Source organism: Musicola keenii (assembly GCF_014855505.1).
GTDB classification, from domain to species: domain Bacteria; phylum Pseudomonadota; class Gammaproteobacteria; order Enterobacterales; family Enterobacteriaceae; genus Musicola; species Musicola paradisiaca.
Window position 1 is genome coordinate 173,015 of record NZ_JAAWVW010000004.1, and the last position, 57,270, is coordinate 230,284.

Below are 57,270 nucleotides of genomic sequence, written 5' to 3' on the forward strand. Positions count from 1 at the left end.
GCTCACCAGCGCCGTATCAGAGAGCTGATCGCCATCTCGGTGGTGCTGCCCGGCCTGGTTGATCCTAACGCCGGCGTTGTACGCTACATGCCGCATATTCCCGTCGATAACTGGCCGCTGGTGGAACGCCTGCAAAATCAGTTCAACGTTTACAGTTTCGTCGGTCATGACATCCGCAGCCTGGCGCTGGCCGAACATTATTTCGGCGCGACCCGAGATTGTCAGGACTCCATACTAGTACGAGTCCATCGCGGCGTCGGCGCGGGTGTTCTGGTCAACGGAGGAATTTTTCTTGGCAGTAATGGTAACGTGGGGGAAATCGGCCATATTCAGATAGACCCACTGGGCGACCGCTGCCATTGCGGTAACTTCGGCTGTCTCGAAACGGTGGTATCAAATGGTGCGATTGAAAACCGGGTGCAGCACCTGCTGCAGCAAGGATTCCCCAGTAAACTGACGGCCGACAACGCCCATATCGACGCGATTTGCAAAGCGGCCAACCGGGGTGATGAGCTGGCGCGTGAAGTCATTGAACTGGCAGGTCTGAATCTGGGCAAAGCGTTGTCTATGGCGATCAACCTGTTCAATCCACAGCGGGTAGTCATCGCCGGCGAAATCATCGAGGCGGAAAAGTTGTTGTTGCCCGCCATCCAACGTTGCATCAACACGCAAGTGCTCAGGGATTTCCGCAACAACTTGCCGGTGGTGGTATCACAACTCCACCATCTGTCGGCCATCGGAGCATTTGCACTGGTCAAACGCGCGATGCTGAATGGCGTGTTGTTGCAACGTCTGCTTGAAAATCAGTAAGTTCAAAACTTCGCCATAAGACCGGATTATGGGATCGCCAAAAATCCGGTCTTCCCCTCTCATTGTTTTATACAAACACCAATAAACCACCTCATTAATTCAATATTCATCATCACAATGGCTTTTTTCATTAAATGATATTGAATTACTACGGCCTTTTGATGCTAAATCAATGTCACTGACACGGCGGATATCATCCATGATGGCGTCCATGGCAAGGAAACCTGATGATGACCGTTGCATCCATTTGACTGTATTTCACCGTCGCAAGTGAACGAGGGAGCCTCTTTATATGTGTTCTATTTTTGGTGTGCTTGATCTGAAAACCGATCCGGTTGAATTGCGCAAGAAAGCGCTGGAATTGTCCCGTCTGATGCGCCATCGCGGCCCGGACTGGTCTGGTATTTATGCCAGCGACAACGCTATTCTGGCTCATGAACGCCTTTCCATCGTGGACGTCAACACCGGCGCCCAACCGCTCTACAACCTGGCGCACACCCACATTCTGGCCGTTAACGGTGAAATCTATAACCACCAGGCGCTGCGTCAGCAATACGGCGACCGCTACGAATTTCAGACAGGCTCGGACTGCGAAGTGATCCTGGCGCTGTATCAGGAAAAAGGCCCGGAGTTTCTGGATGAACTGCGCGGAATGTTCGCATTCGCCTTGTATGATAGCGAAAAAGACGCCTATCTGATCGGTCGTGACCATCTGGGCATCATCCCGCTGTATATGGGATACGATGAACATGGCAACTTCTATGTGGCGTCGGAAATGAAAGCGCTGGTGCCGGTATGCCGTACCATTAAAGAATTTCCGGCGGGCAGCTATCTGTGGAGCAAAGATGGCGAAATTCGCGAATATTACCGTCGCGACTGGTTTGACTACGATAACGTTAAAGACAACGTGACCGACGCCGACGCACTGCGCGAAGCCCTGGAAGAATCCGTCAAAAGCCACCTGATGTCCGACGTACCTTACGGTGTACTGTTGTCCGGCGGCTTGGATTCCTCCGTCATTTCCGCCATCACCAAGAAATTCGCCGCCCGCCGCGTGGAAGATGACGAGCGCAGCGAAGCCTGGTGGCCGCAATTACACTCCTTCGCCGTCGGTCTGAAAGGCGCGCCGGATCTCAAAGCCGCCAAGGAAGTCGCCGACCATCTGGGCACGGTGCATCATGAAATCAACTTCACCGTACAAGAAGGTCTGGATGCTATCCGCGATGTGATTTATCACATCGAGACTTATGACGTCACCACCATCCGCGCCTCCACGCCGATGTACCTGATGTCGCGGAAAATCAAAGCAATGGGTATCAAAATGGTGCTTTCCGGCGAAGGCTCCGATGAAGTATTCGGCGGCTACCTCTACTTCCACAAAGCGCCCAACGCCAAAGAACTTCATGAGGAAACAGTACGCAAACTGCTGGCACTGCATCAGTATGACTGCGCGCGCGCCAACAAGGCGATGTCGGCTTGGGGCGTGGAAGCTCGCGTGCCGTTCCTGGACAAAAAGTTCCTGGATGTTGCCATGCGCATCAACCCCAAAGACAAAATGTGCGGCAATGGCAAGATGGAAAAACATATCCTGCGCGAATGTTTTGAGTCTTATCTGCCTCACAGCGTGGCATGGCGTCAAAAAGAACAATTTTCAGACGGTGTGGGTTACAGCTGGATCGACTCGCTGAAGGAAGTTGCCGCTAAACAGGTTTCCGATCAGCAAATGGAAACGGCGCATTTCCGCTTCCCCTACAACACGCCGACCTCTAAGGAAGCGTACTTGTACCGTGAAATCTTTGAAGAACTGTTTCCGGTACCCAGTGCCGCGGAATGCGTGCCCGGTGGCCCGTCTGTCGCCTGCTCTTCCGCCAAGGCTATCGAGTGGGATGAATCCTTCAAAAAGATGGACGATCCCTCTGGTCGCGCAGTGGGTGTTCACCAGTCCGCCTATCAGTAACGTATCAGCGTCTCACTGACAGAAAAACGGGTCGACAACGGCCCGTTTTTCTTATGTAACATCGTAAAAAGACGGCTTTTTGTCGCTTTTCTCACCAGACTGTTCATAAGCCAGACAAACAGCGCGCCAAGGCCCGTTTTCGAGAAAAAATGTGTTGACGCCAAAAGGCCAACTCAGCATAATGCGCCCCGCAACGCCGATGAAGGTGACGCGGAAAAGATGGCTACGTAGCTCAGCTGGTTAGAGCACAGCACTCATAATGCTGGGGTCACAGGTTCGATTCCCGTCGTAGCCACCATCTTTTCTTGCGGGAGTGGCGAAATTGGTAGACGCACCAGATTTAGGTTCTGGCGCCGCAAGGTGTGCGAGTTCAAGTCTCGCCTCCCGCACCATTATCCTCACCGGCGTGGGAAGATTTTATTGGGGTATCGCCAAGCGGTAAGGCAGCGGGTTTTGATCCCGCCATACCCAGGTTCGAATCCTGGTACCCCAGCCATAAATTAAGTCAGACACATCTAGCATGTGCACCCAGTTGGGGTATCGCCAAGCGGTAAGGCAGCGGATTCTGATTCCGCCATCCCGAGGTTCGAATCCTCGTACCCCAGCCAACTATTTCATCGTGAAGAGCCACTCTTCCGATAAAAGAACAAATGGCTACGTAGCTCAGCTGGTTAGAGCACAGCACTCATAATGCTGGGGTCACAGGTTCGATTCCCGTCGTAGCCACCATTTAAAATTGGGGTATCGCCAAGCGGTAAGGCAGCGGATTCTGATTCCGCCATCCCGAGGTTCGAATCCTCGTACCCCAGCCATATGAAAGCCCGCTATCGCGGGCTTTTTTCTTTTTACTGCTATAAAAATCAAATCGCATTGACTCACACCAGCGTTTTATCCTGATAATTTATTGCTGACCTGTTTTAAACGTTCCGTTATTCTCAATGCAACGGCTATTTTACCAGACGCCAGATAGCCAGCAGTCTACGCCTACGGCAAATTCAGTGCGCCACCGATTTGGAAAACACATTAATCACTACAACGCCGGCAATAATCAACAACATGCCGAGAATGGCGGGCCAATCCAAGCGCTGACCGTAAATCCCCCAGCTGACTCCAGTGATCAGCACAATGCCGGCGCCAGACCAAATCGCATAAATCACTCCAGTAGGGAGAATACGCATGGTGATCGTTAGGCTATAAAACGCCACGATATAGAACACAACAGTAATAAAACTGGGTAACGGGCGGGTAAAACTGTCGGATAATTTCAGCGCCGTAGTGGCAATGACTTCTGAAACGATAGCCAAACATAGAAATAAATACGTCATCAAACTTATTACTCCTGTTTCACAATCTGATGATGTCATGGACGCCCTGGCGGGCGAGCATGACAAAATACTGCCCGCCTTGCGTGCCAGAACGCCGAGTACGCCTGGCAACACTACAATCCCAATGCATAACGCAGCGCTTGTTGTTTCAGTTTCCCGGCACGTTGCGCCGCCATCAACGCCATATTACGGGCGAAAACCAACGGCGGGATCCGGTTGCTGAACGCGCCGTAAAACAGATCCATTCCGCTTTGCATCAGCAGATTGTCCCCTTTGCGCCGTTGCTGATAGCGCAAAAGAACCGATTCCGAATACCACGCCTCCCCTCGCTCCCGCGCCTCGACCACAACATCCAGCAATACTTCCGCATCCCGGTACCCCAGATTCACCCCCTGCCCCGCCAAGGGATTAATGGTATGCGCCGCATCGCCCACCAGTGCCAGTCCGGGTTGTACATAGCACTGGGCATGGCGGCGAACTAAAGGAAATGAACCGGCGGCTACCGCTTCGACCTCCCCCAAACGGGAAGGAAACGTATCCGCGATGGCCTTGTTCAACTGCGCCAGCGACATGGATTGGAGCTGGCGAATACGCTGCGGACTGTCATACCACACTAGCGAACACCAACCATCAAACAACGGCAAAAAAGCACGCGGCCCCGAGGGCGTAAACTGCTGCCAGGTAACATCCTGTTGGGTACCGTTCATCCTGGCGCTAATCAGCATGCAGGATTGCCGGTATTGCCAGCCGGTAATACCGATCCCGGCCCACTGCCGGATGTGGGAGTTAGCGCCATCAGCACCAATAATCAATGCAGCCTCAATCGTTTCGCCATTCCTGGCGGACAGATGCCAGCAGCCATCGGCATAACGCATACCATCCGGTTGCCACGGGCATAACAGCTTAACGCCCGCCGTCTCCTGTAATGCCTGCCACAGGGCCAGTTGCAGCACCCGGTTTTCCACCATGAATCCCAGTTCGGAAAGGCCGATATCGCCGGCGTCGAACCGAACCTGCGCGTTGTCCCATTCCCAGGTTTCCAGACGCCGATATGGCGCACTGCGCATCCGTTCCACGCGCGGCCAGACCCCCAACCGTTGCAATAGCGCTACCGACGCGCAGCCAATGGCCGACACACGAATATCCGGTACTTGTTGCGGTTCAAACGGCAACGGACTTTCTTGCTCGACGACGGCGACCTGAAAACCGTTCTGCGCCAGTCCCAACGCCACGGCGGCGCCTACCATACCTCCACCGACAATCACTGCATCATAGTGCATAAGAGCCCCATTACTTCTCTGTCCTTTCCGCCCGCCCGGCAGAAAAATTAGGGGAAACAGTCTACTGGATTTCGATGCGCTTTTTTCAGAAAAGCATCGCTTTTCACATACTGGTCACAACGCCGGCAAAGGATTACAATACGCGCCCGCAAAAGGTAAAGCGTATTTACCCGCACTGAGTAATGGCTAGGCTAGTCGATGACGATGACAAAAAAACTGCATATTAAAACCTGGGGCTGTCAGATGAACGAATACGATTCATCCAAGATAGCCGACTTACTGGAAAGTACGCATGGTTACCAGTTGACCGATGTCGCGGAAGACGCCGACGTTTTGCTGCTGAACACCTGTTCGATCCGTGAAAAGGCGCAGGAAAAAGTCTTTCATCAGCTTGGCCGCTGGAAAAGCCTGAAAGACCTCAATCCTGAGCTCATCATCGGCGTCGGTGGTTGCGTAGCCTCTCAGGAAGGGGAGCATATCCGCGAACGCGCGCATTATGTCGACGTCATTTTCGGGCCGCAGACGCTGCATCGCCTGCCTGAAATGATCAACCATGTACAGGGCACCCATAGCCCGATAGTCGATATCAGTTTCCCGGAAATCGAGAAATTCGACCGGTTGCCAGAACCCCGAGCCGAAGGCCCGACGGCATTCGTCTCCATCATGGAAGGCTGCAACAAATACTGTACGTTCTGCGTCGTGCCTTATACCCGTGGTGAAGAGGTCAGCCGTCCTTGCGATGACATCCTGTATGAAATTGCACAGTTGGCGGAGCAAGGAGTACGCGAAGTCAACCTGCTCGGCCAGAACGTCAACGCCTACCGCGGCGAAACCTACGATGGGGAAATCTGCAGCTTTGCCGACCTGCTGCGACTGGTCGCCGCCATCGACGGCATCGACCGCATTCGCTTTACCACCAGCCATCCCATCGAATTCACCGACGATATCATCGGCGTGTACGAAGACACTCCAGAGTTGGTGAGCTTCCTGCATCTACCAGTGCAAAGCGGTTCCGATCGCGTGCTGACCATGATGAAACGCCGCCATACCGCGCTCGAATACAAGGCCATCATCCGCAAGTTGCGCAAGGTGCGGCCGGATATCCAAATCAGTTCGGATTTCATCGTCGGCTTCCCCGGCGAAACGCAGGAAGATTTCGAGCAGACCATGAAGTTGATTGCCGACGTCAATTTCGATATGAGTTTTAGCTTTATTTATTCGCCACGTCCCGGCACGCCTGCGGCGGACATGGTGGATGACGTTTGCGAAGAGGAAAAGAAACAACGTCTGTACATCCTGCAAGAACGTATCAGCCAGCAGGCGATGCAATACAGCCGCAGAATGCAGGGTACCGTGCAACGTATTCTGGTTGAAGGCCCGTCTCGCAAGAACGTGATGGAGCTTTCCGGTCGCACCGAAAACAACCGGGTAGTCAACTTCGAAGGTTCGCCGGATATGATTGGCAAATTCGTCGACGTGGAAATCGTCGATGTCTATCCCAACTCGCTGCGCGGCATTGTCGTGCGCACCGAAGACCAGATGGACTTGCGCGTGATCGAATCCCCCGCCGATGTGATGGCGCGAACCCGTAAAGAAAATGAAATCGGCGTTGGTATTTATCAACCGTAAGCGCCACAACGCAACGGTCGGGTCGTCCCGTCCGTTGCGCACTAAACACGCCCCAATATTCCACCCAGCCCCCCGTTATGCCGAATGTCACTTGCACCCTGCCGTATTCACGATAAATAATCAGCAATATCTCGTTATCCTGAACAGCAGGACGAAAGCGCTGTCACCGCACAGCCCCCATGTACCGGGTAGAAAACCAAGAGGATTAATTTGAACGTAACGATGAAAGAGCTTGCCCTCGAACCCGCAGACAATAAGCGTCTGCTCAGTCTGTGCGGCCCGTTTGATGACAATATCAAACAGTTGGAACGTCGCCTCGGTATCGAAATCAACCGGCGCGATAATCACTTCAAACTGGTAGGAAAAGATCTCTGTATTCAGGCTGCGGTAGATATCCTGAAAAATCTGTACGTTGATACCGCACCGGTGCACGGCGCCATTCCCGATATCGATCCGGAACACATCCACCTGGCCATCAAGGAATCGCGGGTACTGGAGCAAACTGCCGACAGCGTTCCCGAATACGGAAAAGCCGTCAATATCAAGACCAAACGCGGCATTATCAAACCCCGAACCCCTAATCAGGCGCAGTACATCGCCCATATTCTCGACCACGACATCACATTCGGCATCGGCCCGGCAGGAACCGGCAAAACCTATCTGGCGGTCGCCGCGGCAGTCGATGCGCTTGAACGTCAGGACATCCGCCGCATTCTGCTCACCCGCCCGGCGGTAGAAGCCGGTGAAAAACTGGGCTTCCTGCCCGGCGATCTAAGCCAGAAAGTTGATCCTTACCTGCGGCCGCTCTATGACGCGCTGTTTGAAATGCTGGGATTCGAGCGGGTTGAAAAACTGATCGAACGCAATGTGATTGAAGTCGCGCCGCTGGCTTACATGCGTGGACGCACGCTCAACGATGCGTTCATCATTCTGGATGAAAGCCAGAACACCACCATCGAGCAGATGAAAATGTTCCTGACCCGCATCGGTTTCAACTCGAAAGCAGTCATTACCGGCGACGTCACTCAGATCGACCTACCGCGCAACCAGAAATCCGGTTTGCGCCACGCCATAGAGGTGCTGTCGGACGTGGAAGAGATCAGTTTCAACTTCTTCCACAGCGAAGACGTGGTTCGTCATCCGGTTGTAGCAAGAATCGTCAATGCTTATGAAGCGTGGGAGACTGCCGACCAAAAGCGTCGTGATGCACTGGCGGAACAACGTAAACGCGATGCACAAACAGCCGCCGTTCAGGAGCAGAAATGAGCCAGGTTATCCTTGATTTGCAAATTGCCTGTGCGAACCAGGACGGTCTTCCGGCCGAAAGCACATTCCAGCGGTGGTTAGAGGCTGTTTTACCGCAGTTTCAGGAGGTGGCGGAAGTCACCGTTCGCCTGGTGGATGAAGAAGAGAGCCATCATCTCAACCTCACCTACCGGGGCAAAGACAAACCCACCAACGTGCTGTCGTTTCCATTTGAAGCGCCGCCGGAAGTCGAGCTGCCGTTGCTGGGCGACCTGATCATCTGCCGCCAGGTGGTAGAGCAGGAAGCGGCCGAGCAGGAAAAGACCACTGAGGAGCATTGGGCGCACATGGTTGTCCACGGCTGTCTGCATCTGCTAGGGTATGACCATATCAAAGACAGCGAAGCCGAAGAGATGGAAGCGCTGGAAACGGAAATTATGCAGGGTATGGGGTACGCGGATCCCTATCTGTCAGAAAAGGAAAATACCGACGACCGGCCCTGAGACATAACGTCAGATACACCATTGACGGCATACGCCAGCGGCGGTTCGGAATCGCAACCATTGTTCCGGCGCCGTGCTGGTTATCACTATCCAATAGCGAGACAAAAACTGATACGCCATGAGCGACGACCATTCATCAAACAGCGATAGCCCCAGTCCCAAAAAGGGATTCTTTTCTCTTGTTCTCAATCAGCTATTTCATAGCGAACCCAAAGATCGTGACGATCTTATCGGCCTGATACGTGATTCCGAACAGTTCGATCCGGAAATCCGCGACATGCTGGAAGGCGTCATGGATATCGCCGAACAGCGGGTGCGCGACATCATGATCCCCCGCTCGCAAATGATCACCCTCAAACATAATCAGACGCTGGAAGAGTGTCTGGACGTCATCATCGAGTCGGCGCATTCGCGTTTTCCGGTGATCAGCGAAGATAAGGATCATATTGAAGGCATCCTGATGGCCAAGGATCTGCTGCCGTTTATGCGCAGCGATTCCGAGCCTTTCAGTATGGACAAGGTGTTGCGCCCTGCTGTCGTGGTGCCGGAAAGCAAGCGGGTGGATCGTATGCTGAACGAATTCCGCTCCATGCGTTACCACATGGCGTTAGTGATTGATGAATTTGGCGGCGTATCCGGTCTGGTGACTATAGAGGATATTCTGGAGTTGATCGTGGGCGAGATTGAAGACGAGTACGATGATGAAGATGATCGCGATATCCGCCAGCTCAATCGACAAACCTATACCGTCCGCGCTCTGACGCCGATTGAAGATTTCAACGAAATTTTCGGCACGAATTTTAGCGATGAAGAAGTGGATACCATCGGCGGCCTGGTGATGCAGGCGTTCGGCCACCTGCCGGCCCGGGGGGAAACCATTGACATCGGTGGTTATCTGTTCAAAGTGGCCATGGCGGACAGTCGCCGTATCATTCAGGTTCACGTCAGGATCCCTGACGATATTTCACAACCGCAACTGGAAGACTGAGTCATTCATGACGAAAGCTGCATTATTGCAACGCCAGCGGGTTCGCCTCCTGCTGGCGCTTTTATCTGGAGCCTGCGGCACGCTGGCATTTTCTCCTTACGATTTTTGGCCCGCCGCTATCGTATCCCTGATCGGATTGCAGGGGCTTACGTTGGGCCGCAACGTGCGTCAGGCAGCACTGCTGGGATTCACCTGGGGATTTGGCCTGTTCGGCACCGGTATTCATTGGGTCTACTACAGCATCGCCGATTTTGGCGGTATGCCCGGCCCGGTCAATATCGGATTGGTGATTCTGCTGGCGCTGTATTTATCGCTCTATCCAATGCTGTTCGCTGCGACGTTGAACAAAGCTTGGCCTGAAGCAAACGTCTGGCGGCTGGTTATCGCCGCGCCGGTCGTCTGGCAGTTGACGGAATGGCTACGCGGCTGGGTACTGACTGGTTTTCCCTGGTTGCAATTCGGCTACAGCCAGATTGATGGCCCGCTGAAAGGTATCGCACCGGTAGCCGGCGTGGAAACCATCAATCTGCTGCTATTCGGCATCAGCGGGCTGTTGGTTCTGGCTATCGCGCAACGCAGTTGGAAACCATTGCTGGCCGCCGCCGCCATATTGTTGTTGCCGTGGCCGCTGCGTTCGGTGGAATGGTTCAAACTGCAACCAGACCGCGCGGTGAAGGTCGCACTGGTACAAGGCAATATCGCACAAGCATTGAAGTGGGATCCCAACGAGCTCCTGAATACGCTGAAAATCTATCTTGACGACAGTCTGCCCTATATGGGGAAAACACCGATTATCATCTGGCCTGAATCCGCCATACCGGACGTGGAAACGCGCGAACAAGAATATCTCCACCTGGTGGATAACGCCTTGCGCGAACGTCACAGCAGCCTGATTACCGGGATTGTCGATGCGCGTCGTACCGCAGATTCCGCCAATAGCCGCTTTTACAACAGCGTGATTGTGCTCGGCGATGCTCAGCCCTACCGTTATCCCACGGTTAACCGCTACAGCAAGCACCATCTGGTTCCATTTGGCGAATTCGTTCCGCTGGAAACATTGTTGCGGCCGCTGGCGCCCTTTTTCGATCTGCCGATGTCCTCGTTCAGCCGTGGAGATTATCTGCAACCTCAGCTGGTCGTTAATGGCTATCGGCTGACCGCGACCATCTGCTATGAAGTCATTCTGGGACAGCAGGTGCGCGATAACTTCCGCAGCGATACCGATATGCTGCTGACGGTGTCCAATGATGCCTGGTTCGGCAAATCCATCGGACCATGGCAGCATTTTCAAATGGCCCGGATGCGGGCGCTGGAATTGGGCCGTCCGCTATTACGCAGTACCAACAACGGTATTACTGCGGTGATCACGCCTGATGGCAATATCGCCGCCAGCCTGCCGCAGTTCGAACGTTCAGTGTTGGAAACAACAGTGGTGCCCGCTACCGGGCTGACGCCTTATGCACGCTTCGGCGCACTGCCACAGCAGCTCCTGGAATTATTGCTCGGCATCAGTGCAGTGGTATACCGTTTACGCCGCCGCTAAATCCTATTCACTATTCTCCGCTCGACCGCAAGGCATGTTGACACATGCCTTGTTTCATTTTTGGCATAAAATTTGCTAATACTAATCGTAAGCGACGCTATGAAGCGGTTGATATCGCGCTTTTCCGGGGCTGCTCACACTGGCCTCGCACAAAGTCGGAGCGCATGACGCACCAATTTTGTGCCTTGTGATTTTATTGCTGCCATTTGGTGCGGAACATCTCACAAAAAGCAAACATCACCGTTTCAATATATTTACAATCCGCTATTTTTTTATATGACAGCGTTTTATTTGCTCTTTGGCGGTGCATCGAGCGAACCTCTGTAAGATAAAAGCGCCATGAACAATGCCGCATCACGAGAACAGCAAAGGAGTTAGAACATGCAATTGCGTCAACTGGCACTGTCACTGCTGCTGGCAGGCATAGCAACCACTGTGGTTCATGCAGAAGAAAAACCGATCCCCACGTTGCAGAAAGTCAAAGATAGCGGTGTCATCGTTATCGGCCATCGCGAATCTTCCGTGCCATTCTCCTACTACGATAATCAGCAGAAAGTTGTCGGCTATTCACAGGATTATTCCGACAAGATTGTTGAAGCCGTCAAGAAGGCCGTCAACGCCCCCAATCTGCAGGTAAAACTGATCCCCATTACCTCTCAGAACCGGATTCCGCTATTGCAAAACGGTACCTTTGATCTGGAATGTGGCTCAACCACCAACAACTTGGAGCGTCAGCAACAGGTTGCCTTCTCCAATACCATTTTCGTCATCGGCACTCGTCTGTTGACAAAAAAAGGTTCTGATATCAAAGATTTCAGCGATCTAAACGGTAAAGCCGTAGTGGTCACATCCGGCACAACGTCGGAAATCTTGCTGAACAAGATGAATGAAGAGAAGAAAATGAATCTGCGCATCATCAGCGCCAAAGACCATGGTGATTCATTCCGCACGCTGGAAAGCGGTCGCGCCGTCGCCTTTATGATGGATGACGCGCTGCTGGCTGGCGAACGCGCCAAGGCCAAAAATCCGGATGAGTGGGTGATTGTCGGCACACCGCAGTCGCACGAAGCCTACGGTTGCATGCTGCGCAAGAACGATCCTGAGTTCAAGAAACTGGTGGACGACACCATCGCCCAGGCGCAAACCTCCGGCGAAGCGGTGAAATGGTATGAGCGCTGGTTCACCCAGCCCATTCCTCCTAAGAATCTCAACCTGAACTATGTACTGTCCGACGATATGAAGGCACTGTTCAAAGCACCTAACGATAAGGCGTTGTAACCGGATTAATAATGACTATAAAAGGCAGTCATTCTGCCTTCTGATTGCTGATTCGTGGCAAGACAGACAGGCGCAGGGTGGTCGTTCCCCACCCTGCGACCCTATAAGCCACTCATCAATCTTCAGGGTAGCGAACGCTACCCTTTTTTTACCGGAGTGTGTTATGTCAATAGATTGGAACTGGGGGATCTTCCTGCAATCCGCCCCTTTCGGAAACACGACCTACCTAGGATGGCTGATTTCCGGCCTGCAGGTCACTGTCGCTCTTTCCATATGCGCTTGGATCATCGCATTTCTGCTGGGTTCGCTACTGGGCATCATGCGTACCGTGCCGCATCGGTTGATTGCCGGTATCGGCACCTGTTACGTCGAACTGTTTCGCAATGTGCCGCTGATTGTTCAATTCTTTAGTTGGTATTTGGTGGTGCCCGAATTACTGCCAACCAAACTGGGAATGTGGTTCAAAGCTGAACTGGATCCCAATATCCAGTTCTTCGTTTCTTCCATGCTTTGCCTTGGTATGTTCACCGCAGCCCGCGTCTGCGAACAGGTACGAGCCGGTATCCAGTCGCTGCCGCGTGGCCAGAGAGCAGCCGGGCTCGCTCTGGGGCTGACGCTGCCACAAACCTATCGTCATGTACTGCTGCCTAATGCATATCGTGTCGTTATTCCTCCACTCACATCCGAGATGCTCAATCTGGTTAAAAACTCTGCGATCGCATCAACTATCGGGTTGATGGATATGGCGGCACAGGCAGGCAAACTACTGGACTATTCTGCACACGCCTATGAGTCCTTCTCGGCGATCACACTGGCCTATATCGGCGTTAACGCCATCATCATGCTGACCATGCAGATAGTGGAACGGAAAACCCGCCTGCCGGGGAATCTGGGGAGTAAATAATCATGTATCAATTCGACTGGAGTTCCATTCCGCCCAGTCTGCCTTATCTGATGCAAGGCATGGGCGTCACGCTCAAAATCACGCTGACCGCCGTGGTCATTGGGATTGTCTGGGGCACTATACTGGCCGTTATGCGCTTGTCACCGGTAAAACCGGTCAGTTGGTTTGCCAGAATTTATGTCAATTTATTCCGTTCCATCCCATTGGTGATGGTGCTGCTGTGGTTTTATCTTATCGTTCCAAGCTTCTTACAAAACGTGCTTGGGCTTTCCCCGAAAACAGATATCCGCTTGGTATCGGCTATGGTAGCCTTCTCGCTGTTTGAGGCGGCCTATTATTCTGAAATTATCCGCGCCGGCATTCAGAGTATCTCCCGAGGTCAGGCGTCCGCCGCGCTCGCGCTAGGCATGACGCATTGGCAATCGATGCAACTGGTCATCCTGCCTCAGGCGTTCCGCGCGATGATCCCGCTATTATTAACGCAGGGTATTGTGCTGTTTCAGGATACTTCGCTGGTGTATGTGCTCAGTCTCGCTGACTTCTTCCGGACGGCATCGACGATTGGTGAACGCGACGGCACGCAGGTAGAAATGATCCTGTTTGCCGGTGCGGTTTATTTCGTTATCAGCATCTCTGCCTCTATGCTGGTTAATTATTTAAAAAGAAGGACGGTTTGATGATTTTCCTGAGAAACGTTTCTAAATGGTATGGTCAATTTCAGGTACTGACTAACTGCTCCACCGAAGTGCAGAAAGGTGAAGTCGTGGTAGTTTGCGGACCGTCGGGCTCTGGAAAATCGACGCTGATCAAAACCGTGAACGGCCTGGAACCTATTCAGCAGGGAGAAATCGAGGTCAACGGCATCCTTGTCAACGACAAGCGCACCAATCTGGCCCAATTACGATCCAGAGTCGGTATGGTGTTCCAACATTTCGAGCTGTTTCCCCACCTCTCCATCGTCGATAACCTGACGCTGGCGCAGGTCAAGGTGTTGAAACGTGAAAAAGACGCAGCTCGGGAAAAGGGGCTTAAACTGCTTGATCGCGTTGGATTATCAGCCCACGCCAACAAATTCCCCGGCCAGTTGTCCGGTGGACAGCAACAGCGTGTAGCGATTGCCCGTGCACTCTGTATGGATCCGGTTGCGATGTTATTCGACGAACCAACCTCCGCACTCGACCCGGAAATGATCAACGAAGTGCTGGACGTGATGGTCGAACTGGCGCAGGAGGGGATGACCATGATGGTCGTCACCCACGAAATGGGATTTGCCCGCAAAGTAGCACATCGAGTTATCTTTATGGATGAAGGGAAAATCATTGAAGATACCCGCAAAGAAGAGTTCTTCAGCAATCCTCAGTCCGATCGCGCTAAGGATTTTCTCGCCAAGATCCTGCACTGATATCCGCCCATCGTGGCGAAACAAACCTGGCGGCATAGTCCGCCAGCCAACATTTGAATATCAATCAGCAACACAGAGCGTGGGACGCTAACCGACTAACCGACGCTCTCTCCTGGTATCGCTCACCCCAACATTTAAATGGACGGCAGCATCAGGGCCCAAATGGCTTACGCTGGAACTGATCATGACCGCATTTCGGACAACGCGGCAAAATCTCCGGCGTATAGAACGTCAAATGATGATGGCACTGTTCGCACACCAGATTGCCCAACCCCACAACTTCCCCACTATGGTATACGCCGTGGTGAGTGACATCCTTGAACATTTCGCGCCACTCAAGCTGGGTCTTATCCGTAATATCCGCCAGCTCCTGCCACAGACTTTCACGAATCACACGCATGAACACACTGCCGGAAAACTCCTCACGATTCTCCTCATAGCTGCGGGCAAACTCCTCCAAATCCCGTTGCACCGCCTGCATCACCTGTTCGATTTCCTTTTGCGTCAGCGCGTTGCTCTCATGCAATGTCTGACGGGCATTGCGCACCAGTGTATCCATATCGTGTTCGCCACGACGCAACCACTCGGTAACGGTCGACATCAGTTCCTGATAATAACGTGCGACTTTGCTCATAAGGACTCCTCAGCGGCTCACCGCAGCATTGTCGGCACCTACGCCGAACAGATCTGACCAGCGGATCCTAGGACTATCGCCGGACGCTATGTTTTTTATTTTAGACGATTTTTCCACCATCGCCGCGATACGCCTCCCAATCCGGAAATCCATCAGCAACCCCGGGCATTCAGGCAGAAATCGACGGGAGAGCACCGCAATCGGTTGTTGAGCCAGTCGCTTATCAGCTATGCTATGCGGATCTTTTGATATGCAACAGAACATGCTACTGGCGTAGCTATTTTTCACTATAGGACCACTGGCTGCCATGCAAGAGCAATACCGTCCAGAAGATATCGAAGCGCACGTCCAGCTTCACTGGCAAGAAAAACAAACTTTTAAAGTGACCGAAGAACCCGGCAAGGAAAAATACTATTGCCTTTCCATGCTGCCTTATCCTTCTGGCCGCCTTCATATGGGACACGTCCGCAACTACACCATCGGCGACGTGATCTCCCGCTATCAGCGCATGTTGGGCAAAAACGTACTTCAACCCATCGGCTGGGATGCTTTCGGCCTACCGGCCGAAGGCGCCGCAGTGAAAAACAATACGGCGCCGGCCCCTTGGACCTATGCCAACATCGAATACATGAAAAACCAGTTGAAAGTGCTGGGTTTCGGCTATGACTGGGATCGCGAAGTCACCACCTGTCGCCCGGAATACTATCGCTGGGAACAGTGGTTCTTTACCAAGCTGTATGAAAAAGGTCTGGTCTACAAAAAAACCTCGGCGGTGAACTGGTGCCCGAACGATCAGACCGTGCTGGCCAACGAACAGGTTATCGACGGCTGCTGTTGGCGTTGCGACACCAAGGTCGAGCGCAAAGAAATTCCGCAGTGGTTCGTTAAAATTACCGCTTATGCGGAAGAACTGCTTAACGATCTGGATACGCTGGAAAGCTGGCCTGAACAAGTTAAGACCATGCAGCGCAACTGGATTGGGCGTTCTGAAGGCGTAGAAATCACGTTTGATGTTGCAGACAGTACCGACACATTGACCGTGTATACCACTCGTCCGGATACCTTTATCGGCGCCACCTATGTTGCCGTCGCCGCTGCGCATCCGCTGGCATTGGGCGCTGCCGCCAATAATCCCGCATTGAGTGCGTTTGTCGATGAGTGCCGTAACACCAAGGTTGCCGAAGCTGACATGGCCACCATGGAGAAAAAAGGCATCGCGACGGGCCTGTTTGTGGTGCATCCACTGACAGGTGAAAAACTCCCGGTATGGGCCGCCAACTTCGTCCTGATGGATTACGGCACCGGTGCCGTAATGGCTGTTCCAGGCCACGACCAACGCGACTGGGAATTCGCCACTAAATACAATTTGCCGATCAAACCGGTCATTCTGAACGCCGATGGCAGTGAGCCGGATCTTTCCGCTCAGGCCATGACGGAGAAAGGGCAACTGTTCAACTCCGGCGAATTCAGTGGGTTGGATCACGCTGCAGGCTTCAACGCGATTGCCGATAAGCTGGTATCACTCGGGGTTGGTGCGCGTAAAGTGAACTACCGCCTGCGCGACTGGGGCGTATCTCGTCAACGTTATTGGGGTGCGCCGATCCCGATGGTAACGCTGGAAGACGGCACCGTTATGCCGACGCCGGAAGATCAGTTACCGGTAGTGCTACCGGAGGATGTGGTGATGAACGGCATCACTAGTCCGATCAAGGCTGATCCGCAATGGGCGAAAACCACGGTGAACGGCCAGGCGGCGCTGCGCGAAACCGATACCTTCGATACCTTTATGGAATCGTCCTGGTACTACGCTCGTTACACCTGCCCACAGTACGATCAGGGCATGCTGGATCCCGCCGCCGCCAATTACTGGCTGCCGGTCGATCAGTATGTAGGCGGTATCGAACATGCGATTATGCACCTGATGTACTTCCGCTTTTTCCACAAGCTGATGCGCGATGCAGGTCTGGTCAACTCCAATGAACCGGCCAAACGCCTGCTCTGTCAGGGAATGGTTCTGGCGGATGCTTTCTTCTATACGGGAGACAACGGCGAACGTATTTGGGTATCGCCGGTCGACGTTACCGTAGAACGGGACGACAAGGGCCGTATCGTCAAGGCGTTTGATCAGGAAGGCCGTGAGCTGGTTTATGCCGGCATGAGCAAAATGTCGAAATCGAAAAACAACGGTATCGACCCTCAGGTCATGGTGGAAAAATACGGCGCGGATACCGTTCGTCTGTTCATGATGTTTGCTTCACCGGCGGAAATGACGCTGGAATGGCAAGAATCCGGCGTCGAAGGTGCCAACCGTTTCTTGAAGCGTGTCTGGAAGCAGGTTTACGACCATACCGCCAAGGGTTCGACCCAGCCGCTGAATATCGCCGAACTGACTGACGATCAGAAAGCGTTGCGCCGCGATCTGCACAAAACCATCGCCAAAGTGACTGACGATATCGGACGTCGCCAGACGTTCAACACCGCTATCGCCGCCATCATGGAATTGATGAACAAACTGGCCAAAGCACCACAGGAATCCGTTCAGGATCGCGCGCTGACGCAGGAAACTTTGCTGGCTGTTGTTCGTATGCTTTACCCCTTTACGCCGCACGTCAGCTTCACACTGTGGCATGAATTGCAGGGAGAAGGCGACATCGATCGCGCGCCCTGGCCGGTGGCGGACGAACAGGCGATGGTCGAAGACTCGCGTCTGGTGGTCGTGCAGGTTAACGGTAAGGTTCGCGGCAAAATTACTGTGGCGGCGGATGCTACCGAACAACAGGTGCGCGACCGTGCGGCGCAGGAACCGCTGGTTGCCAAATATCTGGACGGCGTCACCGTGCGCAAGGTGATCTTCGTTCCGGGCAAACTGCTTAACCTGGTTGTGGGTTAACGCCAAGGAGGCTATGTGCGAAACCCTCTTTTGACGCTGTTACTGGGGCTGGCGGTGTTGATCACCGCCGGATGCGGTTTTCATCTGCGCGGCACCACCCAGGTGCCGCCGCAGTTGCAAACGCTGATTCTGGATAGCGGCGACCCGAACGGCCCAATAACACGGGCTATTCGTGAACAACTCCGCCTCAACAATGTCACCATTGAGGAAGACAGCAGACGGCAGGATATTCCGTCGCTACGGTATATGGGAGAAACGCTCACTCGTAATGCGGTGTCCGTTTTCCAGGACGGCAAAGCGGCTGAATACCAGTTTATCCTTGAGTTGAAAATGCAGGTGCTAATGCCGGGCGATGACATTTACCCCATCAACGTCACGATTTTCCGCACCTTCTTTGACAACCCGCTGGCCGCGCTGGCTAAAGATGCAGAGCAGGATATCGTGATTCAAGAAATGCGCGATCAGGCTGCCCAGCAGTTGGTTCGCAAACTCTCTTCCATCAAGGGAAGGCAGGATGCGAAACTCGTGAAGAAATCGACGGCAGCCGCCCCCAAAGCGCCATGATTCGTCTCTATCCTGAGCAACTTGCCGCGCAGCTCCGTGAGGGGTTGCGCGGTTGTTATTTGTTGTGCGGTAACGAACCGCTGCTGTTGCAGGAAAGCCAGGATCAGATCCGGGCTACCGCCCGACAACAGGAGTTTCTGGAGCATTTCAGTTTTGTGTTGGATAACGCTACCGACTGGGATGCTGTCTTTTCCACCTGCCAGGCGCTCAGCTTATTTGCTTCACGTCAGACGCTGCTGTTGAATCTCCCCGATGCAGGCCCGACAGCGGCCATGAGCGAGCAATTGATCAAGCTTGCCGGTCTGCTACACCCGGATATTCTGTTGATAATCCGAGGCAATAAGCTCTCCAAAGCCCAGGAAAATAGCGCCTGGTTCAAGACACTCGCTGAACAGGGCGTTTACGTCCCCTGTTTGTCTCCCGAACAGGAACACCTCCCCCGCTGGGTCGCGCAGCGAGCCAAAACCATGAAGCTGGAACTGGATGACGCGGCCGGTCAGCTCATCTGCTATTGCTACGAAGGCAACCTGCTGGCGTTGGTGCAGGCGCTGGAGCGGCTGGCGCTGCTTTATCCGGATGGAAAACTGACGCTGCCTCGCGTGGAACAGGCGGTAAACGATGCCGCCCACTTTACACCGTTCCATTGGGTCGATGCGCTGCTGGCAGGGAAAAGCAAACGCACCTGGCACATTCTTAACCAACTGCGATTAGAAGACGGCGAACCGGTTATTCTGCTGCGCACCGTGCAGCGCGAACTGTTGCTGCTGCTACAGTTGAAAAGACAGATGGCAACCGTGCCGCTGCGCACGCTGTTTGACCGACACAAGGTATGGCAGAACCGCCGGAACCTGATCACTCAAGCGTTACAGCGTCTGTCGCTCCAGCAATTACAGCAAGCAGTGACGTTGTTGGCACAGTTGGAAGTCACGCTGAAACAGAACTATGGTCAGCCGGTGTGGGCAGAACTGGAAACGCTGACGATGGTGCTTTGCGGCAAAGCGCTGCCCGATAGCCTGCTCGAGGTGTAATGAGTTGTCGATCCCCCATTCTTCAGAGCCGATGCTCGCCTATTTCGGCGGCACGTTTGATCCCATTCATTACGGGCATTTGCGCCCGGTAACAGCGCTCGCCCAGGAGATTGGGCTGCATCACATCGTATTATTGCCGAACAATGTTCCCCCCCACCGGGAACAGCCGGAAGCCAGCCCGGCACAAAGAAAACGGATGGCCGAACTGGCCGTGCAAGATAATCCGTTATTTCGGGTGGATGACCGCGAGCTACATCGCACCCTACCTTCCTATACCATCGACACGCTGGAAATGCTGCGGGCAGAAAAAGGATGGCGGGTACCACTGGCGTTTATTATCGGGCAAGACTCACTGCTCACACTCCATCGCTGGCATCGCTGGCAGGATCTGCTGAATTGCTGTCATTTACTGGTCTGTGCCCGGCCGGGCTATCGCCAGCAAATGGACACCCCCGAGTTGGAACACTGGCTGGCCGATCACCTCTGCGCTGATGTTTCCCGGCTGCACCAGCAGAGCAACGGACTGATTTATCTGGCCAACACGCCGTTGTTGCCGATTTCGGCCACCGAAATCCGCCGGCGGCGCCAGCAGGGGATCGACTGCCGGGATCTGCTGCCCACAGCCGTACTGAATTATATTGACACACACCGTCTTTACCGATAGCGACGGCTTTGTACCACTCATTATCAGTGCATGGTATACTCCGCCGCTGGTTTCAGGCGCCAGGCAAACGGCACAGCCGTCACGACATACGGCCCTGATTACCGTCAGCCAACCGGTTTTAACCGGTCTATTCAGCAGCACCCAAGGGGGGAACCTTTGCAAGGCCAAGCACTCCAAGACTTCGTGATTGATAAAATTGACGATTTAAAAGGTCAGGATATCGTCGCTCTCGACGTAAAGGGCAAATCCAGTATCACTGACTGTATGATTATCTGCACCGGAACATCCAGCCGCCATGTGATGTCGATCGCCGACTACGTCGTGCAGGAATCGCGCGCCGCCGGGCTGATTCCACTCGGTGTGGAAGGCGCAAACGACGCCGATTGGGTTGTGGTCGATTTGGGTGATGTGATCGTCCATGTCATGCAGGAAGACAGCCGCCACCTGTATGAGCTGGAAAAACTCTGGGGCTGACATGAAACTGCAACTGGTTGCTGTCGGCACCAGAATGCCTGACTGGGTACAGACCGGTTTTACCGATTATCTGCGTCGTTTCCCCAAAGATATGCCGTTGGAGCTGGTAGAAGTTCCGGCGGGAAAACGGGGAAAGAACGCCGACATCAAGCGAATACTGGAACGTGAAGGCGAGCAAATGCTGGCAGCCGTGGGCAAGGGGAATCGTATCGTGACGCTGGATATTCCCGGTACGCCTTGGGAAACGCCGCAGCTGGCAACCCAACTGGAACGCTGGAAACAGGATGGTCGGGATGTCAGTCTGCTGATTGGCGGCCCCGAAGGTCTTGCACCACAGTGCAAAGCTGCGGCGGAACAGAGCTGGTCTCTATCGCCGTTGACATTGCCGCATCCGCTGGTGAGGGTTCTGGTGGCGGAAAGCTTGTACCGCGCTTGGAGCATTACCACAAATCATCCTTACCACCGGGAGTAAGGCGATACGATGAATCACGTGAAGTAACAATCGCTGGATGAACATAGAACGTAAACCTTTTCGTGACTATACGGCTGAGGCTGCGCTATTTGTGCGTCGGGCACTGGTGGCATTCCTCGGCATTCTGTTGCTTTCCGGCATCCTGGTCGCCAATCTCTACCATCTGCAGATATTACGTTTTGACGATTACCGTACCCGTTCGAATGAAAACCGCATCAAACTGGTGCCGATCGCGCCCAGCCGCGGCATTATCTACGATCGCAACGGTATGCCGCTGGCGCTCAACCGCACCATCTATCAACTGGAACTGATCCCGGAAAAAGTCAACAACCTGGAAGCCACACTGCAGGAACTGAAACCCATTCTTGATCTTACCGATGAAGATCTGGACAATTTTAGAAAAGAACGCAAACGTTCCCGCCGCTTCACCTCGATTCCCATCAAGACCGGTCTGACCGAAGTGGAAGTCGCCCGATTTGCCGTTAATCAATACCGGTTTCCCGGTATTGAGGTAAAAGGCTATCAACGGCGTTATTACCCCTATGGTTCCGCGCTGACCCACGTCATCGGCTATGTATCGAAAATCAACGATAAAGATCTCGAACGGCTGGACAAGGACGATAAACTTGCCGACTACGCCGCCACCCATGATATCGGCAAACTGGGTATCGAGCGTTATTACGAAGACATTCTGCACGGCAAGCCCGGTTATGAAGAGGTTGAAGTCAACAACCGTGGCCGCGTTATTCGCCAGTTGCACGAACAACCCCCGCAGGCGGGCAAAGACATTTATCTGACGTTGGATCTCAACCTCCAACTCTACATTGAAAAATTGCTTGAAGGCAGCCGAGCCGCTGTCGTGGTAGCAGATCCTCGCGATGCCAGCATTTTGGCGATGGTCTCGATGCCAAGCTATGACCCTAACCCCTTCGTGGACGGTATTTCCGGCAAAGATTACCGCGCATTACTCAACGATGCGAACCGACCACTGATCAACCGCACGACACAAGGGATTTATCCGCCCGCATCCACGGTAAAACCCTATATCGCCGTTTCCGCGCTGAGCGCCGGCGTTATCACGCCCTATACCTCGTTATTTGATCCCGGTTGGTGGCAATTGCCCGGTTCGGAAAAACGGTTCCGCGACTGGAAAAAATGGGGGCATGGGCGCCTTAACCTGACCAAAGCGCTGGAGGAGTCCGCTGATACCTACTTTTATCAGGTGGCTTACGATATGGGTATCGACCGGCTGTCGGAGTGGATGAGCAAGTTCGGCTATGGCCAATCGACAGGTATTGATTTGTCTGAAGAGCGTACCGGTATTATGCCGACCCGCGACTGGAAAATGCGGCGTTATAAAAAACCCTGGTATCAGGGAGATACTATCCCCGTCGGCATTGGCCAAGGTTACTGGACCGCCACCCCCATTCAGATGTTGAAAGCGCTTACTACGCTTATTAACGACGGCCAGGTAAAAACGCCCCATTTAATGAGCGGGATACAGGAGAATGGCACCATGGTGCCCTATCGCCAGCCAGAGCATCGCCAAATTGGCGATATTCGCTCCGGCTACTGGGAGATCGTAAAAGATGGAATGTACGGCGTCGCCAACCGCCAAAACGGAACCGCCCACAAATTCTTTGCCGATGCACCCTATAAAATTGCGGCCAAATCAGGCACGGCACAAGTATTCGGCCTGAAGGAAAACGAAACCTATAACGCCAACCGGATCGCGGAACGCCTGCGAGACCACAAACTGATGACCGCTTTCGCACCGTACAACAACCCGAAAGTGGCTATGTCGATCATTCTGGAAAACGGCGGCGCCGGGCCGGCGGTAGGGACGATTGTCCGCCAGATACTCGACCATATTATGTTGGGTGACAACAATACTAACCTGCCGGATGCGCCACCGTCGCCGCCGGGTAGTGAAACAGAGTAGAGATCGCCATGACAGACAGCCAACAAAAAAAGTCTATCTGGACCAAAATCCACATCGACCTGCCGCTACTCCTCTGTGTTCTGGCGCTGCTGGGCTACAGCGTATTCGTGATGTGGAGCGCCAGCGGTCAGGACGTCGGGATGATGGAACGCAAGGTTATCCAGTGCCTGCTGGGGCTGGTGGTGATGATCGGCATGGCTCAGATTCCCCCCAGAGTCTACGAGGGCTGGGCGCCATACCTGTATGTGGTGTGTATTGTTCTGTTGATGATGGTGGATATCTTCGGCCAGATCAGTAAAGGCGCCCAACGCTGGTTGGATCTGGGCATACTGCGCTTCCAGCCGTCGGAAATCGCCAAGATTGCGGTCCCCTTGATGGTTGCGCGCTACATCAACCGCGATATGTGTCCGCCTTCGTTGAAGAATACCGCCATTGCACTGGCGATGACGTTCGTTCCTACCCTGCTGGTGGCTGCGCAGCCGGATCTGGGTACGGCGGTGCTGATTTGCGCCTCCGGCCTGTTTGTGCTGTTCCTGGCGGGAATGAGCTGGCGGCTGATTATCATCGCCGCCCTGTTGTTGGCCGCATTCATCCCGATCCTTTGGTTCTTCCTGATGCACGATTACCAGCGCAATCGAGTGATCATGCTACTTGACCCTGAAACCGATCCGCTCGGTGCCGGTTATCACATCATTCAGTCCAAAATTGCCATCGGTTCCGGTGGGCTATCAGGTAAGGGGTGGTTACAGGGCACTCAATCGCAGCTGGAATTTCTGCCGGAACGCCACACCGATTTCATCTTCGCCGTGCTAGCCGAAGAGCTGGGGCTCATCGGCGTTTTGATCCTGTTGGCACTGTATCTGTTTCTGATCATGCGCGGCCTGGTGATCGCCGCCAACGCCCAGACATCGTTTGGGCGCGTTATGGTGGGCGGCCTGATGTTGATCTTTTTCGTCTATGTTTTCGTTAACATCGGTATGGTCAGTGGTATTCTGCCGGTGGTTGGGGTGCCGCTGCCGTTGGTCAGCTACGGGGGATCGGCGCTGGTTGTGCTGATGGCGGGGTTCGGTATCGTGATGTCGATACATACGCACCGCAAAATGTTATCCAAAAATCTATAGAGGTGGGCAATGCGTAAGGATTGGCTTTGGATGGGGGCGCTCAGCCTGGTACTGGCAGGTTGTACGTCGACAGATCAACAATCGCAAACGCCGGCGTCCCAGGCGGCTTACAGCGGTCCGGTCGAAGAAATTCCCGGCGTCGAACCCCGTTACGAACCCTATAATCCGGCCAGCCTGCAGGATTACACCGTTAACGACAAAAAATATCGCATTGTAAAAAACCCGGAAAATTTCAGTGAAGCGGGATTTGCCTCCTGGCAGAACCGTGGCTCAGCTGGCACGCGCACCGCCATTGGCGAAGAGTTCAATCCCAATGCCTTTGCCGCTGCCCACCCTACGCTCCCTATTCCCAGTTATGTCCGAGTGACCAACCTGAGCAATGGGCGCCGTCTGGTGGTGCGTGTTAACGATCGCGGGCCTTATACTCCGGGCCGCATCATCGATTTGACCAGGGCGGCGGCCGATCGACTCAACCTTTCCAACAACACTAAAGTCAAAGTCGATTTCATCAGCGTGGCGCCTGATGGCACATTGTCCGGCCCCGGTACTGTAGGCACTCGCGTTGCCCGCCAGAGTTTTGCGTTGCCGTCGCGCCCGGATCTGGGTACCAGTAGTTTGGGAACACCGACGCTTTCCACCACTACGCCGGAAGCCGCCGTCCGTCCGATAAGTAACACCACGCTGACGCCTACCGCCCAAAACAGCACATCCGTCGATACAAGTGCGATTCCGTCGTCAGAGAACATTCCGGTATCTGTCAGCGGCAGTCGTGGCGGTGGTTTTCTGAAATCCCCGCAACCGTTGCGCAGCGGGGTACTGGAAGGATCCGAGTCCGCCCCAGCGGTGAGTCCTGCCGTCGCCGCAGCGTCGGTTTCCAGCGCAGCACCTATAGCAACCGCGCCACGCTCTGGGGCATCAAGCGCGCCAGTCTCGGCGGGTAGCGGCAATTTTGTCGTACAGGTGGGCGCACTCAGCGATCAACAACGGGCGCAAACCTGGCTGAATAGCCTGCGCGAACGTTTCCGCGTTCCGGGCAAAGCGACGTTCAACAACGGACTGTACCGCATCCAGCTTGGCCCTTTCCCGAGCCGTCAACAGGCCGTTGAACTGCAACAACGGCTATCGACCGAAGCACAACAACCCTCTTTTGTTACTGTGGCGTCAAGTGCCCAGTAGATAGTCAGCCTGCGAAGAGGGATAACCTCCCTCTTTCAGATGAACCGGAAATAACGGCGTCACTAATGAATAATGGCAAAATCACGTAACGTATTGTCTGGTGCCGCCCCGATTTTCATCTGCTATAGTGTGGCTCGTTTTTTCACTTATACCCATGGATGTTGTTGTTCCAATCATGAATAGAGTAATCACGTCTCGCTTTACTAAACGTATTGTGCTCGGCACACTGCTCGTCCTCGGCGTATCTGCGTTTTCCCATGCCGAAGACATTAATCTGAAAACCATGATTCCCGCCGTTCCGGATATTGATGCCGAAGCGTACATCCTGATTGATTACAACTCGGGTAAAGTCCTGGCCGAAAAAAATGCCGATGTGCGCCGCAATCCGGCCAGCCTGACCAAGATGATGACCAGCTATGTCATCGGCCAGGCCATTAAAGCAGGGAAGATCAACCCGAATGACATCGTGACCATCGGTAAAGACGCCTGGGCCACCGGCAACCCTGACTTTCAGGGTTCTTCGCTGATGTTTCTTAAACCCGGTGATCGCGTTCCGGTTCATATGCTAAACAAAGGCATCATTCTCCAGTCCGGTAATGACGCCTGCGTCGCCATGGCTGACTATGTCGCCGGCAGTCAGGATGCGTTCATCAGTTTGATGAACGGTTACGTTAAATCGTTGGGATTGCAGAATACGCAGTTCAAAACCGTACACGGTCTTGATGCGGAAGGCCAATATAGCTCGGCGCGCGACATGGCGCTGATCGGCCAGGCATTAATTCGCGATGTACCGAACGAATATGCCACTTATAAAGAAAAAGAGTTCACGTTCAATAATATCCGTCAGATGAACCGGAATGGTTTGCTGTGGGATTCCAGCCTGAGCGTTGATGGCATCAAAACCGGTCACACCGCTTCCGCCGGTTATAACCTAGTCGCTTCAGCAACCGAAGGCCAGATGCGTCTTATTTCCGCTGTGTTGGGCGGCCGTACTTTCAAGGGGCGTGAGTCGGAAAGCAAAAAACTGCTGACATGGGGTTTCCGTTTCTTCGAAACGGTAGCACCGTTGAAAGCAGACAAAGAATTCGCGTCTGAACCCGTCTGGTTCGGGAATGCCGACAGAGTCTCGCTGGGAGTGGAAAAAGATGCTTACATCACTATTCCTCGCGGACGCATGAAAGACCTGAAGGCCAGTTATGTACTCAATAATACCGAGCTGCATGCTCCGCTGGCCAAGAATCAGGTAGTGGGCACGATCAATTTCCAACTGGATGGCAAAGTTATCGAACAACGACCGCTGGTCGTGATGAACGATGTCAAGGAAGGCGGGATCTTTGGTCGTCTGTTTGACTATATCAAGCTGATGTTCCACCGTTGGTTCAGTTGATTCTTATTGAATTCAGGGCAACCGCCCCCATGTTGCTCATTTCAGGATCGTGCTGATTTCAGCCATACTTGATACTCCCGCTACGGCGGGAGTAATAATTTTTGCATTTCCGTATTAATGAATGACTCTGGAGCCACCATGAAAACCAAACTCAACGAATTGCTCGAATTCCCATGCTCGTTTACCTACAAAGTTATGGGGCTGGCAAAACCGGAACTGGTTGATCTGGTGGTGGAAGTCGTACAGCGTCACGCGCCGGGCGATTACACGCCGCAGGTGAAACCCAGTTCTAAGGGTAATTACCATTCCGTTTCCATTACCATTACCGCAACGCATATCGAGCAAGTCGAGACGTTGTACGAAGAGTTGGGAAAAATTGAGATTGTCCGCGTCGTGCTGTGATGCCCCGTTGCCAGACCTGGACGACAAGGGAAAACGCTACCCGCTCCCCTGTCGCACCGTTATAATGGCGCCCATTCTTCCTTAACCTGAAGATGACACTCTTGCAACAGGACACGATCATTGTACGTCAGCTCGGCGTACAGCCTTACGAGCCGGTCTCTCTGGCAATGCATCACTTCACCGAATTACGTAACGACAGCAGCCAGGATGAAATCTGGCTGGTGCAGCATCATCCCGTCTTCACTCAAGGACAGGCCGGAAAAGCCGAACATGTCCTGATGCCCGGCGATATTCCGGTAATCCAGAGTGATCGCGGCGGACAGGTTACTTACCATGGCCCAGGGCAGCAGGTGATGTACGTACTCGTCGACATTAAACGCCGTAAAACCGGCGTTCGCTCATTGGTAACGGCTATTGAGAACACCGTCATCAATACGCTCGCACACGTTGGTGTCGATGCTTATGCCCGGCCCGATGCCCCCGGCGTCTATGTAAATGAGAGCAAGATCTGCTCTCTGGGACTACGTATTCGTCATGGTTGCTCATTTCATGGCCTTGCATTGAACATCGATATGGATCTGTCCCCATTCCTGCGCATCAATCCTTGTGGTTACGCCGGTATGGCAATGACCCAACTCAGCACGCTGGTACCAGGAGCCCGCCCGGAGGACATTGCGCCAATCATGGTTAGGGCATTTATGCAAATGCTGGGTTATCGTCACAGTGAATGGCTTGACTGGAAGTGGGAACAACAAGGCGAACCGTTGCCGCGTTCCCAATGATATAGAGCTATAAATTACATTTTATTTACATTTCCACCGCATTTCGCCGTTATCAAGCTGCTCGGTGCGAGCAAAGATGATATAATTTGGTGAGTTTTTAAAAAAAAGTTTAATCAATCCCGCAATCTCATGATTTTGAAATAGATTTATGAGTGCGAATTAAACCTGGAACGACGCAAACATGAGTAAACCGATTCAGATCGAACGTGGCGTTAAGTACCGCGACGCCGATAAAATGGCATTGATCCCGGTACGTACCGTTGCCACCGAGCGTCAGGAACTGCTGCGTAAACCGGAATGGATGAAAATCAAACTCCCGGCCGACTCCAGCCGAATCAAAGGCATTAAGGACGCGATGCGTCGCAATGGCCTTCACTCTGTTTGCGAAGAAGCGTCCTGCCCCAATCTGGCCGAATGTTTTAACCATGGAACGGCAACCTTTATGATCCTTGGCGCCATCTGTACTCGTCGTTGCCCTTTCTGCGACGTTGCCCATGGACGTCCAATCACGCCAGATGCTAATGAACCGGAAAAACTGGCGCAAACCATTCACGACATGGGGCTGCGCTATGTTGTCGTCACCTCGGTCGATCGCGATGACTTGCGCGATGGTGGCGCGCAGCATTTTGCTGACTGCATTAGCGCTATCCGCCGTAAAAATCCCGTCATCAAGATAGAAACTCTGGTACCAGACTTCCGCGGCCGGATGGATCGCGCACTGGATATTCTCACGGCAACGCCACCTGATGTTTTCAACCACAATCTGGAAAATGTTCCTCGTCTCTACCGGCAGGTGCGCCCAGGTGCCGATTATGCATGGTCGCTCAAGCTGTTGGAGAAATTCAAGGAAGCGCATCCAGACATTCCTACCAAGTCAGGCTTGATGGTCGGGTTGGGGGAAACCAATGATGAAATTCTGGACGTCATGCGCGATCTACGCCGTCATGGCGTCACAATGTTGACGCTGGGCCAATACCTACAGCCAAGCCGTCATCATCTACCGGTTAAACGCTACGTTAGCCCGGAGGAATTCGATTCAATGAAAGCCGAAGCATTGGCGATGGGCTTTACACATGCAGCATGCGGTCCGTTTGTTCGTTCGTCTTACCATGCCGATCTGCAAGCAAAAGGCGTCGAAGTAAAATAATAACGCCCCAGGAAACGAAATATTTTTTTACCAAAATAGCAGATACAACAAAAAGCGGGTGACAAAGTCACCCGCTTTCAATTCGGCAATACGCAGAGTGCGTTATTACTCTTTGTGGCGGTTGTCGCTAATAGAAGAAGTATGCTCTTCCTGCTTGGCAGCAGGTTGCTCTTCATTCATGGCCTTTTTGAAACCTTTGATCGCTGCGCCAAGGTCGCCACCCAGTGAGCGGAGTTTATTGGTTCCAAATAACAGAACAACCAATACCGCTACAACCAAAAGTTTGGTAACACTAATTTCCATAACTATCTACCTGATGATGTGAGCCGGGAAAGCCAGCGCGCTTTACATAACTCTGTTTTAAACGATCCGCCAGATAAGACAATGATTATCTGTAACAGAATAAGACAACACACTATCAATCGCTACTTTTATCGCCAGAACGCTCCGACCTTTTCTATCGTAATACAGACAACTGAAAGTGATTGTGACTTAAAACAGGGAACTGGCGTCTTGTGTCCGAATACATTTCACCGATCGGTCAAGGATAGCGTCACTTTCAAATTTGAAAGCTTTAACTCCGAGTAAAGCAAGCTGATACATTCTGCAAAACCATACAAACTACCCAAACCACTATGAGACAGGTAAAATTCTGCCGTCAATAACGGAGATGACATTCCTCCATAACCGCCTTCTGGCTGATGATGTCTACGAACCTCTCGCAAGGGCGTAGCATCACGCCTTTCTGAGACTCGCCTAACCTACTGTTGAATAAAAGGTGACTATGTACAGTACGTTACTTGCCGTTTTTCTTGGTGGTGGTATTGGGAGCCTATTCCGCTGGCAGTTGAGTGTGCGTTTCAATAGCGTGTTTCCACAGATGCCAGCAGGCACGCTGATAGCAAATCTTACCGGTGCATTCGTCATCGGGGCCGCCATGAGTGTGTTTATACGCCAGCCAGACCTCAGTCCTCACTGGAAGTTATTTATTACCACTGGCTTTTGTGGAGGATTAACCACATTTTCAACTTTTTCGTTTGAAGTCGTAGCGTTATTACAAAATGGGGAATGGGTGGCGGCATTACTAAACCTGCTACTTAATCTGGCAGGCTCGTTACTCATGACCGCACTCGCTTTCGCATTGGTAGGCTGGCTGACTTCACATTGAAATCAGCCAAATAAAAACCCGCCACTAGGCGGGTTTTTCAGGAAATCGGTATTTAATTAAATAGCGATAACGTTAGCAGCGGAAGGACCTTTAGCACCGTTGGTGATTTCAAACTCTACGCGCTGACCTTCAGCCAGGGTTTTGAAACCAGTGCTCTGGATAGCAGAGAAGTGTACGAATACATCTTTGCTACCATCTTCCGGAGTAATGAAACCGAATCCTTTGGACTCATTAAACCACTTAACGCTACCTTTAATCTTAGACATCAAAATTACCTTTACATGAAATGAACGACACAAAATCTGTGTCTGAGACAGTACAGCAATTGGCGAGCCATTTGTCCAGCCGAACATCACCAAAAAGTGAGAAAACCCGATAAAAAAGTGAACGGAAGCCATTAATCCGACATATTCGGGAACGATACTTGGATCATCTGGTATGTTAGCCGCCTGTATAACGATATTTTCGATTGATATAGATAGGTGAAGGAAGAATGCAAAAAACGTTGGGATTGCTTGGAGGAATGAGCTGGGAATCGACACTCATCTATTATCGGTTGATCAATCAGCATATCAAGGAAGCTCTGGGCGGGCTCCACTCTGCACGGCTGGTATTACACAGCGCGGATTTCCACGACATAGAGCGTATGCAATCTGCCGGTGATTGGGACGCAGCAGCGGAATACCTGGCACAAGCAGCACTCGGACTGAAACTCGCAGGAGCGGAAGCACTGGTCATTTGTACTAACACCATGCACAAAGTAGCCGAAACTGTCGAACAGCGTAGTGGTCTTCCTTTGATTCATATCGCGGATGCCGCCGCTCACAGTATTAAACAACAGAATCTCTCTTCTATCGCACTGCTTGGTACCCGCTATACGATGGAGCAAGACTTTTACCGCTGTCGATTAGAGGAGAAATTTGCACTCCGGGTACTCACACCCGATAGCCATGCGCGCAATGAAATTAATCGCATCATCTTTGACGAACTGTGTCTTGGTCACTTTCTTGAGATCTCTCGACAAACACTGTGTCAAATAGTCGCCGAACTACAGCAACAAGGTGCGGAAGGCATCATTTTGGGGTGTACAGAACTCCCATTGCTTCTGCGAGCTGAAGACATCGCCCTCCCCTTGCTGGATACCACGCATTTGCATGCTCTGGCTGCAGCACGGTTCGCGCTCGGCACGAGCAATATCCATAATTAATATATGGAAATAAAAATAATAACCTCTTTTATTTGCTCAGATATCCTCATTTAACGCCACTCTGCCAGTATGCGCTGGCAGAAACGGCGTCGGTTTTTTCATGACAAAGATCACAATAACAAAAACAAAATTAAAGCATTTCCCGAATATGACTTCTCGTCTTAAGGAAAAATTAATTTTTATAATCAGCCTATTAAACAAATAAAAAAGCAGTAACCCACGGGATTACTGCTTTGGTTATGGTAAATCAGGTTCCTGGTAACTAATGACAACAGACAGAATTGTACTAGTCTAAAAACATCAACAATTACTTACGCAGCATCGCATCGATGAAGCTTTTCCAGTTGTTGAGTTCGATTTCGATCATGATGACTCCTTACGGCTTATTTGGATCGTGAGGCTATTATACGCTTCTTTTTTGACCATAAAAATTGTTTTGGGGCACATTATTGTGCTCTTCTTCGCATTTCTGAAAAACGACACATCCGATAAACCAATGATTTATTAAGACTATTTTAATATTCCGCCGTATCCCCCGTTCTGTTGTATGCTTTTCTATTCTTTAACAGATGAAAAACAACAGGTTTAAGAATAATGGCCATCACGATGTACGGCATCAAGAACTGCGACACGATCAAAAAAGCTCGCCGCTATCTGGAAAACAACCATATTGACTACCTCTTTCATGACTACCGAACCGACGGTCTAGACGACCAGCTACTGCAATCGCTGATAGCACTAGCTGGTTGGCAAGCCCTGCTGAACACCCGAGGAACGACCTGGCGTAAGCTGGATGAGGCCGTTCGCCTCACAATCGACAATGAATCTGCGGCAAAGGCTGTTATGCTGGAACACCCTTCACTGATTAAACGCCCCTTGCTCGTCACCCATGACCAGCAAACACTGCTCGGCTTCAGCGAAGAGCGTTATCAGCACTTTTTGACGGAGAATAAATAACGTGTCTTGCCCGGTAATCGAACTGGCCCAACAGCTTATCCAACGACCATCCCTCAGCCCGGACGATGCCGGTTGCCAAGAACTGATGATCGAACGCCTGCATAACATCGGTTTTACTATTGAAAGAATGGATTTTGGCGATACACGTAATTTTTGGGCATGGCGTGGCAACGGAAAAACGCTGGCCTTTGCCGGACATACCGATGTCGTTCCAACTGGCGATGCTGGGCAATGGAAATTTCCGCCCTTTGAGCCAACATACCATGAAGGCATGCTATACGGCCGTGGCGCAGCAGATATGAAAGGTTCACTGGCTGCCATGATTGTTGCTGCAGAACGTTTTGTCGCCACTCATCCCCATCACCAGGGGCGATTAGCGTTCCTGATTACCTCGGATGAAGAAGCCAAAGCGACGTATGGTACAGTCAAAGTGGTTGAAGCCCTCATGGCCCGCCAGGAACGACTGGATTATTGTCTGGTTGGCGAACCCTCCAGTACCGAGCGCCTCGGAGACGTCGTCAAAAACGGCCGACGCGGCTCTATCACCGCTAACCTGCGCATTCATGGCATTCAAGGACATGTTGCCTATCCTCATCTGGCAGATAATCCGGTACACCGGGCGATGCCGGCGCTGAACGAGTTGGTTTCGACCCTCTGGGATGAGGGAAATGAGTTTTTCCCCCCCACCAGCATGCAGATAGCCAACATACAAGCTGGCACGGGAAGTAATAACGTCATCCCTGGCGAGCTTTATGTGCAGTTCAACTTTCGATTCAGCACCGAACTAACGGATGAAACCATAAAACAACGAGTACAGGCGCTACTCGATCGCCATCAGCTTGATTACACACTGGAGTGGTGGTTGTCAGGGCATCCGTTTTTGACGGCACGAGGAGAATTGGTAGATGCCGTCGTCAGCGCAGTGGAACATCACAGCCAGATGCCCCCACAACTGCTGACTAACGGCGGCACATCGGATGGCAGGTTTATCGCTCGCATGGGGGCACAAGTGGTGGAGCTCGGGCCGGTAAACGCCACTATCCATAAAGTGAATGAGTGCGTCAGCGCAGATGATTTATCGCGACTAAGCAACATGTATCAACACATCATGGAGCAACTCATCGCATGATAGCCATAGCCTGCCTGACGGGAAAAAGCGACCGCCATCTGGCAACGTTGGCCGGTTCTCACCGCCTCCAGCCAGAAGCCGTCCACGCCTTCCTGGCTCTACAGCAGGCGGCCCGACAGGCGGGCTTTAACCTGCAACCTGCCAGCACTTTTCGGGATTTTGAACGTCAGCGCCTGATCTGGAACGGCAAATTCAACGGCCAGCGCCCTCTGCTTGATCAGAGCAGCAAACCGATTGATGCCCTGACGCTTACTGAAGGTGAACGTTGCGAAGCGATATTACGTTGGTCGGCATTGCCAGGAGCCAGTCGTCATCACTGGGGGAGCGATCTGGACATCTACGATCCTGACCACCTGCCGGAAGGACAACCGCTCCAATTAGAGCCTTGGGAATACGAACCCGGTGGATATTTTGCTGCGTTGAACATCTGGCTGACGGACAATATGGCCGAGTTCGGCTTTTATCGCCCATTTGCGCAGGAGCATGGTGGAGTAGCCGTCGAGCCCTGGCATATCAGTTATGCCCCCCTGGCGTCCGCAGCCGCTCAATTACTGACTCCGGATGTACTTCTGCAGGCCTGGCACGGTGAAGAGATCGCCGGAAAAAACTGGTTAAAAGCGCACCTTTCCGCATGGTTCGAACGATTTATTGCTTCTGTTGATAAGGAGCCACAATGAGCTGGCTGGCTGACTATTGGTGGATCGTATTGCTGATCCTGTTGGGGATGTTGATTAACGGCATCAAGGCCTTGTACCGTCTCGACCATAAACGTTTTCTGCATAATAAACCGCCGCTGCCCCCGCATCGGGATAACAATGCCGAGTGGGATAAAGAAGACGACTGGCCGCAAAAGAAACCCTAATCGACACAACAATATCGACTCCACGCATACCCCCTCCCAAGGAAGTCGTTCACCTCTGATAATAAAAACGTGGAGCGGGGTTGTTACTTCCCCGCTCCACGTTCCTTCTGCGATGTTTCTCATTACTGCTCGGCTTTCTCTGGTGTTGGCATAAAACCTTAACGAAAAGCGACCAGTTCGCCCCGAGTACCAAGCACAGCCTCATCCCAAAAGCGTTTGGGAATATAATGATGCAAACGATCCAGTGCGTAATCCATCATACGGTCGTCAATCACGTGCCCCAAATCGGGTACCAGATCTAGAGTGAAGTCAGAACCTTGCGCGCGTAAACTCATGGCTGCCTGTTGGGCATGTTCCGCCGCAATGACCGGATCATTTTCGCCATGAACCAGATGCACCACAACATCGTACATAGGCTGCTCCGGCAACGCAGCGAACCGACCGCTAAACGCCACCACCCTTCCCGCCAGACTTTTCTCCGTCTTTAAGGCCTCCAGAATCATGATGGAGCCCTGGGAAAATCCAATCAGCGCAGTGTGCGTATAATCGATGCCGGATTTATCCTGCCAGTAACGCACCGTTTCAATAAAACGTGGCATGATGGCCTTGATCCGATGAATACGGTTTTCTTCCGTCACCCCCTGAACCGAAAACCATTGGCGCCCTTCCCCCATGGCAAAACGCTCTGGACCGCCAACGCTGACAACCAGCGCCATGGGAAATGCATGCGCGAAATAACGCCCTATCTGCCCCATCGATACCGGGTTATCTCCTACACCGTGATACAGCAAAAAAAGTTGTTTGGGCGAGGGTGGATTCTGCACCACGAAGTAATCATGTCTCATGTCACGTCTCCCGCTGGCTTTCGCCAGAAACCGTCATAAAAGTGTGAATTTCGCCACTATACGCCTCTCATTGACCGGTAAATATTGAGGTTTATTGAACAAGTCATTCCATTATCCTGTATCAGGATCAGTGTAGATAAAGGTTAAAAATTAACCGTCAGAAAACCGCTTGAGGTTAAAAAAATGTGATCAACACCACTTGAGGGAAAAACAAAAGAAGCAGTGACATTTGGAACATCACATCACCCGCATATCAGGCACACCATTCGTATGGGTATACACAACACATATTTGCAAGCGCAGTCGCTCAATCGGCTAAAACCACCCAATCACGCCAACGCTGATACAAGCCTGCGTCAAGTCGCTGCAAGGCCTCCGCACATTCGCTTCGCCACAGGTGAACCAACGCTTTGCGGCCGGATATTTGAAGATACGTCGCCATCTCCCCGACCGACCACTGTCGTTCAAGCCATAAACGCAGCGATTCTAGGGGTAACGGAGAATGTCTAAGCAAACGAACCAACGCCCCCCGACAGGCCTCCGGCGTGCGATACGCCAGCGCAAAACCAGCCAGATTCATCCAATCCTGCGAAGTTAAGGAATCATCATCCATCGACGGCAGCGTAAGCGGCAACAGTTGCGCGTCATACCACTCGCCCCCATCACGACACAACTGCCGGTACGCATCCTGAGCCAGCCGATGCCCTTCCTCGCTAAGCGGCAAAATCACCATAACGCTGTAGCACCCACTGCTGGCCTCAACATGAGTGCCGATACGCGCCAGTTGAAAACCACAACGCTGCCAGAATTGCCAGAGATCGGGCTGAAAACCAAAGCTGACTGAAAGAAAATCGATCCCCAGCTGTCGGGCCTGTCGTACCTGGGCCGCGACCAACGCCTGCCCAATGCCCTGACACCGGTGCGCAGCCAACACCGCAATTCGGGTGATCCTGCGCGAACGCAGCACCGGCGCTCGCCACTGATTACCGTGTGCCGCCAATGACTGTGCCACCAGATTTCCACGCGGACGCCGCCGTCCGGCCCAAACTTCCCGCGCCAGAGACTCGGATAACCCGCCTTCATCCACCAGCCAAACCACCCCGACAATCCCCTGACGTCCACGCACGCTGGTGATATGCATCCCAGGCGCATCCAGCAACCGGCGCAAATCCAGCGGCGATGTGCGGTAATGGGCGCTGCAAAGCAAACCATAACATTCGGCCAAACGTGTGGGTTCAAATTGCCAACGGTCACGAGATTCATCGCTATCGACGAAAGGGGCATCGACCTGTGCGACAACCGACTGCTCTGCATCAAACATCATGATGCGATCCAGCACCCGCTCGATAGGATCATCAACCGCCCAGCGCAAAGGCTCCGTCAGTGACATCTCCCGCCATGCAGGCAAGGAGGCGCAAAATTTCAGCAGGAAACCACGCCCGGTTCCTTCATATCCCAGCACGGTCGTCGTCATAACCACATGGCGGAAAAATGGCAGCAGTGCCGCTAGCTGCGGAGTCGGAATCGCGGCGGCCTCATCAATCAGCAGCCATTCTGCCGTTACCGAACCAGGTTGCCGACAATAGTCCAGTAATGCATCCGGCGCCCAGAAACGAACCTGCTCTCCGGCTTGTTGCAGCAAGATATCTGATGCGGATCGCGATGGTGCCGTTACCCAGCATTCAGACTGACATCGGCGTGCCAGCATACCAGCCAGCGTTGATTTTCCCCGCCCACGAGGAGCCGTAATAACGGTAATGGCCGGTTTTTCAGCCAGCAGACGTTGCAAAAGCGCACGCTGTTCTGCCGAAGGCGTGCCATTGGCTGGCGTCCAGTCCGGTCGGTTGACGGGGGGGGAAATCACTGAATTCGTATGCTGACGCCACAGAACTACCTCCGGATCAGCCAGTAGACATTGTTGCATATGTTGGATAAAACGGGGGGTGGCGATAGGGGCAGGTTGTTCACTCCAGCGCAGACTATCGGCGTCGGGGACAAACGCCCAGTCATCCCAGGAAGGGGCCAGTAGAATCAACCAACTTCCTGCACGTAACGTACCGGCCAGCATGACCAACGATTCCACATCGAGACCATCCCGGGCATCGAAGACCGCATGCAGATACTCATGTCCCAATAAGCCGCGAACCTGACGCGCCGCCAACGAGGGATAATCTACCGCCGGTGCTGTCGGCCCAACCCACAACCAATCGCCCGCCAGCAAACCACGCAGAAATATCGCCTCCTGCAAACACCAGTTTTGTTCGCCGCTCAGCACTAACAGCCGTCGGATACCACTACGCTGTTGCTGCTGTTGACTGACAACAAAAGCTTCCACCCTATTTACGCCCCGCAGGTTTACCCTTTGCCAATCAATAGGGACAGCAGCCCGGCGGCGATCAGCGGCCCCACCGGTACACCACGCAGCAACGCGACACCCATCACGGTTCCGACCAACAACCCGGCGACCACCGACGGCTGATTACTCATCAGTGACACGCCCCGCCCCCCCAACCAGGACACCGCGATACCGATGATGACGGCCAGCAACGATTTCCAGTTCAGAAACGCTTGAACCACTTCCGAAGCGGCAATTTTCCCGCTGGCAATCGGCGCCAGTACGCCGATAGTCAACACCAATATCCCAAACGACAGGCCGTACTTTTCCACCCAGGGAAAAAAATGATTAAGGGGAGTAAAACGAACCACCAGCAGGAACAAAACCGCCAGCGTAATCGTCATGTTATGGCTGACGATACCCAATACTGCGAGCACCAGCAAAATAAGCAGGGGCGAATCAAGAAAGGCCATGAAAAATCCTTGCCGGGATAACAGATCACAAACAGGCGGGCAATAATAGCACTGATTATTGGCTACAGCGGCGCGGCTCGATCAAGATTTTTCACAGCGATATAGCGGGCGATATGATGTCGCCCGCGACAACGTAAACGATTGCGCTGTTAGTCCAGTTTTACCCCTAGACGGCAAGCCACTTCCTCATAGGCTTCAATCAGACCACCCAGACTCTGACGGAAACGGTCTTTATCCATTTTATCCAGCGTTTCCTTATCCCACAGACGACTGCCATCGGGGGAAAATTCGTCGCCCAGCACCACTTCGCCCTTAAACAGACCGAACTCCAGCTTGAAGTCCACCAGGATCAGACCAGCATCATCGAACAGCTTGCTGAGTACATCATTCGCCTTGTAGGTCAGTTCCTTCATACGAGCCAGGTTTTCTTCACTTACCCAACCGAATGTTTTGCAGTACGAATCATTAACCATCGGGTCATGCATGGCGTCGTTTTTCAGGAATAAATCAAACAACGGCGGATTGAGAATTTCACCTTCCTTAATGCCCAGACGTTTCACCAACGAACCTGCAGCGCGGTTACGCACCACACATTCAACCGGCACCATATCCAGTTTTTTCACCAGCACTTCGTTGTCAGACAACAGTTGCACCATCTGGGTCGGGATACCCGCATCCGCCAGTTTGGTCATGATGAAATGGTTGAACTTGTTGTTCACCATCCCTTTGCGATCGAACTGTTCAATGCGAGCGCCGTCCCCTGCTGACGTATCATTGCGGAACTCCAACACCAGCAGATCAGGATCTTCCGTGGTGTAGACCGTTTTCGCTTTTCCGCGATACAACTCAGCTAGCTTTTGCATCTTTAATACTCCACACAAGTAAGGGCCACGGCACACGGCCCGGTGATTTAACTCGTCGATAAGTTAACGAAGAAGGGTCGGCTAACCGACCCTTGCATTACTTGCCGCTTACGATTTGGTTAGCGCGGCCTGGAACACCGAAACCAGCGCATCATTCTGCGACTGGGTCAGCGTATGCCCCTTGGCGTCGATAAACTGTAGCGTACTGCGGTTGCCTAAATCGCCGACCTGCAATTTGTAGTCGCCCTTCGGCAATTGCGGATCTTTGGCGCCCAGCGCATCCCAAGTCGAATTGCCCGGCGCTTTATAGGTGATGGTTATGGAACCCTGCGGACGGCTACGATCGCCCACTTGCATGCCGATACTTTCCAGCGCTTTCGGCAGACGATCCCAGACCTGATTATACGGGCCGCGCACCACCAACAACGGCAAGCCGGAATCATCCGCTCCGCTCTGAACGTTCAGCTGTTGGCTATTACGGCCAGCCAGCGCGTTATCACTCTCGTTCAGGCGTTTATCCAGCGCATCAGATAGTGTGTTGAGCATCTGGGCGGTATAACGTTGAATCTCGGTTCCGTCTGTCACCGGACGGGTATTTTGCTGCAGTTCCAGTTGTTTTACCGTTAACGCCAACTGATACCCTTGCGCTTTCAGGCTTATCTGATAACGCGCCTGGTAAGCCACGTCTTCGTCTTCACGCTTCCAGGAGATCCAGTCGGTGGTCAAGGTCTGGTTGGCATCCTGACGGCTGGCGATAGCGTAATTTCTGGATTGCAACACTTGTACAATCTGCGGCCAGAGATGGCTGTTACGTGCGCTGTTTTCCAGCAACAGCGTTGCCGTATTGCCGACAGTCTGTCCACGAGAACCGTTCAACAATGCCAGCGGCTGTGCCGGCGGCCGAATATCCAATGCCTTGCCTAAAGCGCCATTCGGAGTGGTCGCTGGAATATCGTAATCACTATTCTGCAGCGGCAGGATCAGACCCGATGGCACATTCAACGACCGATGCTCCGGCGTGCTCAAATAAGACTCATCGCCGTTGACTTGGCGCTTATAACGTTGATCGCTGGAACAGGCGGCCAGCATCATGATCAGGGAAACCCCAACCACCTTCGCCACCCGCGACTTTTGCAATGAAGAACTCATCAACTCTCCCTAACGGTTACAGCAAACCCGCCTGCTTCAGGGCCTGCTCAACCACGGTACGGCCAGATTCCGTCAACGGGGTCATCGGCAGGCGAAGCGTATCGGTCGCCATCAATCCCAACGCCTTGCACGCCCATTTCACTGGGATGGGGTTGGGTTCAACAAACAGTTTCTGATGCAACGGCATCAGACGCTGGTTCAGGCGGCGAGCTTCGGCAAAATTCCCCTGCGCAGCCAGTTCGCACATCGCCGCCATTTCACGGGCCGCGATGTTGGCTGTTACGGAAATCACCCCTTTGCCGCCCAATTGCATGAAGTCCAGCCCGCTGGCGTCATCGCCGCTCAACAAAATGAAATCTTCACGAACCAGTTCTTGGATCTGACTGACGCGGCTTAAGTTCCCTGTGGCTTCCTTAATGGCGACAATATTTTTGACTTCCGACAGACGGGCGACGGTTTCAGGCAGCATATCGCAACCGGTACGCGCCGGGACGTTGTACAGAATTTGCGGTAAATCGGTATGTTCGGCGATAGCTTTGAAGTGCAGATACAAGCCTTCCTGAGTCGGCTTGTTGTAATAAGGCGTCACCGTCAGGCAACCGGCTACGCCGGTATCGTTGAAACGTTGGGTGAGTGAAATGGCTTCCGCAGTTGAATTGGCGCCGGTTCCGGCGATAACGGGAATACGGCCATCGCTCAATTCCAGCGTCATCATCACCACTTCGCCGTGCTCATCATGGCCCAACGTGGCAGATTCACCGGTGGTACCCACCGACACAATCGCTGCAGTCCCGCTAGCGACATGATAATCAATCAGTTTTTTCAGGCTTGCACGATCAACGGCACCTTTGTCGTCCATCGGCGTAACCAGAGCAACAATACTACCCGTAAACATTGGCCATCCCCTCCACAAACAAGTGCCTCATGGTACTTTTGAGTTCTATGCAAAAGCAAGCTTGCAACCTCGGTTGTAAGCGCTTGGCAGGTGGTTTTTTTTGTGTTTACCATGTTACTCCCAACATTCTGTACAGGAAGCACAATTTTGCCGAGCCCGGAAGAACACTATCTGGTCATCACCGCCTTGGGAACCGACCGCACAGGTATCGTTAATACGATTACCCGCCACGTCAGCAGTTGTGGCTGCAACATCGAAGATAGTCGACTTGCAATGCTGGGCAAGGAATTCACCTTCATCATGCTGCTTTCCGGCAGTTGGAACGCTATCACGCTGATTGAGTCCACCCTGCCGCTTAAAGGCGCGGAACTGGATCTGTTGATCGTGATGAAACGTACCGAATCGCAGGCCCGCCCGCCGATGCCCGCCACCGTTTGGGTAAAAGTAGAGGTCGCGGATTCCCCTCACATCATTGAACGCTTTACCGATCTGTTTGACTCTCACCAGATGAATATTGCCGAGCTGGTTTCCAAAACCCAGCCCGCCGAGGGTACCGCGCTGCCGCAGTTATATATTCAGATCACCGCGCACAGCCCGGCTACGCCGGACGGTTTAATTATTGAGCCGGCTTTTCATCAGCTATGTACAGAACTGAACGCGCAAGGCAGTATTAGCGTGGTTAACTATCCACAGCACGAAGACAAAGATGGAGAGTAGTGATGAACACACTGAAAGCCGGTGATATCGCACCGAAATTTAGCTTGCCTGACCAGGATGGTGAACAAGTTAATTTGACCGACTTCCAGGGACAACGGGTACTGGTGTATTTCTACCCCAAAGCGATGACGCCGGGTTGTACCGTGCAGGCTTGCGGACTGCGCGACAACATGGATGATCTGAAAAAGCACGGCGTGGAAGTCCTGGGCATCAGCACAGATAAACCGGAAAAGCTGTCCCGCTTCACTGAGAAGGAACTACTGAACTTCACACTGCTATCCGACGAGGATCATCAGGTGGCGGAACAATTTGGGGTATGGGGCGAGAAAAGCTTCATGGGTAAGACTTATGACGGCATCCATCGCATCAGTTTCCTGATTGACGCTAACGGCGCTATTGAAAATGTCTTCGACGATTTCAAAACCAGCAATCACCACGATATCGTGCTGGACTATCTGAAGGGCGTCTGACCGCCCGGCAACCGCCCTCTTAGGTCTCGTTTTCTCTGCCGGCGTCCGCCTCCCTGGCGCCGGCAATCCTCGTGGCTTCCGGCCCGATTTTCTATTTTTTAACCCTGCTTTTTCCCGCAGCGTGTTTCATTGTGTGCCCACGCTGGCTAAGATGATGCTCATTTCTCTCTGGCTGTTCAGAAGGTTGTACCCGTTATGTCTCATCGGCTCTCTAAAACGGTCATCTCCATTCTGGTGGGAATGCTGCTGGCCGGAAACCTTGCCGCCACCGCCGCACAAGCGCAGGACAATGGCCTGCCGGACATCGGCACTACGGCCGGCGGCACGCTCAGCATCGGTCAGGAAATGGTTATGGGTGATTTCTATGTACGCCAGTTGCGATCCGGGGCACCGCTGATTAATGACCCCCTGCTGTTGCAGTACGTCAATCGCCTGGGTGGGCGGCTGGTCAAATCCGCAGATTCCGTGCGCACACCGTTCCACTTTTTCCTGGTCAACAATGATGAAATCAACGCCTTTGCTTTTTTCGGCGGCAATGTCGTACTGCATTCCGGGTTGTTCCGTTACGTTGAAAACGAAAGCGAGCTGGCATCGGTGCTGGCGCACGAAATCTCTCACGTCACTCAGCGCCATCTGGCGCGAGCTATGGAAGCGCAGAAAAGCAGCGCTCCGCTGACCTGGGCCGGTGCGCTGGGGTCGTTACTGCTGGCTATGGCTAATCCCCAAGCCGGGATAGCTGCGCTGAGCGGCACCCTTGCCGGCGCCCAGCAAGGCATCATCAGTTTTACCCAATCGAACGAACAGGAAGCGGATCGCATCGGGATCCAGGTATTGCAGCGTGCCGGTTTCGATCCGCAGGCAATGCCCAATTTTCTGCAACGACTGGCGGATCTCACCCGCTACGCCACCAAACCGCCGGAAATGTTGCTGACGCACCCCTTGCCGGAAAGTCGGCTGGCGGATGCGCGCAACCGTGCCAACCAGATGAAATCGTCCCCGGTACAGTCATCGCCGGATTTCTATTTCGCCCGCATTCGCGCCATGGGAATGTACAGCACGTCTGACAGCCCCTATACCGCGACCTTGCTGGACAACTGGGCTAAAGGCAACGTGCGTGAACAGCAGGCGGCTCAGTACGGCCGCGCGATTCGTGCCTATCAGAACAAAAAATATGACGATGCGCGAACCACGCTTCAGCCGCTGCTGGATAAATCCCCGGATAACCCCTGGTTTCTCGATCTGATGACCGATATCGATCTCGGTCAACAGCGTGCCGCCCAGGCGATCGCCCGCCTGCAGAAAGTGCCGGACGCGCAAGACAGCCCGGTGTTGCAAATCAACCTGGCCAACGCCTATGTGGAAGGACAGCACTCGGCAGACGCCGTAAAACTACTGCGCAAATATACCTACGCCCATCCGGATGACCCGAACGGCTGGGATCTGTTGGCCCAGGCTTCCGCCGCTCAGGGCTCACGCGGTGAAGAACTGGCGGCCAGAGCGGAAAGTCTGGCGCTCGGCGGCAAGCTGGATCAAGCCATCCGCCTGCTGAGCAACGCCAGTTCCCAAAGCAAGCTCGGCAGTATGGATCAAGCGCGCTACGACGCCCGCATCGACCAGTTGCGAGCGCTGCAACAACGCTTCCGTCCTTATGAAAAATCCTGACGCAAGGCAGACCACATGAACAAGCACATCGTCATTTACCACAACCCACGCTGCACCAAAAGCCGGGAAACGCTGGCGCTGCTGAAGCAGCGGGACATCGAGCCCGAGATCATTCTGTATCTGGAAACACCGCCGGACGCGGCGACGCTGGCCGGGCTTATCAAACAGCTAGGGTTTCGCAGCGCGCGCGATTTGATGCGCCAGAAAGAAGATCTGTACCGCGAGCTTAAGTTGGCCGATAACGCGCTAACCGAAACGCAGTTGATCGATGCCATGGTGCAACACCCCAAACTGATCGAACGACCGATCGTCGTTGTCGGCCAACAGGCGCGTATCGGTCGCCCACCGGAAAGCGTGCTGGAAATCCTGTAACGGTGCAGTGCGTTGCAGTAAAAATCCTTATAGACCAAGGATCTCTTTGACGAAGGGAATCGTCAGCTTGCGCTGAGCGGTGATGGAAGCATGGTCGAGCTGATCCAGCGTCGTAAACAGCGTGCGCATCTCCCTGTCGAGGCGTTTGAGCAGAAAGCGGCTTACATCTTCTGGCAGTTCAAACCCTCGCAACCGGGCACGTAATTGCAGCGCTTCGCCTTTTTCCTCATCAGATAACGGCTGCAGACGGTAAATCTGCCCCCAGTCCAGACGCGAGGCCAAATCAGCCAGATGCAGATTAAGCTGGCGTGGTGGTCGGTCGCCGGTGATCAACAGCCGGGTCCGCCCGCTCTCCTGAATTCGGTTATACAGATTGAACATGGACAGTTCCCACTGTTCGTCGCCGGCTATCGACTCGATATTATCGATGCACACCAATGCCAGCTGCTCCATGCCATCCAACACTTCCGGCACAAAATAGGCGCGCTTATCCAGCGGAACGTACCCTACCGCTTCACCAGTACGCGAGCATTCAGCACAAGCGGCATGGAGCAGATGGCTACGGCCGCCGCCCTGACGAGACCAAAAATAGAGATAACTGCCATGCGTCTGATTTAACGCATGATGGATGGCTGCCAGCAAAGACGTGTTTTCACCCGGATAGAAACTGTCGAACGTTTCGTCATCCGGTAGATAGAGTGGCAATGAAAGCTGTGCCGGCGTATTCAGAAGCACCTCAAACCAAACAGGCAGGAAAACTGCGTCAGTCTACCACAGAACGCATCGCCGGTTGAACCCGGCGACCGTACCGTCCGCCGCGCAATGCAGTGGACGGTATCCGCAATGTCAGCGTACTGCACCGTCATTATCCGGCGGGTCAATCACCTCTTCTTCTTTACGGAACAGGCTGATAATGCGAAACAACAGGCTGAGGAACACACCGACGACCGTCGCCAGCGCCATACCTTTCAGTTCAACCACACCTAAGTGAATCTTAGCGCCGCTGACGCCGATAATCAGAATCACCGATGTCAGGATCAGGTTCTGCGCCTTGTTGTAATCCACTTTGGATTCAATCAGAACGCGGATACCAGAAGCACCGATAACGCCGTACAACAGCAAAGACACACCGCCCATCACCGGCACCGGCACTGCCTGAATCGCCGCCGCCAGCTTACCGACGCAGGACAGCAAAATGGCGATAAGGGCCGCGCCGCCGATCACCCAGGTACTGTAAACCTTGGTGATCGCCAGTACGCCGATGTTTTCGCCGTAGGTGGTATTCGGCGTGGAGCCGAAGAAACCGGAAAGGATGGTGGAAATACCGTTGGCAAACAGCGAACGGTGCAGGCCAGGGTCACGCACCAGATCCTTTTTCACAATATTGGCAGTTACCACCAGATGACCAATGTGTTCGGCAATCACCACCAACGCGGCGGGCAGAATGGTCAACATAGCAACCCACTCAAAACGCGGCGTATAAAAGGTCGGCAGTGCAAACCAATGCGCCTGGGCGATCGGCGTCAGATCCACCATACCCATGAAAAACGCGAAAGCGTAACCCACCAGCACACCGATCAAAATCGGGATAATCGCCAGAAAACCGCGAAACAATACCGAGCCCAGCACCGTCACCGCTAGCGTCACCAGCGACACCGTGACGGTTTTGGTATCCATTTCAACGCCGGCAGCCGGCGTCAGGCCGGCCATATTGGCCGCCACCCCAGCCAGTTCCAGCCCGATAACCGCTACAATCGCGCCCATCGCCGCCGGCGGAAAGATCACATTCAGCCAACCGGTTCCCGCCTTATGCACCACCAGTGCCACCAGACAGAACACCAGGCCGCACATGATAAATCCGCCTAACGCCACTTCGTATCCTTGCGGCAACAGCAATAACACCGGGGAGATAAACGCGAAGCTCGAGCCCAGATATGCCGGAATCTTGCCTTTGCAGATGAACAAATAAAGCAGGGTACCGATACCATTGAACAGCAATACTGTAGCCGGGTTCACCTTGAACAGAATCGGCACCAGCACGGTAGCGCCGAACATGGCGAACAAGTGTTGAAAGCTCAGCGGGACGGTCTGCAACAGCGGCAACCGTTCATGTACCCCGATGGCGCGACGAGTCATCTCATTTTCCTCTGTAAGTTTACTGTCTGTGAAATACCGGCGTTCCCGGCAGAAAACCGCGCCGGCCTCGCCGACGCGAAAAAAACCTTCGTCCTTGACCAGACGCCGCCCCGAACGCCAGACAGCCGACCGCCGGAGCAACCACGCCCAATAGACGTCGTTTCCCTGCATTACGATATTGTCTGTACGACTGGACTACGCCGCCGCTGTTCCCGACGGCCGTCGGAGGGAAATCCATTCCAAAAAAAAGCCGACGCTAAGGTCGGCTTAATGGCTTACTTGGTACCAAAGAGCTTATCGCCGGCATCACCCAGACCCGGCATGATGTAACCGTGTTCATTAAGCCCTTTGTCGATGGCTGCGGTATAAAGCTCCACATCCGGATGCGCTTTCTCCAGCGCGGCGATCCCTTCAGGAGCCGCGACCAACACCAGAATCTTGATGCTGCGGCACCCGGCTTTCTTTAACAGATCGATAGTCGCGATCATCGAACCGCCGGTCGCCAACATCGGATCCACCACCAGCGCCATGCGCTCATCAATATTGGAGGCCAGCTTCTGAAAATAGGGAACCGGCTCCAGTGTGGTTTCGTCGCGATACATCCCGACAACACTGATGCGCGCGCTGGGTACGTTCTCCAGCACGCCTTCCATCATACCCAGCCCGGCACGCAGGATCGGCACGACGGTAATTTTTTTGCCTTTGATTTGATCGACTTCTACCGGCCCGCACCAGCCTTCAATCGTCACTTTCTCAGTCGCCAGATCGGCAGTGGCTTCATAAGTCAACAAACTACCCACTTCAGACGCCAGCTCACGAAAACGCTTGGTGCTGATATCATGCTCACGCATCAGGCCCAGTTTATGTTTGACGAGCGGGTGTTTCACCTCGACGATCTTCATCACTTTTCTCCCCTTCGGCATAGGACGGCCAAAAAAATCGCCGGATTATACCGCTTTTTCGTCTTGCGGCTATATGATTGACGCTGATCCAGATCAAGCTATTACAGAAATTCTCCGTTGCCGGCAAAACGCGCAGGCCACGAATACATCACTCGCAAACGTTTGCTTACGCTGATAGAATGTGCGCGCTCGATTTTTTCAACCAATCGTAACCTCCGTGGGGACTCCGCAGTGACCGATAAAACCTCTCTCAGCTATAAAGACGCAGGCGTGGATATTGATGCAGGCAATGCATTGGTAGACCGTATTAAAGGTGTGGTGAAACAGACCCGCCGCCCCGAAGTCATGGGGGGGTTGGGCGGTTTCGGTGCCCTGTGCGCCTTACCGCAGAAATACCGTGAACCGGTACTGGTTTCCGGTACGGACGGTGTCGGCACCAAGCTGCGTCTGGCGATGGATCTACAGCGTCACGATACGATTGGCATCGATCTGGTGGCCATGTGCGTCAACGATCTGGTGGTGCAAGGCGCCGAGCCGCTGTTCTTCCTGGATTACTACGCCACCGGCAAGCTGGATGTGGATACCGCAAGCCGCGTCATCACCGGCATCGCTGAAGGTTGTAAACAGTCCGGCTGCGCGCTGGTCGGCGGCGAAACGGCTGAAATGCCCGGCATGTACCACGGCGAGGATTATGACGTCGCGGGGTTCTGCGTCGGTGTGGTCGAGAAATCGGAAATCATCGACGGCAGTCAAGTGCAGGAAGGCGACGCACTGATCGCGCTGGCCTCCAGCGGCCCACACTCCAATGGTTACTCGTTGGTCCGCAAAATCCTTGAGGTTAGCGGCACCAACCCGGAGCAAACACAATTAGACGGCAAACCACTGGCCGACCACCTGCTGGCTCCGACGAAGATCTACGTCAAATCGATACTGTCTTTGATTGAGAATGTCGATGTGCACGCCATTTCGCACCTGACCGGCGGCGGTTTCTGGGAAAACATTCCGCGCGTACTGCCGCAAGGCATGCAGGCCACTATCGATGAAGCCAGTTGGCAATGGCCGTCGGTATTCCAGTGGTTGCAGCAGGCTGGCAACGTCAGCCGCCACGAAATGTACCGCACGTTTAACTGCGGCGTCGGCATGATCATCGCGCTGCCTGCCGCACAAGCGGAAACCGCCATTGCACATCTCAATCAGAACGGCGAGAGCGCGTGGAAAATCGGTGTGATTAGCTGCACCGACAACGGAGAGACAGTGGTCATCCGGTAATGAAAAATATCGTAGTGTTGATATCAGGTCAGGGAAGCAATCTGCAGGCGTTGCTCGACGCCTGTCAGGATGGCAGGCTCAAAGGGCGTATTGCGGCGGTATTAAGCAACAACCCTGATGCTTACGGCTTGGTTCGGGCGCAAGAAGCAGGGATTCCGGCCCAAGCATTGCTGCCGTCCAACTTCGCCAACCGTGCCGATTTTGACGCTGCGCTGGCGGAAGAAATCGCTCGCCATCACCCTGATGTGGTGGTGCTGGCAGGTTACATGCGTATCCTCAGCGAGGCGTTTGTCCGCCGGTTTTCTGGCAAAATGCTCAACATCCATCCATCCCTGTTGCCGAAATATCCGGGTCTGCATACTCACCGCAAAGCGCTGGAAAACGGCGATAACGAGCACGGCACCTCCGTCCATTTCGTTACCGAAGAGCTGGATGGCGGCCCAGTCATACTGCAAGCCAGGGTGCCTATCTTCCCGGAAGACAGCGAGCAGGATGTACAGGAACGAGTGCAAGCGCAGGAACACAGCATTTACCCGTTGGTGGTGAGCTGGTACCTGAATAGCCGGCTGGCTTTACGTGATAACCGCGCTTGGCTGGACGGTGTTGCGCTTCCCGCCGCCGGTTATGCCGCCGAATAACCGCCAACGTTTACCGCTACCGCCTTAGCCAACCACTAGCGGGAAAATTCAGAACGCCATCCCCTGATTTTCCCGCCCATTTCCGAAACTCAACCGGACAGCCGTTGCACTCGCAACCTGTAATTTCGCTTCGTCATCGTTTTTCTTTGTGATGCCCACGCTGCATGCCGTCGCCATCTGGATAATGACCTTCATCACAAAGGTTACAAAATTGTATGTAAGCGCTTTCAATGCTGTGACGAGACTCACGCAGCAATGCCCTGCCCCCTGACAGAATGGCGTCACCCCCCTCTTCGGGGTGCGGTCAGGACAACCTTTACCTCTGTGGTGAGTATTGATGATAACCATCCGTGATGTCGCGCGTCAGGCAGGCGTATCCATCGCCACCGTGTCCCGCGTGCTTAATAACAGCAACTCAGTGACACCGCAAACGCGCGATCTGGTTCTTCAAACCGTGGAGCGGTTAGGCTATCGGCCAAACGCCAACGCACAAGCACTGGCAACGCAGATCAGTGACACGATCGGCGTGGTGGTGATGGACGTGTCCGATCCGTTTTTCGGCGCCATGGTGAAAGCGGTTGATACCATTGCTCAGCGGTTACAAAAACACGTACTTATCAATAACTCCTACCACCAGGAAGAGAAGGAACGACACGCAATCGAAGTGTTGATCCGCCAACGCTGTAACGCGCTGATCGTCCATGCCAAGGCGCTATCGGACGATGAGCTGAGCATGTTTATGGATCAAGTGCCGGGCATGGTGTTGATCAACCGTAACCTGGCAGGTTATGGCCATCGCTGCGTCTGTCTGGACAACATCAGCGGCGCCATGATGGCGACTCGCATGTTGCTGCAACAGGGGCATAGGCGCATCGGCTATCTTCGCTCCAGCCATCCGATCGAAGACGTCATACTGCGACAGACCGGCTGGAAACAGGCCATGATGGAACAAGGTATGACCCCGGCGGATGAGTGGATTGCAAACGGAGAGCCCGACCTGCAAGGCGGAGAGGCGGCGATGGTGGAATTGCTGGGCCGTAACCAGCAGCTCAGCGCCGTATTTGCCTACAATGACAGTATGGCGGCAGGCGCGCTGACGGCGTTGAAAGATAACGGAATTGAAGTACCGACACAGTTCTCCGTCATTGGGTTCGATGACATTCCCATTTCACGCTATACCGATCCGCGGCTGACCACCATCCGCTACCCAATTGTCTCCATGGCGAAAATCGCGACAGAACTGGCGCTGAAAGGTGCTGCCGGGCAACTCGATCCATTGGCCCGCCATTGCTTTATGCCGACATTGGTTCGACGCCACTCGGTAGCGGCCTGCCAAAATGTGGGGCCAGTCACTGATTCAGCAACATCCATGATGTAACCGCTTTCAATCTGTGAGTAAATTCACAGTTAATTAACATTGCAATCCCTATGATGGGCACATCCTGCGGAGCAGATTTCGGGGAATGCGGTACCGGACAGTTCTGCGAAAACGTTCACACTAACCGTCAGGGAAGCGTTACTGAACAGGGAATCAGGTTTTATCTTAGGCAATGCCTGAAAACCGGTCGGCTTAAGCGCAACGTTTTCATCTTAGTGCGTTCTGGCCGATGCTTACTTAACCGATAGTCAACCCATTCCGGTGCTGACGGAACGGCGCGACAAAAAACTACCCTGCATAAACCCGGAGATATCATGAATAAGAAGGTGTTAACTCTCGCAACGCTGGTCGCCAGCATGATGTTCGGTTCAATGGCCCATGCTGCGGATACCCGTATCGGCGTTACCATCTACAAATACGACGATAATTTCATGTCGATGGTGCGTAAAGATATTGAAAAAGAAGCCAAAGCCTTAGGTGGCGTCGAACTGCTGATGAATGACTCGCAGAACGACCAGTCCAAACAAAACGATCAGGTCGATGTCTTGCTGGCCAAAGGCGTGAAAGCACTGGCTATCAACCTGGTTGACCCGGCTGCCGCGGCCATTGTGGTACAGAAGGCGAAAGCGGCCGATGTACCGGTGGTGTTCTTCAACAAAGAACCGAACGCAAAAGTGCTGGCCAGCTATGACAAAGCCTACTATGTCGGTACTGATTCCAAAGAATCCGGCATTATTCAGGGTCAGTTGATCGCCAAACACTGGAAAGCCAACCCATCTTGGGATCTGAACAAAGACGGCGTTATCCAGTACGCTCTGCTTAAAGGCGAACCGGGCCATCCGGATGCCGAAGCCCGTACCAAATACGTGGTGGATACCCTGACCAAAGACGGTATCAAAGTCCAGCAGTTGCAGATGGATACCGCCATGTGGGATACCGCTATGGCGAAAGACAAGGTTGACGCCTGGATGTCTGGCCCTAACGCCGACAAGATTGAAGTGTTGATTGCCAACAACGACGCCATGGCAATGGGTGCTGTCGAAGCACTGAAAGCGCATAACAAGAGCAGCATTCCGGTATTCGGCGTTGACGCGCTGCCGGAAGCCCTGTCGCTGGTCAAATCCGGCGCACTGGCTGGTACCGTGCTGAATGACGCCGACAACCAAGCCAAAGCCACTATCGATCTGGCGAAAAACCTGGCGCTGGGCAAACCGGCCGCTGAAGGCACCAACTTCAAAATTGAAAATAAAGTAGTGCGCGTACCTTACGTGCCGGTTGATAAAGACAACCTGGCGCAATTCACGAAGTAATCTCGTCGGGGCGCGGCAACCGCTGCGCCCGTCACTGTTTGAACGACCGGTTTTTTCAGCCAGACAGTCATGTTCGGTCTGGCAACGTTTCAGCCAGGTAATTATTTCGACCAGGTAAAATATGACCAGTGATACTCTAACCACTCAGCGCGAATTCCTGCTGGAGATGACCAATATCAGTAAGTCGTTTCCCGGTGTAAAGGCATTGGATAATGTCAACCTGAAGGTGCGCCCCCACTCGATCCATGCCCTGATGGGAGAAAACGGCGCAGGTAAATCGACGCTACTGAAATGTCTGTTCGGCATTTATCAGAAAGATACAGGCAGCATTCAATTCCAGGGGCAGGAAATCGATTTCAAAAGCGCGAAAGAAGCGCTGGAGAACGGCGTATCCATGGTGCATCAGGAATTGAACCTGGTTTTGCAACGCTCAGTCATGGATAACATGTGGCTCGGCCGTTATCCCAAAAAAGGGTTGTTCGTCGATCAGGAAAAAATGTATCGCGACACCAAAGCCATTTTCGATGAACTGGATATCGATATCGATCCGCGCGACAAAGTGGCTTCGCTGTCCGTGTCGCAGATGCAGATGATCGAGATCGCCAAAGCATTCTCCTACAATGCCAAAATCGTCATCATGGACGAGCCCACCTCGTCACTGACGGAAAAAGAGGTGAACCATCTGTTCACTATCATCCGTAAGCTGAAAGACCGGGGCTGCGGCATTGTCTATATCTCCCACAAAATGGAAGAGATCTTCCAGTTGTGCGATGAAATTACCGTCCTGCGTGATGGTCAGTGGGTCGCGACGCAGCCGCTCGAAGGCCTGAATATGGACCAGATCATCGCCATGATGGTGGGCCGCTCGCTGACCCAGCGCTTCCCGGAGAAAACCAACACCCCCGGTGACGTGATGCTGGAAGTGCGCGGTTTGACCTCAATGCGTCAACCGTCTATCCGCGATGTGTCGTTTGATCTGCGCCAGGGCGAGATTTTGGGGATTGCCGGTCTGGTCGGCGCCAAACGTACCGACATCGTCGAAACCCTGTTCGGTATCCGCGAAAAACTCAGCGGCACCATCACGCTGCGCGGCAAGCAAGTCAACAACCATTCCGCCAATGAGGCCATCAACAACGGTTTCGCATTGGTGACGGAAGAACGGCGTTCCACCGGGATTTATGCCTATCTGGATGTCGGCTTTAATTCGCTGATTTCCAACATCAACAAATATAAAAACAGCATTGGGCTGTTGGATAACTCCCGCATGAAAAGCGACGTGCAGTGGGTTATCGATTCCATGCGGGTAAAAACTCCAGGCCACCATACGCCTATCGGTTCACTCTCCGGCGGCAACCAACAAAAAGTCATCATCGGGCGTTGGCTGCTGACCCAACCGGAGATCCTGATGCTCGACGAACCGACCCGCGGCATTGACGTGGGTGCGAAATTCGAGATTTATCAGCTGATTTCCGAACTGGCTCGTAAGGGCAAAGGCATCATCATCATCTCTTCCGAAATGCCGGAACTGCTTGGCATTACCGATCGAATACTGGTGATGAGCAACGGCCTGGTGTCAGGCATTGTCGAAACCAAGAACACCACGCAGAACGAAATTCTCCGTTTAGCGTCGTTACACCTTTAATGATGCAAGGGCTGTTACCATGAAAGCTACAACTAAAAAAAGTGCGCTCACCTGGCTGAAAGACAGCGGCATTTATGCTGTGCTGCTGGTATTGCTGGTGATTATTATTATCCAGGATCCCACCTTCCTTAGTCTCACTAACCTGAGTAACATCCTGACGCAGTCTTCGGTGCGTGTGATTATCGCACTCGGCGTAGCCGGGCTTATCGTCACGCAAGGCACCGACCTGTCGGCGGGGCGCCAGGTCGGTCTCGCTGCGGTAGTTGCCGCCACGCTGTTACAAGCGATGGATAACACCAACAAGGTGTTCCCACACTTGGAAACCATGCCGATCCCGCTGGTTATTCTGATCGTTTGTGCTATCGGTGCAGTGATTGGTTTGGTCAACGGTCTTATCATCGCCTACCTGAAAGTGACGCCGTTCATCACCACATTGGGTACGATGATCATCGTTTACGGTATCAACTCACTGTATTACGACATCGTGGGCGCTTCCCCGATCGCCGGCTTTGACGACCGTTTCTCCACCTTCACACAGGGCTTTGTACGCTTCGGCGATTTCAAACTGTCCTACATCACGTTCTATGCAGCGATTGCATCACTGTTCGTGTGGATTTTGTGGAATAAAACCCGTTTTGGTAAAAACATCTTCGCTATCGGCGGTAATCCGGAAGCCGCCAAAGTGTCTGGTGTGAACGTGTCGCTGAACCTGATTTGGGTATACATGCTGTCCGGCGTGTTCTATGCCTTCGGCGGTATGCTGGAAGCAGGCCGTATCGGTAGCGCCACCAACAACCTGGGCTTTATGTACGAACTTGACGCCATCGCCGCGTGCGTGGTCGGTGGCGTGTCTTTTGCAGGTGGTGTGGGTACGGTTGCCGGTGTCGTAACTGGGGTTATCATCTTCACCCTCATCAACTACGGTCTGACTTACATCGGCGTCAGCCCTTACTGGCAGTACATTATCAAAGGCGGCATCATCATTTTCGCCGTTGCCCTGGATTCCCTGAAGTACGCCCGTAAAAAATAACGCCCTACCCGGCTTATATCTATCCGCAAGAGCCGAGGCTCACTGGGCTACAGGGATAACATCCCTGTAGCCTGCGTACCAAGTCCCGGCGTTTGCCTCCCGCCTTGTCAGCATCCACTCCTCCACAGAACCCCACCAGGCGCGTAGCAGCGGGAACACGTCCAACAGCCAGAAATGACCATGCCGGTCACAGCATGACCGCCGTTTGACATTCCTCTGCCCCCGCTGCCAGTAGATTGACTGGCTTTAATTATTTACTAAAACCCATTTATCAAATTGAAAAAGAACATTTTTATTTTTCACCCTTCGTAATAACGCCACGCAAACATTGCAAATAGAAATAATTATTATTATTTTTCCCCGCGTAATTTTTACGAGAAATTATTATGCGCGTCATCATTACCTTTTTTACCTTGTTGTTTTTTAGTGCACTGACCCACGCCAAAATCGTCACGGATATGCAGGGCCGTCAGGTCGTTATTCCGGATAACCCGCAGCGCATCATTCTGGGCGAAAGCCGCATGCTGTATACACTGGCGCTGCTGGAGCCCGGTAATCCGGCGCAACGCATCGTGGGATGGCCCGGCGATCTGGCGCGCTACGATGCGCAAAGCTGGGGTCGTTACATCGCCAAATATCCCGACATCGCCCACATCCCGCAATTGGGAAACGGCAATCTGAACACCGTTAATGCAGAAACGTTACTGCCGCTGAAACCGGATCTGGTGATCCTGCCGCGATTGGCGAAAGGCTCCGACAATGAACAAGGTATTCAGCAGGCGCTGACCCAAGCAGGTATTCCGTTTATCTATGTCGACCTGCGCATTGATCTGCTGAAAAACACCGTCCCCAGCCTGAAACTGCTGGGCGAAGCCCTCAATAGACAGGCGCGCGCCGACGCTTTTATCCAGTTCTACCAGCAACATATGGATGCCGTGCACCAGCGGCTTAGCCAACATACGGGGCGCAAGACTACGGTGATGCTGCATCTGCACCTTGGCCGCCGGGACACCTGCTGCACCACCGCGGTCAACGGTAATCTGGGCGAACTACTGGCTTTCGCCGGCGGCGACAACATTGCAGCAGGTTCGGTGCACGGTGTTTATGGTGAACTGAGCCCCGAACAAGCGCTGGCCGCCCATCCGGACGTCTACATCGCCACCGGCATGGCCGGGCCGGAGGGCAAACGCTTGTCGGATCTGATGCTCGGCCCGGATGTTTCACTCCAGCAGGCACAGAACAGCTTTTCCACGCTGCTTCGTCAGGAACCGCTGCTGTCGCACCTTTCCGCCGTCAATACCGGCCGTGCCTGGAGCATGTGGCACAACTTCTATCTCAGCCCTTATCACGTGGTGATGGTGGAGATGTTCGCCAAAGCGCTCTACCCGGAGTTATTCCGCGATCTGGATCCGCAACTCACTCTGCAACAGATTTATCAGCAATTTTTATCCATTGATTTTTCAGGGACCTATTGGAGTCAACTCACACATGAACAATAACCTCTGGCGTAAAGGCTGGCCGCTGCTGGCGCTGCTGCCGTTCGGCCCGCACGCAGCAACCGCCACGGAACAAACCGCAGCCGCCACGGCCAAAGCAGATAAAAAACAGGAGGATACACTGGTCGTTAGCGCCAGTACGCCGGCCGTCGGCAGCCAAGACAACACCGGCTACCAGCCCCACGCCACCACTACCGGAACTCGCACCAACAGCCGTCTGCTGGATGTACCGCAGGCGGTCAATGTGGTGCAGGAACAAGTGCTGGACGATCAGGCGGCCAGAAGCCTCGACGAAGCCTTGTACAACGTCAGCGGCATCACGCAGGCCAATACTCTAGGCGGTACGCAGGACGCCGTGATGAAACGCGGCTTCGGCGATAACCGGGACGGCTCCATTCTGCGCGACGGCATCCGCTCCATTCAGGCACGCAACGTCACACCCACGACCGAACGGGTAGAGGTACTGAAAGGCCCGGCATCAATGCTTTACGGCTGGGGAGAACCCGGCGGCATGATCAATATCATCAGCAAAAAACCGGAACTGGTGCAGAAGACGCACCTCGAAGGCTGGAACAGCAGTTACAACGGCGGCGGCGGGCAATTGGACATCACCGGGCCGCTGGGTACCTCCGGGCTCGCCTACCGCATGATCGTCGACCACGACGAAACCGACTACTGGCGCAACTTCGGTCGAAACCGCCAAACCACCGTCGCGCCATCATTGATGTGGTACGGCGATAACACCACGGTGCGCGTCGCCTGGGAACACATGGAATACCTGACGCCGTTCGACCGCGGCACCGTCATCGACAGCCGCA

At 53.4% G+C, this 57,270-nt stretch carries 58 protein-coding genes, 6 tRNA genes and 1 riboswitch (2 of these 65 only partly in view); of the genes, 48 read left to right on the plus strand and 16 right to left on the minus strand.

Translation table 11 applies throughout. The annotated features are described in order from the left end of the window. The 8 genes from nagC to HEP82_RS05930 all read left to right on the plus strand — a co-directional run. Nucleotides 1-810, plus strand: partial view of a DNA-binding transcriptional regulator NagC gene (gene nagC / locus HEP82_RS05895; protein ID WP_192457237.1) — the 3' portion only. Its footprint begins 414 nt before the window's first position; only the last 810 of its 1,224 coding nucleotides appear in the window; its start codon lies off the left edge, out of view; its stop codon occupies nt 808-810. Between the two features lie 292 nt (nt 811-1,102). After that, on the plus strand, nt 1,103-2,767 hold the full coding sequence (gene asnB / locus HEP82_RS05900) for an asparagine synthase B (RefSeq protein WP_012764733.1): 1,665 nt from the start codon (nt 1,103-1,105) through the stop codon (nt 2,765-2,767). A gap of 221 nt (nt 2,768-2,988) precedes the next feature. Continuing rightward, nucleotides 2,989-3,065: transfer RNA gene (locus HEP82_RS05905), tRNA-Met, on the plus strand. 9 nt (nt 3,066-3,074) lie between these two features. After that, a tRNA-Leu gene (locus tag HEP82_RS05910) sits at nt 3,075-3,159 on the plus strand. 29 nt (nt 3,160-3,188) lie between these two features. After that, nucleotides 3,189-3,263, plus strand: a tRNA-Gln gene (locus tag HEP82_RS05915). 37 nt (nt 3,264-3,300) lie between these two features. Further along, a tRNA-Gln gene (locus HEP82_RS05920) sits at nt 3,301-3,375 on the plus strand. A gap of 44 nt (nt 3,376-3,419) precedes the next feature. Next, nucleotides 3,420-3,496: transfer RNA gene (locus tag HEP82_RS05925), tRNA-Met, on the plus strand. Between the two features lie 8 nt (nt 3,497-3,504). Then, nucleotides 3,505-3,579: transfer RNA gene (locus HEP82_RS05930), tRNA-Gln, on the plus strand. Between the two features lie 183 nt (nt 3,580-3,762). Here HEP82_RS05930 and HEP82_RS05935 read toward each other — a convergent pair. Both HEP82_RS05935 and ubiF read right to left on the minus strand, forming a co-directional pair. Next, nucleotides 3,763-4,092, minus strand: a complete 330-nt coding sequence (locus HEP82_RS05935; RefSeq protein ID WP_225622344.1) for an SMR family transporter — start codon at nt 4,090-4,092, stop codon at nt 3,763-3,765. 113 nt (nt 4,093-4,205) lie between these two features. Continuing rightward, on the minus strand, nt 4,206-5,372 hold the full coding sequence (gene ubiF / locus HEP82_RS05940; protein WP_192457239.1) for a 3-demethoxyubiquinol 3-hydroxylase: 1,167 nt from the start codon (nt 5,370-5,372) through the stop codon (nt 4,206-4,208). Between the two features lie 204 nt (nt 5,373-5,576). On the opposite strand from ubiF, the gene miaB reads away from it, so the two are divergent. From miaB to HEP82_RS05985, 9 genes are all read left to right on the plus strand, one after another. Then, entirely contained in the window at nt 5,577-7,001 is a 1,425-nt protein-coding gene (miaB, locus tag HEP82_RS05945; RefSeq protein ID WP_192457333.1) for a tRNA (N6-isopentenyl adenosine(37)-C2)-methylthiotransferase MiaB, read from the plus strand. Between the two features lie 222 nt (nt 7,002-7,223). Beyond that, the gene (locus HEP82_RS05950) at nt 7,224-8,267 is read left to right on the plus strand and encodes a PhoH family protein (RefSeq protein ID WP_225622345.1); all 1,044 of its coding nucleotides are present in this window, start codon (nt 7,224-7,226) and stop codon (nt 8,265-8,267) included. After that, nucleotides 8,264-8,749: an rRNA maturation RNase YbeY gene (gene ybeY, locus HEP82_RS05955; RefSeq protein ID WP_192457241.1), complete on the plus strand. Its 486-nt coding sequence runs from the start codon at nt 8,264-8,266 to the stop codon at nt 8,747-8,749. Before HEP82_RS05950 ends, ybeY begins: the two co-directional genes overlap by 4 nt. Before the next feature lie 118 nt (nt 8,750-8,867). Continuing rightward, nucleotides 8,868-9,737, plus strand: a complete 870-nt coding sequence (gene corC, locus HEP82_RS05960; protein WP_012764727.1) for a CNNM family magnesium/cobalt transport protein CorC — start codon at nt 8,868-8,870, stop codon at nt 9,735-9,737. A 7-nt stretch (nt 9,738-9,744) separates the two neighbouring features. Beyond that, entirely contained in the window at nt 9,745-11,280 is a 1,536-nt protein-coding gene (lnt, locus tag HEP82_RS05965) for an apolipoprotein N-acyltransferase (RefSeq protein WP_192457242.1), read from the plus strand. 381 nt (nt 11,281-11,661) lie between these two features. Beyond that, nucleotides 11,662-12,558: a glutamate/aspartate ABC transporter substrate-binding protein gene (locus tag HEP82_RS05970; protein ID WP_192457243.1), complete on the plus strand. Its 897-nt coding sequence runs from the start codon at nt 11,662-11,664 to the stop codon at nt 12,556-12,558. A gap of 163 nt (nt 12,559-12,721) precedes the next feature. Further along, nucleotides 12,722-13,462 (plus strand): amino acid ABC transporter permease, encoded by a 741-nt coding sequence (locus HEP82_RS05975; RefSeq protein ID WP_192457244.1) that lies wholly within the window; start codon nt 12,722-12,724, stop codon nt 13,460-13,462. A gap of 2 nt (nt 13,463-13,464) precedes the next feature. Further along, on the plus strand, nt 13,465-14,139 hold the full coding sequence (gene gltK / locus HEP82_RS05980; RefSeq protein WP_192457245.1) for a glutamate/aspartate ABC transporter permease GltK: 675 nt from the start codon (nt 13,465-13,467) through the stop codon (nt 14,137-14,139). After that, entirely contained in the window at nt 14,139-14,864 is a 726-nt protein-coding gene (locus tag HEP82_RS05985; protein WP_192457246.1) for an amino acid ABC transporter ATP-binding protein, read from the plus strand. Before gltK ends, HEP82_RS05985 begins: the two co-directional genes overlap by 1 nt. Nucleotides 14,865-15,015: 151 nt before the next feature. On the opposite strand, the gene HEP82_RS05990 is transcribed toward HEP82_RS05985, so the two are convergent. Further along, complete coding sequence (locus HEP82_RS05990) at nt 15,016-15,498, minus strand: zinc ribbon-containing protein (RefSeq protein WP_012764721.1); 483 nt, start codon at nt 15,496-15,498, stop codon at nt 15,016-15,018. Nucleotides 15,499-15,805: 307 nt separating this feature from the next. Between HEP82_RS05990 and leuS the strand changes: the two genes are divergently transcribed. The 13 genes from leuS (at nt 15,806) to lipA (ending at nt 29,547) form a co-directional block, all read left to right on the plus strand. Then, nucleotides 15,806-18,388, plus strand: a complete 2,583-nt coding sequence (gene leuS / locus HEP82_RS05995; protein ID WP_192457247.1) for a leucine--tRNA ligase — start codon at nt 15,806-15,808, stop codon at nt 18,386-18,388. Nucleotides 18,389-18,403: 15 nt separating this feature from the next. Beyond that, nucleotides 18,404-18,952 (plus strand): LPS assembly lipoprotein LptE, encoded by a 549-nt coding sequence (gene lptE / locus HEP82_RS06000; RefSeq protein ID WP_192457248.1) that lies wholly within the window; start codon nt 18,404-18,406, stop codon nt 18,950-18,952. Further along, nucleotides 18,949-19,980, plus strand: a complete 1,032-nt coding sequence (gene holA, locus HEP82_RS06005; protein WP_192457249.1) for a DNA polymerase III subunit delta — start codon at nt 18,949-18,951, stop codon at nt 19,978-19,980. Before lptE ends, holA begins: the two co-directional genes overlap by 4 nt. Before the next feature lie 31 nt (nt 19,981-20,011). Continuing rightward, nucleotides 20,012-20,644 carry a nicotinate-nucleotide adenylyltransferase gene (nadD, locus tag HEP82_RS06010; RefSeq protein ID WP_192457334.1) on the plus strand — a complete coding sequence of 211 codons (633 nt, stop codon included), beginning with the start codon at nt 20,012-20,014 and terminating at the stop codon, nt 20,642-20,644. A 156-nt stretch (nt 20,645-20,800) separates the two neighbouring features. Beyond that, the gene (rsfS, locus tag HEP82_RS06015) at nt 20,801-21,118 is read left to right on the plus strand and encodes a ribosome silencing factor (protein ID WP_192457250.1); all 318 of its coding nucleotides are present in this window, start codon (nt 20,801-20,803) and stop codon (nt 21,116-21,118) included. A gap of 1 nt (nt 21,119) precedes the next feature. After that, the gene (gene rlmH / locus HEP82_RS06020) at nt 21,120-21,590 is read left to right on the plus strand and encodes a 23S rRNA (pseudouridine(1915)-N(3))-methyltransferase RlmH (RefSeq protein WP_012764715.1); all 471 of its coding nucleotides are present in this window, start codon (nt 21,120-21,122) and stop codon (nt 21,588-21,590) included. A gap of 37 nt (nt 21,591-21,627) precedes the next feature. Beyond that, nucleotides 21,628-23,532: a peptidoglycan DD-transpeptidase MrdA gene (gene mrdA, locus HEP82_RS06025; RefSeq protein WP_192457251.1), complete on the plus strand. Its 1,905-nt coding sequence runs from the start codon at nt 21,628-21,630 to the stop codon at nt 23,530-23,532. Between the two features lie 8 nt (nt 23,533-23,540). Beyond that, the gene (gene mrdB, locus HEP82_RS06030) at nt 23,541-24,653 is read left to right on the plus strand and encodes a peptidoglycan glycosyltransferase MrdB (RefSeq protein ID WP_012764713.1); all 1,113 of its coding nucleotides are present in this window, start codon (nt 23,541-23,543) and stop codon (nt 24,651-24,653) included. Nucleotides 24,654-24,662: 9 nt separating this feature from the next. Beyond that, nucleotides 24,663-25,829, plus strand: coding sequence for an endolytic peptidoglycan transglycosylase RlpA (gene rlpA, locus HEP82_RS06035; protein ID WP_192457252.1), 1,167 nt, complete (start codon nt 24,663-24,665; stop codon nt 25,827-25,829). A 175-nt stretch (nt 25,830-26,004) separates the two neighbouring features. Further along, a complete protein-coding gene (dacA, locus tag HEP82_RS06040; RefSeq protein WP_012764711.1) occupies nt 26,005-27,216 on the plus strand; it encodes a D-alanyl-D-alanine carboxypeptidase DacA in 1,212 nt (403 codons plus the stop codon). 138 nt (nt 27,217-27,354) lie between these two features. Beyond that, nucleotides 27,355-27,618, plus strand: coding sequence for a DUF493 family protein YbeD (ybeD, locus tag HEP82_RS06045; protein WP_012764710.1), 264 nt, complete (start codon nt 27,355-27,357; stop codon nt 27,616-27,618). A gap of 92 nt (nt 27,619-27,710) precedes the next feature. Next, on the plus strand, nt 27,711-28,400 hold the full coding sequence (gene lipB, locus HEP82_RS06050) for a lipoyl(octanoyl) transferase LipB (protein ID WP_192457253.1): 690 nt from the start codon (nt 27,711-27,713) through the stop codon (nt 28,398-28,400). A gap of 181 nt (nt 28,401-28,581) precedes the next feature. Then, on the plus strand, nt 28,582-29,547 hold the full coding sequence (lipA, locus tag HEP82_RS06055; RefSeq protein ID WP_192457254.1) for a lipoyl synthase: 966 nt from the start codon (nt 28,582-28,584) through the stop codon (nt 29,545-29,547). Nucleotides 29,548-29,652: 105 nt separating this feature from the next. On the opposite strand, the gene tatE is transcribed toward lipA, so the two are convergent. After that, entirely contained in the window at nt 29,653-29,850 is a 198-nt protein-coding gene (tatE, locus tag HEP82_RS06060; protein ID WP_012764707.1) for a twin-arginine translocase subunit TatE, read from the minus strand. Between the two features lie 354 nt (nt 29,851-30,204). After that, nucleotides 30,205-30,265: riboswitch (Fluoride riboswitch) on the plus strand. A 66-nt stretch (nt 30,266-30,331) separates the two neighbouring features. On the opposite strand from tatE, the gene crcB reads away from it, so the two are divergent. After that, nucleotides 30,332-30,715 carry a fluoride efflux transporter CrcB gene (gene crcB / locus HEP82_RS06065; RefSeq protein ID WP_192457255.1) on the plus strand — a complete coding sequence of 128 codons (384 nt, stop codon included), beginning with the start codon at nt 30,332-30,334 and terminating at the stop codon, nt 30,713-30,715. 56 nt (nt 30,716-30,771) lie between these two features. Here the strand turns inward: crcB and cspE are convergent, their stop codons facing one another. Continuing rightward, a complete protein-coding gene (cspE, locus tag HEP82_RS06070) occupies nt 30,772-30,981 on the minus strand; it encodes a transcription antiterminator/RNA stability regulator CspE (protein WP_012764705.1) in 210 nt (69 codons plus the stop codon). A gap of 227 nt (nt 30,982-31,208) precedes the next feature. On the opposite strand from cspE, the gene HEP82_RS06075 reads away from it, so the two are divergent. Then, a complete protein-coding gene (locus HEP82_RS06075; RefSeq protein ID WP_192457256.1) occupies nt 31,209-31,922 on the plus strand; it encodes an aspartate/glutamate racemase family protein in 714 nt (237 codons plus the stop codon). Between the two features lie 307 nt (nt 31,923-32,229). Here HEP82_RS06075 and ypfM read toward each other — a convergent pair whose 3' ends face one another. After that, nucleotides 32,230-32,289 (minus strand): protein YpfM, encoded by a 60-nt coding sequence (ypfM, locus tag HEP82_RS20200; RefSeq protein WP_146214195.1) that lies wholly within the window; start codon nt 32,287-32,289, stop codon nt 32,230-32,232. A 227-nt stretch (nt 32,290-32,516) separates the two neighbouring features. Between ypfM and HEP82_RS06085 the strand changes: the two genes are divergently transcribed. The 4 genes from HEP82_RS06085 to HEP82_RS06100 are packed head-to-tail and all read left to right on the plus strand — an operon-like array spanning nt 32,517 to nt 34,870. Beyond that, nucleotides 32,517-32,879 carry an ArsC family reductase gene (locus HEP82_RS06085; protein WP_192457257.1) on the plus strand — a complete coding sequence of 121 codons (363 nt, stop codon included), beginning with the start codon at nt 32,517-32,519 and terminating at the stop codon, nt 32,877-32,879. 1 nt (nt 32,880) lies between these two features. Then, nucleotides 32,881-34,008, plus strand: coding sequence for a succinyl-diaminopimelate desuccinylase (gene dapE, locus HEP82_RS06090; RefSeq protein ID WP_192457258.1), 1,128 nt, complete (start codon nt 32,881-32,883; stop codon nt 34,006-34,008). Continuing rightward, entirely contained in the window at nt 34,005-34,685 is a 681-nt protein-coding gene (locus HEP82_RS06095) for a M15 family metallopeptidase (protein WP_192457259.1), read from the plus strand. The genes dapE and HEP82_RS06095 overlap by 4 nt, the downstream gene beginning before the upstream one ends. After that, nucleotides 34,682-34,870, plus strand: coding sequence for a YpfN family protein (locus HEP82_RS06100; RefSeq protein WP_192457260.1), 189 nt, complete (start codon nt 34,682-34,684; stop codon nt 34,868-34,870). Before HEP82_RS06095 ends, HEP82_RS06100 begins: the two co-directional genes overlap by 4 nt. A 158-nt stretch (nt 34,871-35,028) precedes the next feature. On the opposite strand, the gene ypfH is transcribed toward HEP82_RS06100, so the two are convergent. From ypfH to dapA, 6 genes are all read right to left on the minus strand, one after another. Beyond that, complete coding sequence (gene ypfH / locus HEP82_RS06105; RefSeq protein ID WP_192457261.1) at nt 35,029-35,715, minus strand: esterase; 687 nt, start codon at nt 35,713-35,715, stop codon at nt 35,029-35,031. 307 nt (nt 35,716-36,022) lie between these two features. After that, a complete protein-coding gene (locus HEP82_RS06110) occupies nt 36,023-38,050 on the minus strand; it encodes a tRNA(Met) cytidine acetyltransferase TmcA (protein ID WP_192457262.1) in 2,028 nt (675 codons plus the stop codon). Between the two features lie 20 nt (nt 38,051-38,070). After that, entirely contained in the window at nt 38,071-38,523 is a 453-nt protein-coding gene (locus HEP82_RS06115; RefSeq protein WP_192457263.1) for a DUF441 domain-containing protein, read from the minus strand. 149 nt (nt 38,524-38,672) lie between these two features. Continuing rightward, nucleotides 38,673-39,386, minus strand: coding sequence for a phosphoribosylaminoimidazolesuccinocarboxamide synthase (gene purC / locus HEP82_RS06120; protein ID WP_192457264.1), 714 nt, complete (start codon nt 39,384-39,386; stop codon nt 38,673-38,675). A gap of 108 nt (nt 39,387-39,494) precedes the next feature. After that, complete coding sequence (bamC, locus tag HEP82_RS06125; RefSeq protein WP_192457265.1) at nt 39,495-40,535, minus strand: outer membrane protein assembly factor BamC; 1,041 nt, start codon at nt 40,533-40,535, stop codon at nt 39,495-39,497. 16 nt (nt 40,536-40,551) lie between these two features. Next, nucleotides 40,552-41,430: a 4-hydroxy-tetrahydrodipicolinate synthase gene (gene dapA / locus HEP82_RS06130; protein ID WP_012764694.1), complete on the minus strand. Its 879-nt coding sequence runs from the start codon at nt 41,428-41,430 to the stop codon at nt 40,552-40,554. A gap of 147 nt (nt 41,431-41,577) precedes the next feature. On the opposite strand from dapA, the gene HEP82_RS06135 reads away from it, so the two are divergent. The 4 genes from HEP82_RS06135 to arsC all read left to right on the plus strand — a co-directional run bounded on the left by HEP82_RS06135 (nt 41,578) and on the right by arsC (nt 44,651). Continuing rightward, nucleotides 41,578-42,147, plus strand: a complete 570-nt coding sequence (locus tag HEP82_RS06135) for a glycine cleavage system transcriptional repressor (RefSeq protein ID WP_192457266.1) — start codon at nt 41,578-41,580, stop codon at nt 42,145-42,147. A 2-nt stretch (nt 42,148-42,149) separates the two neighbouring features. Next, on the plus strand, nt 42,150-42,617 hold the full coding sequence (gene bcp / locus HEP82_RS06140; RefSeq protein ID WP_192457267.1) for a thioredoxin-dependent thiol peroxidase: 468 nt from the start codon (nt 42,150-42,152) through the stop codon (nt 42,615-42,617). A 195-nt stretch (nt 42,618-42,812) separates the two neighbouring features. Next, complete coding sequence (gene bepA, locus HEP82_RS06145) at nt 42,813-44,279, plus strand: beta-barrel assembly-enhancing protease (RefSeq protein WP_012764691.1); 1,467 nt, start codon at nt 42,813-42,815, stop codon at nt 44,277-44,279. 15 nt (nt 44,280-44,294) lie between these two features. Beyond that, nucleotides 44,295-44,651, plus strand: coding sequence for an arsenate reductase (glutaredoxin) (arsC, locus tag HEP82_RS06150; RefSeq protein WP_192457268.1), 357 nt, complete (start codon nt 44,295-44,297; stop codon nt 44,649-44,651). 27 nt (nt 44,652-44,678) lie between these two features. Here the strand turns inward: arsC and hda are convergent, their stop codons facing one another. From hda to upp, 3 genes are all read right to left on the minus strand, one after another. Further along, nucleotides 44,679-45,386, minus strand: coding sequence for a DnaA inactivator Hda (gene hda, locus HEP82_RS06155; protein WP_192457269.1), 708 nt, complete (start codon nt 45,384-45,386; stop codon nt 44,679-44,681). A gap of 111 nt (nt 45,387-45,497) precedes the next feature. Next, nucleotides 45,498-46,787, minus strand: coding sequence for a uracil permease (gene uraA, locus HEP82_RS06160; RefSeq protein WP_192457270.1), 1,290 nt, complete (start codon nt 46,785-46,787; stop codon nt 45,498-45,500). A 275-nt stretch (nt 46,788-47,062) separates the two neighbouring features. Further along, the gene (gene upp, locus HEP82_RS06165) at nt 47,063-47,689 is read right to left on the minus strand and encodes a uracil phosphoribosyltransferase (protein WP_012764687.1); all 627 of its coding nucleotides are present in this window, start codon (nt 47,687-47,689) and stop codon (nt 47,063-47,065) included. A 231-nt stretch (nt 47,690-47,920) separates the two neighbouring features. Here upp and purM point away from each other — a divergent pair, with 231 nt between their 5' ends. Both purM and purN read left to right on the plus strand, forming a co-directional pair. Beyond that, nucleotides 47,921-48,958, plus strand: coding sequence for a phosphoribosylformylglycinamidine cyclo-ligase (purM, locus tag HEP82_RS06170; RefSeq protein ID WP_192457271.1), 1,038 nt, complete (start codon nt 47,921-47,923; stop codon nt 48,956-48,958). After that, complete coding sequence (gene purN / locus HEP82_RS06175) at nt 48,958-49,596, plus strand: phosphoribosylglycinamide formyltransferase (protein ID WP_192457272.1); 639 nt, start codon at nt 48,958-48,960, stop codon at nt 49,594-49,596. Before purM ends, purN begins: the two co-directional genes overlap by 1 nt. A gap of 48 nt (nt 49,597-49,644) precedes the next feature. Here the strand turns inward: purN and HEP82_RS06180 are convergent, their stop codons facing one another. Further along, nucleotides 49,645-49,845: a hypothetical protein gene (locus HEP82_RS06180; protein WP_192457273.1), complete on the minus strand. Its 201-nt coding sequence runs from the start codon at nt 49,843-49,845 to the stop codon at nt 49,645-49,647. 88 nt (nt 49,846-49,933) lie between these two features. Here HEP82_RS06180 and galS point away from each other — a divergent pair, with 88 nt between their 5' ends. The 6 genes from galS to HEP82_RS06210 all read left to right on the plus strand — a co-directional run. Next, the gene (gene galS, locus HEP82_RS06185) at nt 49,934-50,974 is read left to right on the plus strand and encodes an HTH-type transcriptional regulator GalS (RefSeq protein WP_192457274.1); all 1,041 of its coding nucleotides are present in this window, start codon (nt 49,934-49,936) and stop codon (nt 50,972-50,974) included. A 314-nt stretch (nt 50,975-51,288) separates the two neighbouring features. Next, the gene (gene mglB / locus HEP82_RS06190; RefSeq protein ID WP_192457275.1) at nt 51,289-52,284 is read left to right on the plus strand and encodes a galactose/glucose ABC transporter substrate-binding protein MglB; all 996 of its coding nucleotides are present in this window, start codon (nt 51,289-51,291) and stop codon (nt 52,282-52,284) included. Nucleotides 52,285-52,405: 121 nt separating this feature from the next. Next, nucleotides 52,406-53,926 carry a galactose/methyl galactoside ABC transporter ATP-binding protein MglA gene (mglA, locus tag HEP82_RS06195; RefSeq protein WP_192457276.1) on the plus strand — a complete coding sequence of 507 codons (1,521 nt, stop codon included), beginning with the start codon at nt 52,406-52,408 and terminating at the stop codon, nt 53,924-53,926. Between the two features lie 19 nt (nt 53,927-53,945). After that, on the plus strand, nt 53,946-54,956 hold the full coding sequence (gene mglC / locus HEP82_RS06200) for a galactose/methyl galactoside ABC transporter permease MglC (protein ID WP_192457277.1): 1,011 nt from the start codon (nt 53,946-53,948) through the stop codon (nt 54,954-54,956). A 386-nt stretch (nt 54,957-55,342) separates the two neighbouring features. Further along, a complete protein-coding gene (locus tag HEP82_RS06205; protein ID WP_192457278.1) occupies nt 55,343-56,455 on the plus strand; it encodes an ABC transporter substrate-binding protein in 1,113 nt (370 codons plus the stop codon). Next, a protein-coding gene (locus tag HEP82_RS06210) for a TonB-dependent siderophore receptor (RefSeq protein ID WP_192457279.1) crosses the window boundary here: on the plus strand, nt 56,445-57,270 show its beginning. It continues 1,334 nt past the right edge of the window; 826 of the gene's 2,160 nt are visible here — the first part of the coding sequence; the start codon lies at nt 56,445-56,447; its stop codon lies beyond the right edge, outside the window. The genes HEP82_RS06205 and HEP82_RS06210 overlap by 11 nt, the downstream gene beginning before the upstream one ends.

What these genes read in the sequence shown, in the direction of transcription:
- lipB (WP_192457253.1), top strand. Translation starts at nt 27,711, where the DNA reads ATGACACTCTTGCAACAGGACACGATCATTGTACGTCAGCTCGGCGTA.
- mglC (WP_192457277.1), top strand. Translation starts at nt 53,946, where the DNA reads ATGAAAGCTACAACTAAAAAAAGTGCGCTCACCTGGCTGAAAGACAGC.
- HEP82_RS05990 (WP_012764721.1), bottom strand. Translation starts at nt 15,498, where the DNA reads ATGAGCAAAGTCGCACGTTATTATCAGGAACTGATGTCGACCGTTACC.
- HEP82_RS05970 (WP_192457243.1), top strand. Translation starts at nt 11,662, where the DNA reads ATGCAATTGCGTCAACTGGCACTGTCACTGCTGCTGGCAGGCATAGCA.
- tatE (WP_012764707.1), bottom strand. Translation starts at nt 29,850, where the DNA reads ATGGAAATTAGTGTTACCAAACTTTTGGTTGTAGCGGTATTGGTTGTT.
- ubiF (WP_192457239.1), bottom strand. Translation starts at nt 5,372, where the DNA reads ATGCACTATGATGCAGTGATTGTCGGTGGAGGTATGGTAGGCGCCGCC.
- HEP82_RS06075 (WP_192457256.1), top strand. Translation starts at nt 31,209, where the DNA reads ATGCAAAAAACGTTGGGATTGCTTGGAGGAATGAGCTGGGAATCGACA.
- HEP82_RS05985 (WP_192457246.1), top strand. Translation starts at nt 14,139, where the DNA reads ATGATTTTCCTGAGAAACGTTTCTAAATGGTATGGTCAATTTCAGGTA.
- mglA (WP_192457276.1), top strand. Translation starts at nt 52,406, where the DNA reads ATGACCAGTGATACTCTAACCACTCAGCGCGAATTCCTGCTGGAGATG.
- gltK (WP_192457245.1), top strand. Translation starts at nt 13,465, where the DNA reads ATGTATCAATTCGACTGGAGTTCCATTCCGCCCAGTCTGCCTTATCTG.
- bamC (WP_192457265.1), bottom strand. Translation starts at nt 40,535, where the DNA reads ATGAGTTCTTCATTGCAAAAGTCGCGGGTGGCGAAGGTGGTTGGGGTT.
- holA (WP_192457249.1), top strand. Translation starts at nt 18,949, where the DNA reads ATGATTCGTCTCTATCCTGAGCAACTTGCCGCGCAGCTCCGTGAGGGG.
- arsC (WP_192457268.1), top strand. Translation starts at nt 44,295, where the DNA reads ATGAACAAGCACATCGTCATTTACCACAACCCACGCTGCACCAAAAGC.
- HEP82_RS06100 (WP_192457260.1), top strand. Translation starts at nt 34,682, where the DNA reads ATGAGCTGGCTGGCTGACTATTGGTGGATCGTATTGCTGATCCTGTTG.
- corC (WP_012764727.1), top strand. Translation starts at nt 8,868, where the DNA reads ATGAGCGACGACCATTCATCAAACAGCGATAGCCCCAGTCCCAAAAAG.
- bcp (WP_192457267.1), top strand. Translation starts at nt 42,150, where the DNA reads ATGAACACACTGAAAGCCGGTGATATCGCACCGAAATTTAGCTTGCCT.
- miaB (WP_192457333.1), top strand. Translation starts at nt 5,577, where the DNA reads ATGACAAAAAAACTGCATATTAAAACCTGGGGCTGTCAGATGAACGAA.
- ybeY (WP_192457241.1), top strand. Translation starts at nt 8,264, where the DNA reads ATGAGCCAGGTTATCCTTGATTTGCAAATTGCCTGTGCGAACCAGGAC.
- dacA (WP_012764711.1), top strand. Translation starts at nt 26,005, where the DNA reads ATGAATAGAGTAATCACGTCTCGCTTTACTAAACGTATTGTGCTCGGC.
- rlpA (WP_192457252.1), top strand. Translation starts at nt 24,663, where the DNA reads ATGCGTAAGGATTGGCTTTGGATGGGGGCGCTCAGCCTGGTACTGGCA.
- crcB (WP_192457255.1), top strand. Translation starts at nt 30,332, where the DNA reads ATGTACAGTACGTTACTTGCCGTTTTTCTTGGTGGTGGTATTGGGAGC.
- bepA (WP_012764691.1), top strand. Translation starts at nt 42,813, where the DNA reads ATGTCTCATCGGCTCTCTAAAACGGTCATCTCCATTCTGGTGGGAATG.
- lnt (WP_192457242.1), top strand. Translation starts at nt 9,745, where the DNA reads ATGACGAAAGCTGCATTATTGCAACGCCAGCGGGTTCGCCTCCTGCTG.
- mglB (WP_192457275.1), top strand. Translation starts at nt 51,289, where the DNA reads ATGAATAAGAAGGTGTTAACTCTCGCAACGCTGGTCGCCAGCATGATG.
- mrdA (WP_192457251.1), top strand. Translation starts at nt 21,628, where the DNA reads ATGAACATAGAACGTAAACCTTTTCGTGACTATACGGCTGAGGCTGCG.
- HEP82_RS06115 (WP_192457263.1), bottom strand. Translation starts at nt 38,523, where the DNA reads ATGGCCTTTCTTGATTCGCCCCTGCTTATTTTGCTGGTGCTCGCAGTA.
- asnB (WP_012764733.1), top strand. Translation starts at nt 1,103, where the DNA reads ATGTGTTCTATTTTTGGTGTGCTTGATCTGAAAACCGATCCGGTTGAA.
- HEP82_RS06095 (WP_192457259.1), top strand. Translation starts at nt 34,005, where the DNA reads ATGATAGCCATAGCCTGCCTGACGGGAAAAAGCGACCGCCATCTGGCA.
- dapA (WP_012764694.1), bottom strand. Translation starts at nt 41,430, where the DNA reads ATGTTTACGGGTAGTATTGTTGCTCTGGTTACGCCGATGGACGACAAA.
- HEP82_RS05950 (WP_225622345.1), top strand. Translation starts at nt 7,224, where the DNA reads ATGAAAGAGCTTGCCCTCGAACCCGCAGACAATAAGCGTCTGCTCAGT.
- cspE (WP_012764705.1), bottom strand. Translation starts at nt 30,981, where the DNA reads ATGTCTAAGATTAAAGGTAGCGTTAAGTGGTTTAATGAGTCCAAAGGA.
- upp (WP_012764687.1), bottom strand. Translation starts at nt 47,689, where the DNA reads ATGAAGATCGTCGAGGTGAAACACCCGCTCGTCAAACATAAACTGGGC.
- purN (WP_192457272.1), top strand. Translation starts at nt 48,958, where the DNA reads ATGAAAAATATCGTAGTGTTGATATCAGGTCAGGGAAGCAATCTGCAG.
- HEP82_RS06085 (WP_192457257.1), top strand. Translation starts at nt 32,517, where the DNA reads ATGGCCATCACGATGTACGGCATCAAGAACTGCGACACGATCAAAAAA.
- nadD (WP_192457334.1), top strand. Translation starts at nt 20,012, where the DNA reads ATGCTCGCCTATTTCGGCGGCACGTTTGATCCCATTCATTACGGGCAT.
- ybeD (WP_012764710.1), top strand. Translation starts at nt 27,355, where the DNA reads ATGAAAACCAAACTCAACGAATTGCTCGAATTCCCATGCTCGTTTACC.
- purC (WP_192457264.1), bottom strand. Translation starts at nt 39,386, where the DNA reads ATGCAAAAGCTAGCTGAGTTGTATCGCGGAAAAGCGAAAACGGTCTAC.
- HEP82_RS05975 (WP_192457244.1), top strand. Translation starts at nt 12,722, where the DNA reads ATGTCAATAGATTGGAACTGGGGGATCTTCCTGCAATCCGCCCCTTTC.
- HEP82_RS05935 (WP_225622344.1), bottom strand. Translation starts at nt 4,092, where the DNA reads ATGACGTATTTATTTCTATGTTTGGCTATCGTTTCAGAAGTCATTGCC.
- ypfH (WP_192457261.1), bottom strand. Translation starts at nt 35,715, where the DNA reads ATGAGACATGATTACTTCGTGGTGCAGAATCCACCCTCGCCCAAACAA.
- mrdB (WP_012764713.1), top strand. Translation starts at nt 23,541, where the DNA reads ATGACAGACAGCCAACAAAAAAAGTCTATCTGGACCAAAATCCACATC.
- leuS (WP_192457247.1), top strand. Translation starts at nt 15,806, where the DNA reads ATGCAAGAGCAATACCGTCCAGAAGATATCGAAGCGCACGTCCAGCTT.
- lipA (WP_192457254.1), top strand. Translation starts at nt 28,582, where the DNA reads ATGAGTAAACCGATTCAGATCGAACGTGGCGTTAAGTACCGCGACGCC.
- HEP82_RS06205 (WP_192457278.1), top strand. Translation starts at nt 55,343, where the DNA reads ATGCGCGTCATCATTACCTTTTTTACCTTGTTGTTTTTTAGTGCACTG.
- rlmH (WP_012764715.1), top strand. Translation starts at nt 21,120, where the DNA reads ATGAAACTGCAACTGGTTGCTGTCGGCACCAGAATGCCTGACTGGGTA.
- galS (WP_192457274.1), top strand. Translation starts at nt 49,934, where the DNA reads ATGATAACCATCCGTGATGTCGCGCGTCAGGCAGGCGTATCCATCGCC.
- uraA (WP_192457270.1), bottom strand. Translation starts at nt 46,787, where the DNA reads ATGACTCGTCGCGCCATCGGGGTACATGAACGGTTGCCGCTGTTGCAG.